Annotated in this window: 53 protein-coding genes (2 of these 53 running past the window's edge); 25 read left to right on the top strand and 28 right to left on the bottom strand. The window is 54.2% G+C overall.

Annotated elements, in window-relative coordinates:
- Positions 1–1,184: the 5' portion of an ATP-dependent chaperone ClpB gene (gene clpB / locus AMM48_RS15495; protein ID WP_102784771.1), read on the bottom strand. It extends 1,408 nt beyond the left edge of the window; the window shows 1,184 of its 2,592 coding nt (coding positions 1–1,184); its start codon is at positions 1,182–1,184; its stop codon lies off the left edge, out of view.
- Between the two features lie 344 nt (positions 1,185–1,528).
- Here clpB and AMM48_RS15490 point away from each other — a divergent pair, with 344 nt between their 5' ends.
- On the top strand, positions 1,529–2,293 hold the full coding sequence (locus AMM48_RS15490) for an MOSC N-terminal beta barrel domain-containing protein (protein WP_102784770.1): 765 nt from the start codon (positions 1,529–1,531) through the stop codon (positions 2,291–2,293).
- A gap of 110 nt (positions 2,294–2,403) precedes the next feature.
- On the opposite strand, the gene AMM48_RS15485 is transcribed toward AMM48_RS15490, so the two are convergent.
- The 11 genes from AMM48_RS15485 to AMM48_RS15435 form a co-directional block, all read right to left on the bottom strand.
- Positions 2,404–3,987 (bottom strand): type IV secretory system conjugative DNA transfer family protein, encoded by a 1,584-nt coding sequence (locus AMM48_RS15485; RefSeq protein ID WP_102784769.1) that lies wholly within the window; start codon positions 3,985–3,987, stop codon positions 2,404–2,406.
- A 281-nt stretch (positions 3,988–4,268) separates the two neighbouring features.
- Positions 4,269–5,126 carry a DUF4167 domain-containing protein gene (locus tag AMM48_RS15480; protein WP_102784768.1) on the bottom strand — a complete coding sequence of 286 codons (858 nt, stop codon included), beginning with the start codon at positions 5,124–5,126 and terminating at the stop codon, positions 4,269–4,271.
- Positions 5,127–5,576: 450 nt separating this feature from the next.
- Positions 5,577–6,491 carry a peptide chain release factor N(5)-glutamine methyltransferase gene (gene prmC, locus AMM48_RS15475; protein ID WP_102784767.1) on the bottom strand — a complete coding sequence of 305 codons (915 nt, stop codon included), beginning with the start codon at positions 6,489–6,491 and terminating at the stop codon, positions 5,577–5,579.
- A gap of 4 nt (positions 6,492–6,495) precedes the next feature.
- Positions 6,496–7,578, bottom strand: coding sequence for a peptide chain release factor 1 (gene prfA, locus AMM48_RS15470; protein WP_022733089.1), 1,083 nt, complete (start codon positions 7,576–7,578; stop codon positions 6,496–6,498).
- Positions 7,575–8,930 (bottom strand): glutamyl-tRNA reductase, encoded by a 1,356-nt coding sequence (gene hemA / locus AMM48_RS15465; protein WP_244271251.1) that lies wholly within the window; start codon positions 8,928–8,930, stop codon positions 7,575–7,577. The genes prfA and hemA overlap by 4 nt, the downstream gene beginning before the upstream one ends.
- 8 nt (positions 8,931–8,938) lie before the next feature.
- On the bottom strand, positions 8,939–10,180 hold the full coding sequence (gene hisS / locus AMM48_RS15460) for a histidine--tRNA ligase (protein ID WP_102784766.1): 1,242 nt from the start codon (positions 10,178–10,180) through the stop codon (positions 8,939–8,941).
- Positions 10,181–10,308: 128 nt separating this feature from the next.
- The gene (gene ispG / locus AMM48_RS15455) at positions 10,309–11,433 is read right to left on the bottom strand and encodes a flavodoxin-dependent (E)-4-hydroxy-3-methylbut-2-enyl-diphosphate synthase (RefSeq protein ID WP_102784765.1); all 1,125 of its coding nucleotides are present in this window, start codon (positions 11,431–11,433) and stop codon (positions 10,309–10,311) included.
- 180 nt (positions 11,434–11,613) lie between these two features.
- Entirely contained in the window at positions 11,614–12,789 is a 1,176-nt protein-coding gene (locus AMM48_RS15450) for a RodZ domain-containing protein (RefSeq protein ID WP_244271250.1), read from the bottom strand.
- A 165-nt stretch (positions 12,790–12,954) separates the two neighbouring features.
- On the bottom strand, positions 12,955–15,237 hold the full coding sequence (gene ptsP, locus AMM48_RS15445; RefSeq protein ID WP_022733084.1) for a phosphoenolpyruvate--protein phosphotransferase: 2,283 nt from the start codon (positions 15,235–15,237) through the stop codon (positions 12,955–12,957).
- Positions 15,238–15,242: 5 nt separating this feature from the next.
- Entirely contained in the window at positions 15,243–16,271 is a 1,029-nt protein-coding gene (locus AMM48_RS15440) for a nitronate monooxygenase (protein WP_102784764.1), read from the bottom strand.
- 151 nt (positions 16,272–16,422) lie between these two features.
- Entirely contained in the window at positions 16,423–17,643 is a 1,221-nt protein-coding gene (locus AMM48_RS15435) for an aspartate kinase (protein WP_022733082.1), read from the bottom strand.
- Between the two features lie 465 nt (positions 17,644–18,108).
- Between AMM48_RS15435 and ubiG the strand changes: the two genes are divergently transcribed.
- Positions 18,109–18,870, top strand: a complete 762-nt coding sequence (ubiG, locus tag AMM48_RS15430) for a bifunctional 2-polyprenyl-6-hydroxyphenol methylase/3-demethylubiquinol 3-O-methyltransferase UbiG (protein WP_102784763.1) — start codon at positions 18,109–18,111, stop codon at positions 18,868–18,870.
- Positions 18,871–18,932: 62 nt separating this feature from the next.
- Here ubiG and AMM48_RS15425 read toward each other — a convergent pair whose 3' ends face one another.
- Positions 18,933–19,367 carry a DUF1178 family protein gene (locus tag AMM48_RS15425; RefSeq protein WP_102784762.1) on the bottom strand — a complete coding sequence of 145 codons (435 nt, stop codon included), beginning with the start codon at positions 19,365–19,367 and terminating at the stop codon, positions 18,933–18,935.
- Positions 19,368–19,482: 115 nt separating this feature from the next.
- Here AMM48_RS15425 and AMM48_RS15420 point away from each other — a divergent pair, with 115 nt between their 5' ends.
- Both AMM48_RS15420 and AMM48_RS15415 read left to right on the top strand, forming a co-directional pair.
- The gene (locus tag AMM48_RS15420) at positions 19,483–20,004 is read left to right on the top strand and encodes a class I SAM-dependent methyltransferase (RefSeq protein ID WP_102784761.1); all 522 of its coding nucleotides are present in this window, start codon (positions 19,483–19,485) and stop codon (positions 20,002–20,004) included.
- A gap of 158 nt (positions 20,005–20,162) precedes the next feature.
- Positions 20,163–22,076 carry a PhoX family phosphatase gene (locus AMM48_RS15415; protein ID WP_102784760.1) on the top strand — a complete coding sequence of 638 codons (1,914 nt, stop codon included), beginning with the start codon at positions 20,163–20,165 and terminating at the stop codon, positions 22,074–22,076.
- A 98-nt stretch (positions 22,077–22,174) separates the two neighbouring features.
- Here AMM48_RS15415 and AMM48_RS15410 read toward each other — a convergent pair whose 3' ends face one another.
- Positions 22,175–22,822, bottom strand: coding sequence for a YHS domain-containing (seleno)protein (locus AMM48_RS15410; protein ID WP_244271249.1), 648 nt, complete (start codon positions 22,820–22,822; stop codon positions 22,175–22,177).
- A 114-nt stretch (positions 22,823–22,936) separates the two neighbouring features.
- On the opposite strand from AMM48_RS15410, the gene AMM48_RS15405 reads away from it, so the two are divergent.
- Positions 22,937–23,320 carry a VOC family protein gene (locus AMM48_RS15405; RefSeq protein WP_101299870.1) on the top strand — a complete coding sequence of 128 codons (384 nt, stop codon included), beginning with the start codon at positions 22,937–22,939 and terminating at the stop codon, positions 23,318–23,320.
- Between the two features lie 30 nt (positions 23,321–23,350).
- Here the strand turns inward: AMM48_RS15405 and AMM48_RS15400 are convergent, their stop codons facing one another.
- Complete coding sequence (locus AMM48_RS15400; RefSeq protein WP_102784758.1) at positions 23,351–24,175, bottom strand: carbon-nitrogen hydrolase family protein; 825 nt, start codon at positions 24,173–24,175, stop codon at positions 23,351–23,353.
- Between the two features lie 270 nt (positions 24,176–24,445).
- Here AMM48_RS15400 and AMM48_RS15395 point away from each other — a divergent pair, with 270 nt between their 5' ends.
- The 3 genes from AMM48_RS15395 to AMM48_RS15385 all read left to right on the top strand — a co-directional run bounded on the left by AMM48_RS15395 (position 24,446) and on the right by AMM48_RS15385 (position 27,336).
- Entirely contained in the window at positions 24,446–25,117 is a 672-nt protein-coding gene (locus tag AMM48_RS15395) for a GntR family transcriptional regulator (protein ID WP_102784757.1), read from the top strand.
- 63 nt (positions 25,118–25,180) lie between these two features.
- A complete protein-coding gene (locus AMM48_RS15390) occupies positions 25,181–25,975 on the top strand; it encodes a phytanoyl-CoA dioxygenase family protein (protein WP_102784756.1) in 795 nt (264 codons plus the stop codon).
- A 20-nt stretch (positions 25,976–25,995) separates the two neighbouring features.
- Positions 25,996–27,336, top strand: coding sequence for a Gfo/Idh/MocA family oxidoreductase (locus AMM48_RS15385; RefSeq protein WP_102784755.1), 1,341 nt, complete (start codon positions 25,996–25,998; stop codon positions 27,334–27,336).
- A gap of 87 nt (positions 27,337–27,423) precedes the next feature.
- On the opposite strand, the gene AMM48_RS15380 is transcribed toward AMM48_RS15385, so the two are convergent.
- On the bottom strand, positions 27,424–28,476 hold the full coding sequence (locus tag AMM48_RS15380; RefSeq protein ID WP_102784754.1) for a nitronate monooxygenase: 1,053 nt from the start codon (positions 28,474–28,476) through the stop codon (positions 27,424–27,426).
- 127 nt (positions 28,477–28,603) lie between these two features.
- Between AMM48_RS15380 and AMM48_RS15375 the strand changes: the two genes are divergently transcribed.
- Positions 28,604–29,485 carry a LysR family transcriptional regulator gene (locus AMM48_RS15375; protein ID WP_102784753.1) on the top strand — a complete coding sequence of 294 codons (882 nt, stop codon included), beginning with the start codon at positions 28,604–28,606 and terminating at the stop codon, positions 29,483–29,485.
- 64 nt (positions 29,486–29,549) lie between these two features.
- On the opposite strand, the gene grxC is transcribed toward AMM48_RS15375, so the two are convergent.
- From grxC to AMM48_RS15360, 3 genes are all read right to left on the bottom strand, one after another.
- Positions 29,550–29,807, bottom strand: a complete 258-nt coding sequence (gene grxC / locus AMM48_RS15370; protein ID WP_022733069.1) for a glutaredoxin 3 — start codon at positions 29,805–29,807, stop codon at positions 29,550–29,552.
- A 125-nt stretch (positions 29,808–29,932) separates the two neighbouring features.
- Positions 29,933–30,679 (bottom strand): ComF family protein, encoded by a 747-nt coding sequence (locus AMM48_RS15365; RefSeq protein WP_279627496.1) that lies wholly within the window; start codon positions 30,677–30,679, stop codon positions 29,933–29,935.
- 123 nt (positions 30,680–30,802) lie between these two features.
- Positions 30,803–31,699, bottom strand: coding sequence for a LysR family transcriptional regulator (locus AMM48_RS15360; protein WP_102784751.1), 897 nt, complete (start codon positions 31,697–31,699; stop codon positions 30,803–30,805).
- A 136-nt stretch (positions 31,700–31,835) separates the two neighbouring features.
- Between AMM48_RS15360 and AMM48_RS15355 the strand changes: the two genes are divergently transcribed.
- The 3 genes from AMM48_RS15355 (at position 31,836) to AMM48_RS15345 (ending at position 35,679) form a co-directional block, all read left to right on the top strand.
- Entirely contained in the window at positions 31,836–32,453 is a 618-nt protein-coding gene (locus AMM48_RS15355; protein ID WP_102784750.1) for a glutathione S-transferase, read from the top strand.
- A gap of 97 nt (positions 32,454–32,550) precedes the next feature.
- Positions 32,551–34,683 (top strand): pyridoxamine 5'-phosphate oxidase family protein, encoded by a 2,133-nt coding sequence (locus AMM48_RS15350; protein WP_102784749.1) that lies wholly within the window; start codon positions 32,551–32,553, stop codon positions 34,681–34,683.
- A gap of 84 nt (positions 34,684–34,767) precedes the next feature.
- Positions 34,768–35,679, top strand: coding sequence for a methyltransferase domain-containing protein (locus tag AMM48_RS15345; protein WP_102784748.1), 912 nt, complete (start codon positions 34,768–34,770; stop codon positions 35,677–35,679).
- A gap of 3 nt (positions 35,680–35,682) precedes the next feature.
- On the opposite strand, the gene AMM48_RS15340 is transcribed toward AMM48_RS15345, so the two are convergent.
- Positions 35,683–35,901: a DUF6500 family protein gene (locus tag AMM48_RS15340; RefSeq protein WP_102784747.1), complete on the bottom strand. Its 219-nt coding sequence runs from the start codon at positions 35,899–35,901 to the stop codon at positions 35,683–35,685.
- 127 nt (positions 35,902–36,028) lie between these two features.
- On the opposite strand from AMM48_RS15340, the gene sfsA reads away from it, so the two are divergent.
- The 4 genes from sfsA (at position 36,029) to AMM48_RS15320 (ending at position 39,007) form a co-directional block, all read left to right on the top strand.
- On the top strand, positions 36,029–36,742 hold the full coding sequence (gene sfsA, locus AMM48_RS15335) for a DNA/RNA nuclease SfsA (RefSeq protein ID WP_102784746.1): 714 nt from the start codon (positions 36,029–36,031) through the stop codon (positions 36,740–36,742).
- 112 nt (positions 36,743–36,854) lie between these two features.
- Positions 36,855–37,661: a type I methionyl aminopeptidase gene (gene map, locus AMM48_RS15330; protein ID WP_102784745.1), complete on the top strand. Its 807-nt coding sequence runs from the start codon at positions 36,855–36,857 to the stop codon at positions 37,659–37,661.
- A 22-nt stretch (positions 37,662–37,683) separates the two neighbouring features.
- Positions 37,684–38,544, top strand: coding sequence for a DNA repair protein RadC (gene radC / locus AMM48_RS15325; protein WP_102784744.1), 861 nt, complete (start codon positions 37,684–37,686; stop codon positions 38,542–38,544).
- 46 nt (positions 38,545–38,590) lie between these two features.
- Positions 38,591–39,007, top strand: coding sequence for a VOC family protein (locus tag AMM48_RS15320; RefSeq protein WP_102784743.1), 417 nt, complete (start codon positions 38,591–38,593; stop codon positions 39,005–39,007).
- 65 nt (positions 39,008–39,072) lie between these two features.
- On the opposite strand, the gene AMM48_RS15315 is transcribed toward AMM48_RS15320, so the two are convergent.
- On the bottom strand, positions 39,073–39,546 hold the full coding sequence (locus AMM48_RS15315; protein WP_102784742.1) for an SRPBCC family protein: 474 nt from the start codon (positions 39,544–39,546) through the stop codon (positions 39,073–39,075).
- 39 nt (positions 39,547–39,585) lie between these two features.
- A complete protein-coding gene (locus AMM48_RS15310) occupies positions 39,586–40,449 on the bottom strand; it encodes an NmrA/HSCARG family protein (RefSeq protein WP_102784741.1) in 864 nt (287 codons plus the stop codon).
- Positions 40,450–40,552: 103 nt separating this feature from the next.
- Here AMM48_RS15310 and AMM48_RS15305 point away from each other — a divergent pair, with 103 nt between their 5' ends.
- From AMM48_RS15305 to AMM48_RS15280, 6 genes are all read left to right on the top strand, one after another.
- Positions 40,553–41,446: a LysR family transcriptional regulator gene (locus tag AMM48_RS15305; RefSeq protein ID WP_102784740.1), complete on the top strand. Its 894-nt coding sequence runs from the start codon at positions 40,553–40,555 to the stop codon at positions 41,444–41,446.
- A 546-nt stretch (positions 41,447–41,992) separates the two neighbouring features.
- Complete coding sequence (locus AMM48_RS15300; RefSeq protein WP_244271247.1) at positions 41,993–43,594, top strand: peptide ABC transporter substrate-binding protein; 1,602 nt, start codon at positions 41,993–41,995, stop codon at positions 43,592–43,594.
- A gap of 81 nt (positions 43,595–43,675) precedes the next feature.
- Positions 43,676–44,599: an oligopeptide ABC transporter permease OppB gene (gene oppB, locus AMM48_RS15295; RefSeq protein WP_022733049.1), complete on the top strand. Its 924-nt coding sequence runs from the start codon at positions 43,676–43,678 to the stop codon at positions 44,597–44,599.
- Positions 44,599–45,507: an oligopeptide ABC transporter permease OppC gene (gene oppC, locus AMM48_RS15290; RefSeq protein ID WP_022733048.1), complete on the top strand. Its 909-nt coding sequence runs from the start codon at positions 44,599–44,601 to the stop codon at positions 45,505–45,507. The genes oppB and oppC overlap by 1 nt, the downstream gene beginning before the upstream one ends.
- 19 nt (positions 45,508–45,526) lie before the next feature.
- Complete coding sequence (locus AMM48_RS15285) at positions 45,527–46,501, top strand: oligopeptide/dipeptide ABC transporter ATP-binding protein (RefSeq protein WP_102784738.1); 975 nt, start codon at positions 45,527–45,529, stop codon at positions 46,499–46,501.
- 5 nt (positions 46,502–46,506) lie between these two features.
- Positions 46,507–47,511, top strand: coding sequence for a dipeptide ABC transporter ATP-binding protein (locus AMM48_RS15280; RefSeq protein ID WP_102784809.1), 1,005 nt, complete (start codon positions 46,507–46,509; stop codon positions 47,509–47,511).
- A gap of 115 nt (positions 47,512–47,626) precedes the next feature.
- On the opposite strand, the gene AMM48_RS15275 is transcribed toward AMM48_RS15280, so the two are convergent.
- From AMM48_RS15275 to AMM48_RS15255, 5 genes are all read right to left on the bottom strand, one after another.
- Complete coding sequence (locus tag AMM48_RS15275) at positions 47,627–48,478, bottom strand: MipA/OmpV family protein (RefSeq protein WP_244271246.1); 852 nt, start codon at positions 48,476–48,478, stop codon at positions 47,627–47,629.
- A 126-nt stretch (positions 48,479–48,604) separates the two neighbouring features.
- Positions 48,605–49,822: a helix-turn-helix domain-containing protein gene (locus AMM48_RS15270; RefSeq protein WP_102784737.1), complete on the bottom strand. Its 1,218-nt coding sequence runs from the start codon at positions 49,820–49,822 to the stop codon at positions 48,605–48,607.
- Positions 49,823–50,266: 444 nt separating this feature from the next.
- Positions 50,267–52,018 carry an HD domain-containing phosphohydrolase gene (locus AMM48_RS15265; protein ID WP_102784736.1) on the bottom strand — a complete coding sequence of 584 codons (1,752 nt, stop codon included), beginning with the start codon at positions 52,016–52,018 and terminating at the stop codon, positions 50,267–50,269.
- A gap of 330 nt (positions 52,019–52,348) precedes the next feature.
- The gene (locus AMM48_RS15260) at positions 52,349–52,933 is read right to left on the bottom strand and encodes an intradiol ring-cleavage dioxygenase (RefSeq protein WP_102784735.1); all 585 of its coding nucleotides are present in this window, start codon (positions 52,931–52,933) and stop codon (positions 52,349–52,351) included.
- A 25-nt stretch (positions 52,934–52,958) separates the two neighbouring features.
- Positions 52,959–53,969, bottom strand: coding sequence for an MBL fold metallo-hydrolase (locus AMM48_RS15255; protein WP_198413545.1), 1,011 nt, complete (start codon positions 53,967–53,969; stop codon positions 52,959–52,961).
- 173 nt (positions 53,970–54,142) lie between these two features.
- On the opposite strand from AMM48_RS15255, the gene AMM48_RS15250 reads away from it, so the two are divergent.
- Both AMM48_RS15250 and purB read left to right on the top strand, forming a co-directional pair.
- Complete coding sequence (locus AMM48_RS15250) at positions 54,143–55,033, top strand: LysR family transcriptional regulator (protein ID WP_102784806.1); 891 nt, start codon at positions 54,143–54,145, stop codon at positions 55,031–55,033.
- Between the two features lie 240 nt (positions 55,034–55,273).
- A complete protein-coding gene (gene purB, locus AMM48_RS15245; protein ID WP_102784734.1) occupies positions 55,274–56,584 on the top strand; it encodes an adenylosuccinate lyase in 1,311 nt (436 codons plus the stop codon).
- 84 nt (positions 56,585–56,668) lie between these two features.
- On the opposite strand, the gene AMM48_RS15240 is transcribed toward purB, so the two are convergent.
- On the bottom strand, positions 56,669–57,568 hold the full coding sequence (locus AMM48_RS15240) for a LysR substrate-binding domain-containing protein (RefSeq protein ID WP_102784733.1): 900 nt from the start codon (positions 57,566–57,568) through the stop codon (positions 56,669–56,671).
- A 97-nt stretch (positions 57,569–57,665) separates the two neighbouring features.
- On the opposite strand from AMM48_RS15240, the gene AMM48_RS15235 reads away from it, so the two are divergent.
- Positions 57,666–57,671 carry the 5' portion of a DMT family transporter gene (locus AMM48_RS15235; RefSeq protein WP_102784732.1) on the top strand. Its footprint extends 957 nt past the window's final position, so the window shows 6 of its 963 coding nt (coding positions 1–6); its start codon is at positions 57,666–57,668; its stop codon lies beyond the right edge, outside the window.

The following is a 57,671-nucleotide window of genomic DNA, read 5'->3' as shown; positions in this document are numbered from 1 at the left end:
ATCAGATCAATCGCCTTATCGGGCAAAAACCGATCGGTGATATACCGGTTCGACAGCGTTGCCGCCGCGACCAAAGCTGCATCAGCAATGCGAACCCCATGATGAAGTTCGTATTTATCCTTGATCCCGCGCAGGATCGATACCGTGTCAGACACAGTTGGCTCGGACACAAACACCGGCTGGAACCGCCGGGCAAGGGCCGCATCCTTTTCGATGTGCTTGCGATATTCATCGAGTGTCGTCGCACCGATGCAATGAAGCTCACCGCGTGCCAACGCCGGTTTCAAAAGGTTGGAGGCATCCATCGATCCTTCGGCCTTGCCCGCCCCGACAAGCGTATGCAGCTCATCAATAAACAGGATGACTTCACCGGCCTCCGATTCAATTTCGCTTAGAACCGCTTTCAGACGTTCTTCAAACTCGCCGCGGAATTTCGCCCCGGCAATCAATGCGCCAAGGTCCAAAGACAGAAGCTTCTTGTCCTTAAGCGTTTCAGGGATATCCCCCTTCACGATCCGCAAGGCCAAACCTTCGGCAATCGCGGTTTTACCAACACCGGGCTCGCCGATCATCACCGGATTGTTTTTGGTCCGCCGTGACAGGACCTGAATGGCACGACGGATTTCCTCATCCCGGCCAATCACCGGGTCAAGTTTGCCGTCGCGCGCCGCCTCGGTCAGGTCGCGGGCGTATTTTTTCAACGCGTCATATTGGCTTTCGGCACCGGAACTGTCGGCCGTGCGGCCTTTGCGGATGTCATTGATCGCACCATTAAGCGACTGCGCGGTCACACTGGCATCGGCCAGAACCTTGCCCGCCGTTGATTTCGGATCAAGGGCAATGGTCAACAGCAACCGTTCCGCCGTGACATAGCTGTCACCGGCTTTTTTGGCGACCTCCTGTGCCTGATCCATCAGGCGGGCAAATTCCGATGACAGATAAATCTGACCATTCCCGCCGGAAACCTTCGGCAGTTTGGCAAGCTCGGCCGCACAGCGTTGCTGTGCCAGTTTGGGGTTGCCCCCCGATGCCTTGATCAGATTGGCTGCCAGACCTTCTTCGTCGTCAAGCAGCACCTTAAGAAGATGGATGGGCACAAATTGTTGATGGTTTTCCCGCAACGCCAGCGATTGCGCAGACTGAAGGAAACCTTTGGACCGATCCGTAAAGTTTTCAAATTCCATTCCTGTCACTCCTTGAGCCAACAGTGTTCATGAGATGTGGACCTTCTTGGAAGCATCCACGGCGTAAGCGATGGAAAAATTATAGATTTTTTCACCGCCGACTACTTTGATATGTCTCAGTTTAACCCGTTTGCAAGCAGATACCCCTACAAAAGTTGCAAGAATTAATTGTGCGCCGCAACACGATTTTCTGTCATTGTTACAGTCTGCGTGAAAACGACCTGAATTTACTGCGAAAGCAGGGGTTGCCCAGCGCAAAACAACACATTAACGTCACGATAAATCCATGCTGGCTCGCCCAAATTTAAACGGCATGGACAATGCGCCATACAGGAAACAAGACAATGACCGTCGAGCTCAAAGCCATCCGACGTTACCCCGTCAAGGGGATGCGCGGGATTGATATGCCCAAAGCCACCATCACAGCCCACAAAATGATACCCGATGATCGGCGTTTTGTGATTGCCACCCAGTCATCAACGGGGCAGGACGGCGTGCATGAGTGGGCGCGTAAAAGCAATTTCCTGCAATTGGTCAACACCCCGAAACTGGCCGAGCTTGGCACCGAGTATGACGACGCCACATCAACCCTGACGGTGATGCGCAATGGTCGGGCAATCTGCAAAGGCAAACTTGATGACGCCATGGGCCGCACCGTCATCGAAGATTTCCTCAAGGCATTCCTGAAAAACGATATCGCCGGCACACCGAAAATCTATTCCGTTCCGGACACCCAGTTTGGCGACATGAAGGAACCCTATATTTCGATCCTCAATCTGGCCTCGATCCGTGATTTTGGCGAACGCATTGTTCAGGCCGAAATCGATCCGATGCGTTTTCGCGGCAATCTGCTGATTGACGGGTTGGCACCTTGGAAAGAACTGGAATGGGAAGAAGACCAGATCATCAAGATCAATGATGGCACCTTTCGGGTTGTTCACCCCATTACGCGCTGCAAAGCCACCAGCATCAACCCCGATACCGCTGTCTCGGATATCAATGTGCCGTTGATGCTACGCAAAGGGGTCAATCACCTTTATATGGGCATGTATATTGAGCCCGTCAGCGATGCGGTCATCGCACCGGGCGAGACCGTAACCATCGCCTGATCTTATCGGACACAACAGCCGCCTGTTAAAACGCCTGATCTTTTGCTGCGATGAAACGCAGTTCGGGGTCAGGCGTTTTCTTTGGGAGAACCCTCCCTTGGGTTCAGACCCTAATTAAAGGTCGGCGCGTGAACGGCAATCCCGGTAAACAGTTCATCATGATACCAGTCAATCCGGTGCGCCTTGATCGGCGGCACCCCCTTGCGGAACAAAATTTGTTCCTCTTTGGGGAACCGTGCGACTTCTGCTGACCGCAAGATTGGCTGAGCATCCTGTCCCTTTAAATGAACAGGACGGTCTGTCGAACTGCCGCCCCCCGTATCATCAAATTTTGACATCGCCGTCAGGCCAGCCACCCAATCAAGGTTGAATGCCCCATCCTGACTAAGTACTGAAATGGCATCCACCCGGCCCACAACGTTTTCCCAGTTCAGACACACATCCATCAAGGCACTGACACCACTAAAGCCCGGCCAGACGATCATGCCTTCGCCGTACCCACCGCCCAGCAAGCGTTCAAAAAGTGGCATGCGCCCAACACTTTCGATCCCGTCCATCAGCACAAGAAACTCAGGGTCACCGCTTTTCCAGTTGCGCTGATTGAGCATATTCATCATCCCGGCCAGCATGACGCGGCTAAAGGACGGCTGAACATCGGGCGTATCCCCGCCCACCTGACCAATCACAAAAATCGAAACCGCACTGCTGGCAATGTCGTCAATGTCAAAGCTGCTTTTGCTTAGAACGCGCGAAATTTGCGGATTATCAAATTCTGCGGTCGACGCACGACAGGCTTCGATGATCTTCATACGCTGATCTTCGGTCATATCAAGGATATTAAGCGCAACGTCTGAAATCCGGCCGTCGGCCGATTCAATGTTCATCAATTCTTCAAGGATTTTATAAAACCGGTGCGACGGCATGATCAGGTTGCGGCGAACCTCACCAAGATTACGGTTTTCTTTCGGGCTTGTCCGGATCGTATGAACAATAAACCCCTGCAACAGCGAACGCGCAATGCGCACTTCCTGCTCGTCAAGTTCCTGAACAAACATCGGGGCTAACAACGTATCGGCGATCAAACCGGTATCGGTGATCATGCCCTCGCCCTGCTGGCGGATGAAATCAAACGGATTAAACTGATCTGACTCAAAGCCGCTCTGACCATGCGGGTCAATGACAATCAGGTTCTGACCAAGCTTCTTGCGCCGATCATGAATGGCGCGAAAAATGCTGCCATTGCGTTCATAAACAAATAGATTTCCAGTGTGTAGCAAGGCGTTCGGTTCTGCTGATGCCCGGTAATATTCTTCGGGCGATGTCGAAAATGTCAAAACACGTTTAAGCCCGGATGCCCCGATAAGGCTTTTGTCCTCGCCCCAACGGCCAAGAACCATCGACGGATTGCTTTCAAGCATTTTGCGCGCGTTTAAATCTTCACGCTTTGCCCACTGGCCTTCGGCCTTTGTTTTGGCGGCCTGTGCCGGTGACATGGATTTCTTGTTTTTGCTTGGGGATGATCCCTTCATCCGGTTCAAGGCAATCACCACAACAGGAAGGAACATTGGAATGATGAAGCAGACCGCACCAAGAAGCGCTAACTCGTAGTCGCCGTTAAACAACCCAAGAGCAACAACCATTGCGCCAAGCGCCCAAAGCAGCACCATGACGACGCGAAATAAGCCAGTCCCCATCAAAGACTCCCAAGTAGTGGCAATCTGCACCACGCCAACCCATCACCGCATTGCGGTCATCTCGTCACTTATTATGTGTAACGTTGGTTAAACTGATACCAATAATAATCAACGGTTGCACGGTTTATTCGGCTTTATAATCCAAAGTTTTACACTGCATTTTATCCGCAACCATACCCACAAGGTGCCGCGAAAAGCGCGCATCGCACACAGCAAAACACCCCCGCAGATCTATTTCTGCGGAGGTGTTTTTACGTAAAAGATATCAGGTGTTGTTCGTATCAGGCCGAAACGGGTTCGGAACCATCATCAGATACGGTTTCACCACCTTCGCCGTCTTCATCACGACCAGCAGCCCGGCTGCGCCCACGACGTGCCGTCGGATGACGCCCACGTGTACGGGTCGTGCTGCTTGATGCGCGACGCGGTTTCTTTTCTTCACCGTCCGAACCGGCATCCTGCCCTGAATCCTGAGCCGTGCTTTCACCATCAGATGAAGAAGCAACTGGCGCCGAGGTTTCAGCCGAAGAACCGGCATTGGCATTGGGACGATCAGAGTTCGGTGCCGCATCGGAATTTTCAGGTCTGCGGCTGCGGCTGCTGCGACTGTCCGTACGGCGCGCACGAGGCGCACGTTTCGGTTTGTCTTCTACGCCATCAGCCGATGCAGGTGCTGTATTTTCCTGGCTGGCGTTTTCACTGTTTGCGGACGCGTTTGACGGAGTGTCAGACGTTGCCGCATTTTCAGTGTTTTCGCCCTGATCATCACTTTGATTGGACTGGTTTTCGCCGCGGCCATCACGGTTAACGTGCTGGTTACGCGGGCGATTATTACTATTGTTGTTGTTATTATTGTTATTACTATTATCGCTGCCGCGTTCGTCGCGACGCTGATTTTCCCACTCCTGCGCAGCTTGCAAGATGCGATGGTAATGTTCAGCATGCTGGTAATAGTTTTCAGCCAAAACTGGATCGTCGGTGCAATCCTTGGCCAGAGAAACGTATTTCTCTTGAACCTGTTGGGCATTGCCACGAACGCGCCCATCTGGACCGTTGCTGTCAAAAGTTTGAAATTTAGGATTTACTGGACGTTTATTAGGCTGTTGCCGTCCGCGCGGACGTTTATTGTTATTTCTCATATCAACATGACTTTGGTGTTGAAGGACAATCCGGTGACATCATCGGCCCCGGAACCACTCCGTCTGAAAAACATATTTCCCGCTAAACAGCACCGATCAAACGGTCTCAAGACAAATCAACCAAGAACCTAATCAGGAACGGAGATTATTAACTGTTTACTGGGGAACACGGCGCTTTCATAAGCGCGTCGGGCACCCGGCCCGTTCAAACCAACCTATATGGCTTGTTCGGTTATTCCAACTGTTTTTTTCAGTACCAAACGCTTTTTTTCACATAGGACATATGCAAAAGCGAGAGCGTGTCGCATTTAATCTGCACCATTTTGCAGGAGGCAGCCTTCTGCCCGGCAAGGAAAGGGCTGCAGAGCGTAGCGGGGCTACGGTCAAGGGTCTTGACGCTGCGGGGTGGAAGGCTGTCCCGGCAAAATTGCAGATTAAATGCGGCACGCTCTACATCACGCAGCGTCCTACGGAACAACGGGTTTTCTTTGCCGCGACGCAACGGACAATTCCGCCCAGATCTTCGCGATGCTCAACACCGACAAATCCCGCCTCGACAAGCATGCGGCCAACGTCGTTTTCCTGACCGCGCCCGATTTCAAATATGACAAATCCCGCCGGTTTGGTCAGATCAAACGCCACCTGCGACAATATGCGATAGGCCGCCAATCCGTCGCCTTCGTCGGTTAAGGCACGACGCGGATCAAACTTCTGCACTTCCGGGCTAAGCATCTCCATCTCGTCACGCGTGATATAGGGCGGATTTGACATCACAAGATCAAACCCCTCGGCCCGTTCCCCATCGCTAAGTGCGCGCGCCCAGTTCGACACCCGAAATTCGGCCTGCTCGGTCATATCAAGTGCGCGGGCATTTTCACGCGCACAGTCAACCGCCCCTTCACTGATATCAAGGCCAATACCCGTTGCGCCGGGCAAATCGCCAAGGGCCGATAACAACAGACATCCGGTACCAGTCCCCAAATCAAGAATGCGCGGCGCATCCGCATCCTCAAGAAAATCAATCGCCCACTCAACAAGCGTTTCACTATCAGGGCGTGGTTCAAGCGTATCAGGGGCAAGTTTGAAGGTATGGCGCCAAAAGTCACGCTCGCCCAAAATCCGTCCAACCGGTTCATGTCGGGCGCGGCGCGCGATCATATCGCGAAATATTGCGGCCTTTTCGGGCGCAACATCATCTTCGGGCCATGCGGTGATCCGGCCCCCATCGACACCGGCTGCACGTGCGAGCAAAATACGCGCATCCATACGCGCATTTTCGATCCCGGCGGCGTTCAACGCCGAAACCCCATCGGCCATTAAGACACCAAGGGTAGATCCATCATGCTGCGAAGTACTGGCCACCATCACCTTAACTTTCGATTTCAGCCAGTTTCTGTGCCTGCTCTTCGGAAATCAGCGCATCAATCATTTCATCAACTGACGGGCCACCGGCAATGAAATCATCAAGACGATAAAGGGTAAGGTTAATGCGGTGATCCGACACGCGTCCTTGCGGGAAGTTATATGTCCGGATGCGCTCGGACCGATCGCCGGAACCAACCTGCGATTTACGGTCGGCGGCACGTGCGGTGTCCTTGCTTTCGCGTTCCTGATCATACAGGCGCGACAGCAGCATCTTCATCGCTTTTTCTTTGTTCTTATGCTGGGATTTTGCTTCCTGACTGGCCGCAACCACCCCGGACGGAATATGGGTAATCCGCACCGCACTATCGGTGGTATTGACGTGCTGCCCACCCGCCCCTTGCGAGCGATAGGTATCAATACGCAGGTCTTTTGGATCAATGCGGATATCAACTTCTTCGGCCTCGGGCAGAACCGCGACTGTTGCCGCAGACGTATGAATACGCCCGCCGCCCTCGGTAACGGGCACACGCTGCACGCGGTGAACACCACTTTCAAACTTCATGCGGGCAAATACGTCCGTGCCCGACACATTGACAATGACTTCCTTAAACCCGCCAAGATCGTTTTCACTGGCGTCCATTTGTTCAAACTTCCAGCCGCGCCCTTCGGCATAGCGCTGATACATCCGATAAAGGTCGGCGGCAAACAGGGCGGCTTCTTCGCCGCCCGTACCGGCGCGAATTTCAAGGATGGCGTTTTTACTATCCGCACTGTCTTTGGGGATCAGCATCAGCTTAACGGCGTGTTCGGCCTCAGGCAGCTTGTCCTGAATTTCGTATTTTTCCGCCTCGGCCATTTCGCGCATATCGCGATCGCCATCCGGGTCCGCCAGAATTTCCTTGGCATCATCCAGATCGCTCAGAAGCTTTGTATAGACCCCAATCGCCTCAACAATCGGCGACAGCTCCGCATGTTCACGTGACAGTTTGACAAAGTTATCGCCATCAAGCTCGCCGCTCGACAAAAGTGAATTGAGCTCGTCGAACCGGCGTACGACGCCATCAAGCTTACCAAGGTCCAAACTCACTCTTTATTCTCCTGTTCGGGGTCGGTTGGGGTGTTTTGATCGCCAACCGGTTTGTCATCAAGTTCAAATAAGCGCGCCAACAGTTTCTGGGCCTTCACCCATTCGACAGTGCCTGCACCATCCGTTGTCGTCGCCAGATCTTTTAGGGCCTGGGTCGGCGTATGCAACAATCGATTGATCAAAAGCCGCGTTGCCTTTTCCGCATCCCCCTGGCTTTCGTTTAAAACATCAGAACGCACCGTTTCAAATCGTTTGCGCAAATCGGCAATTGCCGGAACGGCGGCCCGCTGTGCACGGTCGCGCACAAACCCGTCAAGTTCCGCCTCAATAAGGGCCCAGGCTTCTTCGGCCTTTTGTTCACGTCCACCGCGCCCTTCGGCGGCGATATTTTCAAGGTCTTCGATCCGATAAAGGAAAACCTCGTCAATCTCATCGACCTGCGGGTCGATATCACCGGGCACAGCCGTATCAATCATCAAGACCGGGCGATACCGGCGGCGTTTGACCGCTGCCAACGCACGATCCCGGTCAATCATGTAACGCCGCGATCCGCCCGCAGTCAGAATAAGATCGGCCTCTGCCATCAGACGATCAAGGTCATCCATTTCCGACCAATGGCAATCAAGACGGCGCGCTACAAGACGGGCGCGTGCGGCCAAACGGTCCGTCACCAGAATGCGGCCAATGCCCCGTTCGGCAAGCGATGCGGCAATCAATTCGCCCATATCACCGGCCCCTGCCAGCAACAGGGTGCAGTTCTTAAGATCACCATGTAAATCGCGCGCCACCGACTGGGCCGCCGCCGCAATTGAAACGGCTCCCTGCCCGATACCGGTCTGATTGCGGACCTTTTTGGCAATGGCATAGGCCGCCTGATAGACCAGTTCAAGTTCACGCCCGACAAGATCATGCTTGCGCGCAATCCGGTGCGCATCCTTGACCTGACCGAAAACTTCCGGCTCGCCAATCACCAGACTGTCAAGGGATGCCGCCACCGCAAACATGTGGCGCAGCGCATCGCGGCCCGAACGAATATAAAGCTCGGCGGCCAACTGATCCCGATCGACATCCGCCCAAAGCGACATCAGATCAATCAACCGTTCCCGGCCACGTTCGGCCTCGGACGCCAATAGATGAATTTCAGTACGGTTGCAGGTCGACACCACAACCGCCTGCCCCAAACGGGCTTGGGCAATCGCGGCCAAAAACTGCGGCAGGCGGGCTTCGTCAATGAACAGACGATCGCGGGTATCTTCGCTGGACCGCCGATGATTGGTGCCGATCACCAAAAGGCGATCTAGCGGCCAATCCCCGGCATCTTCATGCGAAATCCCGTCTGCCCCGTCTGTCACGCCTTAACTCATCCTTTGCTGATCACGCCAGCCAGTTGATCAAGGGCCACTTCGCGCTGTTCGCTGCTATCAAGATCGCGCAACTGGGCAACACCGTTTGCCAGTTCGTCATCACCAAGGATCACCGCCATACGGGCATTGGCCTTGTCTGCCCGTTTCAGGCGTTTTTTCATATTGCCGGAATAGCCAAGCTCAACCGCAATCCCGGCTTCGCGCAACGTCTGAGCCAGTGCACGGCATTTGGCTTCGGCAGCATCCCCCATCGGAATAAGCGCAACCGGGCGCGGCCCCGCCGGGGCTTCACCAACCATAAGGGCAAGTCGTTCAACACCTGCCGCCCAGCCAACACCAGCCGTCTGCGGGCCACCCATGGTCGAAATCAGCCCGTCATACCGGCCACCGGCCATGACAGTGCCCTGCGCACCAAGGGTGTTGGTCGTGAACTCAAAACAGGTGTGGCAATAATAATCCAGCCCGCGCACCAGACGCGGGTTCAATTCATAATTGATCCCGATATCGCCAAGCCCTTCGGTCAGACCCTTGAAGAATTCCTTGCTGTGTTCGTTAAGGTACTCGGCAAACAGCGGCGCATTGGCCACCAGTTCGCGGTCCCCGTCATCCTTGGAATCAAGAATACGCAGCGGGTTTTTTTCAAGACGATTACGGCTGTCTTCTGACAGCTTGTCAAAATGACCCTTGAAATAATCAACTAAAACGTCGCGATACGCCGCACGGCTTTCCGGATCGCCAAGCGTATTCAGCTCCAGCGTGATGCTGTCCCAAAGACCAAGGGTTTTAAGGATATGCGCGCCATACCCGATCATCTCGATATCGCCGGCAACCTGCTCAACACCCAGCAGTTCGGCACCGATCTGGTGGAACTGGCGCTGACGGCCCTTTTGCGGACGCTCATAACGGAACATCGGGCCGTAGTAACTGACCTTGACCGGGGACATCTGCTGCATGCCATTGGACATATAGGCCCGCGCAATACCGGCTGTTCCTTCGGGGCGCAGGGTGATCTGTTCACCACCGCGATCTTCAAAGGTGTACATTTCCTTGGTTACGACATCGGATGTATCGCCAAGGGTCCGGGCAAACACGTCGGTAAATTCAAAGATCGGCGTGGTCATACGCTGATAACCATACAACTCGCCAATGTCGCGTGCGGTATTCGCGATATGATCCTGCAATCGGTTCTGTTCAGGCAGAAGGTCATGCGTACCACGGACGGGTTGAAGCGATGCCACTTTGGGTCTCCGATCTTTCTTTAAATCCAGCAATTTGCCCACAAGGCAATTGTGTGCAAATTCATGCGAACATGAAAATAGCTTTCCGCCGGTGTGGCGGAAAGCCAAAACTGATCAATACAACTTTGCTATTCCGCCGCAGCCAGTTTGGCGGCTTCTTCGGCTTCGATTTTTGCCGCACGTTCTTCGACCAGATCGACGATATGATCGACCATCTTTTCCGTGCTGACATTATGATCCGGGCGCCCGGAAATATACATCTTGTGATTGCCCCCACCGCCACCGGTCAAACCGATATCGGTTTCACGCGCTTCGCCCGGACCATTGACAATACAGCCAATGATCGACAGCGAAATCGGGGTTGAGATATGGGCAAGACGTTCTTCAAGGGCGGCCACGGTTTCAACCACGTTAAAGCCCTGACGCGCACAAGATGGGCAGGATATGATCTGCACACCACGGGTGCGAAGGCCAAGTGATTTCAGAATGTCAAATCCGACATGGATTTCCTCAACCGGATCGGCCGACAATGACACGCGCAGCGTATCACCAATACCGGCCCATAAAAGGTTGCCCATCCCGATGGCTGATTTCACCGTCCCACCGCGCAGGCCACCGGCCTCGGTAATGCCAAGATGCAGCGGATAATCACAGGCTTCTGCCAGCCCGTAATAGGCCGCCACCGCCAGAAAAACGTCGGACGCCTTGACCGAGATTTTAAATTCGCGGAAATCAAGGTCTTCAAGGATTTTGGCGTGGTTCAGCGCACTTTCAACCATCGCCTCAGGGCATGGTTCGCCGTAACGCTCCAACAATTCTTTTTCCAGCGATCCGGCATTTACCCCGATCCGCATCGAACAGCCATGATCCTTTGCCGCCTTGACGACTTCGCGCACACGTTCGGTCGACCCGATATTGCCCGGATTGATCCGCAGGCACGCCGCACCGGATTCGGCGGCTTCAATCGCGCGTTTGTAATGGAAATGGATGTCGGCCACGATCGGGACATTGACCTGTTTGACAATCTCCTTAAGCGCGAACGAGGATTCCTGATCCGGGCAGGACACACGCACGATGTCTGCACCGGCTTCTTCCAGACGATGGATCTGCGCAACTGTCGCGTTCACATCGGTGGTCAGGGTGTTTGTCATCGACTGCACCGTGATCGGTGCGTCGCCGCCAACTTCCACATTCCCGACAAGGATTTTGCGGCTTTTGCGGCGTTCAATATCGCGATATGGGCGGACGCTCATTTCCGGTTCCAAAATGTTCAAGGTGTCTTGGGGTGTATATAGCTTATCAAACGCCGATTAGAAACCGTTGGCTTGCGGATTTTCTCACCGATTTTGCATGGCAGGCACGAAAAAGGCGACCCAACAGGGCCGCCTTTGGCATTTAATCTGTCACACAAACCATTTTACCGGCACTAGCGTTTACTGAACAGTCGATGTTTCAGCGTCGGTCAAATCATCAACATTCAACGAAAAGTCCGAAATAACCGCCCCGTATTCACCAACCGGAAGGGCTTCGTTCCCGTCGATGCTATAAGTCAGGGCACCGGCATTACCGACTTCAAGCTTAAGCCCGTCACGGTTCGGCACACGATAGGTATCGCCCGCCGTCAACATCCGGGTCAGCAAGACATTGCCATCAGCTTCGCGAATGCGAACCCAACTGGTTTCCGTCGCTGAAATCGTGACACGGCTGTCAACATTGACCGATCCAAACACACGCGCCCCCCCCGCATCGTCAACGTCAGGCACCTCCGGTACAGACGCAACTTCTGCGGCTGGCGCAGCAGGTGTTGTTTCAGGTGCCGTTTCCGGTGTTTGGGCCACCGGTGCTTGCGGCTCCGCAGCAGGTGCTGCTTGCGCCGTTTCGCTTACGGGCTGTTCTGCAACGTCTGCCGCCGTATTTTCGGCTTCTTCAACCGGGGCCACAGTAGTTTCAGGTGCGGTTTCGACAACGGCAACATCATTTGACCCTGCACCCTCACCCTCCGGCGTGGTGGCTGAACTTGCAACGGGTGTTTCCACCCCGGCAGGTTCGCTTGCAGTGTCAGTAGTATCCGTCGATGAAACCGGCGCTTCGGCTGCCCGTGCCTCAGCCGCGTTTTCAAGTGTACGCGGCTCAGGCTCTTTCGGTGCAGACGTCGTATAGCTTGCCAGTCGTTCGGGCAGCGGATCGACCAGATCGGCAATGGTTTTGCCCTGGCTTGAAAGATAGTACCACCCGCCGTAAGCCCCAATCCCAAGCAATGCGGCAATCAAAAGAACTGCCCCGCCTGGAACCCGGCTTTCTTGAACCGGTTTTGGGAACGTCAATTGCGTTCTCGCTGCCGGCGCGTTGTTTTCCTCACGGAAACGACGCGCAATCTCAGCCCCGTCAAGGCCAAGATGCTCGGCATATGCTTTAACGAAGCCAAGACCATAGGGACCATTCGGCAAAAGCGAATACTCCCCATTCTCGATGGCTTCGACATAAATTTTACGAATACGAAGAAGCTGACAAACGTCTTCAACGGTTTGCCCCAACCCGATACGGGTCTGTTTCAAGAGTTGTCCGACATCGGCGTGACCGCCGAGCTGGTTGTTCTCTGCTTCCATCATAATATCATTCGAGGGATTATCCCCGGACAACGGCCTGAAGCGCAGGCGCCCGCGGGCATCCTCATTCAAATGATCTTCCTTTCGCTTTTTGATCGCCAACTCCGCACCCCCACGTTACGATCTAGCAATAAAAATATCAGAAATCCCCACCAAAAGCGATTGTTTTTAAAGTTTTACACCGTGATCTATTGCGAAAGCCTTAAGACGAGATCGCAGTGATCTGGTGGAATTATTCATTATCGTCAGAACATAACGTTCAACTTCATACTTGCACATACTTCTAACCATTTCCTTTACAGGACCGATAGACGCAGGCGCCATAGATAAACGCTTTATTCCCAAGCCGATAAGAGCCATTGCCTCCAACGGTCGCCCGGCCATTTCGCCACAAATGGTTAACCGGACATCTTTCTCGTCACACAGCGTAACCAACTGGCGCATAAATGCGAAAACGCTGGGTGATAATGTATCATATCGTCCTTCAATCCGCGGATTACCACGGTCTGCGGCAAACATAAACTGCAACAGATCGTTGGTCCCGACCGACAGGAAGTCAACACGCTTAAGCAAGGCTGGTGCCTGCCAGATAAGGGCTGGCACCTCAAGCATCGCGCCGACTTCAACCTTGCGCGGCACAAAACCACGTTCGGCTTCACGCCTTAGCTGATCATCAAGCAGGACTTTCGCCTGATCGAATTCGGCAACCTCGGCGATCATCGGGAACATGATATAAAGATCACGATCATGCCCCGCACGGATCAAGGCGCGCAGCTGATGCACCAGCACGGCAGGCCGATCCAGCGTAATGCGGATTGAACGCCACCCCATTGCCGGGTTCTCTTCAGTCATATCTTCCCAATAGGGCAACAATTTGTCACCGCCGACATCCAACGTCCGAAATACGATTGGACGGCCCTCGGCCTGCTCGAAAATACGGTTATAAAGTTTTGTCTGATCGGTGATGTCGGGCATGGCAGATCGCACCATGAACGGGATTTCCGTCCGGTACAGACCAATCCCATCCGCGCCGCTTTCAATGACATGGGGCACATCAATCAAAAGCCCCGCATTGATATTAAGCGAAACATCCACCCCATCGGTCGTGCACGACGGCATATCGCGCATCTGCGCATAAAGCGCCTTGCGCTGTGCACGGGCCTTAAGCGCCCCGTCAATGACCGCACGGACATCTTCACTGGGGCGCACGAACAACTGGGCATTGTCGGCGTCCACAATCAGTGGATCACCGCCTTCGACCTTATCAAGAACGCCCTTAACCCCGCCAAGAACCGGAATATCAAGGGCACGGGCCACAATCGCCACATGCGATGTATGTGACCCTTCCTCAAGCGCCAACCCGCGCAACCGGGTGTGATCGTAATCCAAAAGTTCCGCCGGGCCGATGTTGCGCGCCACCAGAATAATTTCATCGGGCAGATCACCAAATGCCGGCGACTGATACTGGCCGGACAAATGCTGCAACAACCGGTTGGCAAGGTCTTCAAGATCATGCAGGCGTTCGCGCAAATACGGATCTGTCACCTGCGCCATGCGTGCACGGGTATCGTCATGAACCTTCTGCACAGCCGCTTCGGCCGTCAACCCGGTATGGACCGCCTCGGTAATCCGGTTAAGCCACCCGGTATCTTGGGCTATCATCCGATAGGCCTCAAGGATGTCGCCCGGATCGTCCGCCTCATCAAGGCCGTCAATGTCGGAAACCGCCTCAAGCATCTTATCAAGATGGTTCTGCAAGGCCCGCATGGCTTCCCGCAGCCGCGTCAGTTCCTCTTCGGGGTCATCGGACACCATGCGGTCAATGACAATGCGCGGCTCATGCAGAACGGCAATCCCCTTGCCAATCCCCGGCGCAAGCCGTGCCCCGCCAAGACGCAGCGGCAAAAGTGCGATGCCATCGGTCGGAATAAGTTCTTCGCGGCTAACCAACTCACCACCGGCGACCATTTCGGCCAGCACCATGGCAACGTTTTCAAGCGCTTCCTGCTCGTCCTCGGAATACAGGCGTTCGGTGCGGTTCTGCACCGCCAAAACGCCAATGATACGGCCCCCGCGCAGGACCGGCACACCGATCATGGAATGATAGATTTCCTCGCCGGTTTCCGGGCGATAGGCAAAGTTCGGATGACTTTGCGCGTCCTTAAGGTTCAAGGGCCGCGCATGGGCGGCAACAAACCCGACAATCCCCTCACCCACCCGAAGGCGTGTCATATGGATTGCCTCTTTGGACAAACCACATGTCGCAAACAGCTCAAGCACTTCGCCCGCGCGCATCACATAGACCGAACACACCTCTGCCACCATATCGGCCGCAATAATGGTCACGATCTGTCCAAGGCGTTCCTCCGCAGTCCCCGGTCCAGCCATAACGTCGCGGACGCGCTTTAAAAGGCGTCGCGGGCCAGAAACTGCGGCGGACGGAATGCTCATCTGTCTTAGTCGTCTCTCTTAACCAGGGATTGAACGGCCTGCTCGACCAGCTCTTCAAGAATTTCGGTAACCGGTTGTTCTTTCTTTACCATACCAACCGACTGCCCTGCCATAACCGATCCACTTTCAACGTCACCGTCAATCACCGCACGGCGCAATGCACCGGCCCAGAAGTGTTCAATTTCAAGCTGGGCTTCGCCTTGATCTAGCTCACCGGCGCGGAATTTTTCAATCACCGCACGCTGTTTATCGCGGAATTCATCGGTCCCCTTGTTGGCAAGGGCACGCACCGGAATAACCGGGAAACGGTCATCAAGCTGAACCGTGGTAATCGCATCACGTGCACTGGCCCGGATAAAGGCCTTTTTGAAATCGGGATGGGCAATGCATTCCTCGGCACAGACCAGACGGGTGCCGATCTGCACACCAGATGCGCCTTGCTCAAGCAACCCGGTAATCGCTTCGCCGCGCCCAATACCACCAGCACAGAAAACCGGAATATCGGCAACATGCGGCAAGATTTCCTGTGCGAGAACCGTCAATGACACCGGACCAACGTGACCACCGGCCTCGCTGCCTTCGATCACCAGCGCATCCGCACCCGACCGGATCAGCTTTTTGGTCAGAATAAGTGCCGGCGCGAAACAAATAACCTTGGCAAATTCCTTGGCCTTTTTGATCGAGGCCGATGACGGCAACCCACCCGCAAGAACCACATGACCCACATTATGTTCGCGGCAAACCTCGATCAGATCATCAAGCATCGGATGCATGGTGATCAGATTGACGCCAAACGGCTTCTTGGTCATTTCCTTGGTGGCGGCAATTTCAGCCGACAACAAATCCGGCGTCATCGACCCGCAGGCAATCACCCCAAAACCACCCGCATTCGACACAGCCGACACAAGGTGACGTTCTGACACCCACGACATCGCGCCAGCCATAATGGCGTAATCGGTTCCCAGAAAGTCTTTGCCCGCTGCCCACAATGTTTCAAGGCGCGCGCGTGCTGCGTCAAATTTCGGATCGCTCATATTCTTTGTACCCCAAAGCAGAAATGCAGGGAACGCGAGGTTCCCTGCCATTTCATTACAAAGGCCGAAACACATCGTTCCAGCTAGTATGTAGTATTATACTTAATTTAACAGTGGCTTAATCGCGTAAAAAGCGAATGCCCCGCTAAATTTAATCGGCATCCAGACCGTATGCGGTGTGCAGGGCACGAACCGCAAGTTCGGTATATTCCTCGGCGATCAGAACACTGACCTTGATTTCCGAGGTTGAGATGACCTGAATGTTGATGCCCTTTTCCGCTAGGGTCTCAAACATTTTGCGTGCCACGCCAACATGGGACCGCATACCAACACCAATGATCGACACTTTGGTCACATCCGATGTGCTCAGCAGTTCCTGATAGGCGATATGCGCCTTGTTCTTTTCAATGACCTGAAGCGCACGCTGGAATTCTCCGCGCGGAACGGTAAAGGTCATATCCGTGCTTTTCCCGTCTTCAGAGACGTTCTGCACGATCATGTCGACATTGATATTCGCATCAGCCAACGGGCTGAAGATAGAAGCAGCGATGCCCGGCTTGTCCGCAACTTTCACCAAGGTAATCTTGGCTTCGTCACGGCTGTAGGCAATCCCGCTTACGACTTCCTGTTCCACGATCTCGTCCTCGTCTACAACAAGTGTTCCTTCTGCTTCGCTAAAGGTCGAACGGACCTGAACCCGGACGCGATGGTTCATCGCCATCTCAACCGATCGGGTTTGTAGGACCTTCGCACCCAGCGAAGCGAGTTCCAGCATTTCTTCGTAGGTAATCTTATCGATCTTGCGCGCCTTGGGCACGATCCGCGGGTCGGTGGTATAGACACCCTCAACATCGGTGTAGATATCGCAACGGTCCGCCTTCAAGGCGGCGGCCAATGCCACCGCCGATGTATCGGACCCACCACGGCCCAGCGTCGTGATCCGGTTATCGGGTGCAATCCCCTGGAACCCGGCCACACAGACAACTTCGCCACCATTCAGGCGTTTATCAAGTTCGGTGGTGTCGATTTCCTTGATGCGTGCCTTGGCATGTGCGCCATCGGTCTTAAGCGGAATTTGCCATCCCAGCCACGACCGTGCTGCCACATCCATGCTTTGCAGCGCCATGGCTAAAAGACCCACAGTCACCTGTTCGCCCGACGATACGATGACGTCATATTCACGCGCATCATACATCGGCGACACTTCCTGTGCCCAGCCAACCAGTTCGTTGGTCTTGCCCGACATCGCCGAGACAACAACAGCAACCTGATTGCCTGCATCGACCTCGGTTTTAACCCGGCGTGCGACATTCTTGATTTTTTCGACATCGGCGACCGAAGTGCCGCCAAATTTCATGACAATACGGGCCATGAAGTATCCCCGCTATGCTCGCCGTCGATCGGCTATCCGAAAACGACGGCATGTGATCCGGTGCCGAACCAAGGGTGCATGCTCTATATACAGCGCTACTCCTGATCCGGGCGGCGTTATCAATACTGCCATACGCATTGCGAAACAAGCATCAACCAAGCCGATAAATTGCGTCGATGCATTTTTTCTCTGCAAAAATGCTCCTAATCGTTCGTGATGGGCAAATTCAATGAAATTTTCCACGAAATTTACCTAATAACCCTGATCATCCATACGTTTTACGCAGGGCACCTTTCCCAAAGTCACCAGCCCCCCCCTAAACGCCTTAAGAAGGATCGCTGGCACGTCCATCCTTGCCAACACATGACAGCCACGGTTTTGCACCGAAGTATTGCCTTGCCAGGCGTGCGCGCGTAAACAATGCAGAGCACAGCATATTTGACATCACGCCTTCGGAGCCACGCCATGTCGGAAGCCCCCACCAAAACCAGCCGCACCGCCAATGCCGAGGAAATTGCACGTTTTTCCGCGATGGCCGAAGAATGGTGGGATCCCAATGGTGTGATGAAGCCGCTGCATAAATTCAACCCGGTACGTTTGGGGCTTCTGCGCGACAATATCTGTGCGCATGTTGGGCGCGATCCCAACACCATTGAGCCACTCAAAGACATCGAAATCATCGATATCGGGTGTGGTGCGGGCCTTCTGTCCGAACCGCTTGCCCGCATGGGGGCCAAAATGACCTCCGTCGATGCGGCGCAAAACAACATCGATGTCGCCAAGGTCCACGCCCAACAATCCGGGCTGGAGATCGACTATCGCTGCGGCACGCCCGAAATGCTGGCCGATGAAGGCAAGCAGTTTGACGTCGTGCTGAACATGGAAGTCATCGAACATGTCGATGACCCGCAGTTTTTCATGCAGGCTTGCGCGTCGGTTCTTAAACCGGGCGGCTTGATGTTTATTGCCACCCTGAATCGCACGCTGAAATCCCTTGCCCTTGCCAAGATTGGTGCAGAATACATTCTGCGCTGGGTGCCTGCCGGAACCCATGATTGGCGCAAATTCGTCAAACCGTCGGAAATGTCAGGTTACTTGCGTGGTTCCGGACTTGATATGGTTGATATCACCGGTGTCGCCTATAACCCGATCAATGACAAATGGTCACCAGCACCCCGCGACCTTGACGTCAATTACATGGTGATTGCGCGTAAACCTGCGGCGTAAAGAAGGGCAAACGCTTGCTTCAACCTGACGCGACGACAGGTGATAGAAACCTGATCTCTTGATCAGTTTTTCTTGGTCTTGTCGTCCCAGGGCAAGGCATGAATATCAATGCCCTCATCGACCAGTTCGGCAGTTTCCTTGATCGACGCTTCGCCGTAGATGCCGCGCTTTTCGGTTTCGCCATAATGGATTTTGCGGGCTTCTTCGGCGAACTTGGTACCGACATTCTCGCAATTGGTTTCGACCTGTTTGCGGATTTCGGCAATCGCGGTCTTGGTGGCTTCGGCAACCGCCTTCTGACGCTGCTTTTCAGCAGCATCTTCTTTTTGGCGTGTCGTGCGAAGACGCGGCGCCATCAAGGCCTTGCCAACATTGGCCGTACCACAAACCGGGCAAGATAAATCACCCCCGGCGGCCTGCGCGTCATAGGTCGCGCCGTCCTTGAACCAGCCTTCGAATTCGTGATCATGTTCGCATTTAAGCTGAAATAGAATCATGATGGTGTTTGTGCAAACCGTATTGATCGCATGACGATATGATTACTGTAATATGGCCCTATGGGCAAACATCGCCAGCCACAGGCAAAACCTTCAATAAACAAGATTTATGAAAATGTCATCCCAATTGCCGTCACACTGGATCACCCAAAATGCCCCCCTACCGGCACCGGGTCGCAACCGTGCGCTTGATCTTGCGTGTGGCAAAGGACGGCATAGTTTTTGGCTGGCACAACACGGATGGCAGGTAACCGCCCTTGACCGTGATCTTTCCCAAACCGATTGCGCCGCCGATGCCCGCATTGACTGGCAGCAAGCCGACCTTGAAACCGGCCACTGGCCGTTGGGCACCCAGCAGTTTGACCTGATTGTTGTGGTCAATTACCTGCACCGCCCCCTTTTTGATCATCTGCGCGATGCGGTTCGGTCTGGTGGGATGCTGATCTATGAAACATTCATGACCGGCAATGAAAAACATGGCCGCCCGCGTTCCCCTGACTTCCTGTTACAAGAAGACGAACTTCTGACCGCGTTTTCCGGCTGGCGCATAATCAACCAGATGCAGGGTGACATTTACCACGAAAACGCCCCACAGCCCCATGCCGTCAAACAGGCCATAGCTGTCCGAAAGCCCTAGGTCCTGAGCCTAAAATCCGTGGGGAAAATTTTGCTTTTTCCGTGCGCATTCGCAAAGCAAAAAAACAACACAAGTGTCACACTCATCGCGCACATCTTTCTGGCATCTTCCTCTTTATTGGTTTCACCGCCCGCCAAAAAAAAGAGAGAGAATTTGCCATGAACGAACAATTTGAAATTATCGAAGATCAAGACGACATCCCATCTAATCCAACCAGCAACCCCCGCGTTGCCGACCTGATCAATGCGCGTCTTTCCCGCCGTGGATTTTTCAAGGGCCTCATGGCAACTTCCGCCGTTGCAGGCGCCTATATGGCAACCAATGGCGTGGTCCGCGCACAGGATGCATCGACCCTGACCTTTAAGTCGATCCCGCAGAAAATTACAAAAACCCACGCCGTTGCCGATGGTTATGATGCCAATATTCTCATTCGTTACGGCGACAAGGTTGTGGCTGATGCGCCGGCGTTCGTGCCAGGGGCCGTTGATGCCGTCTCGCAAAACAAACAGTTTGGCTATAATAACGATTTCATCGCGTTCATGCCGCTGCCGGTTGGTTCTGATAGCTCCGATCATGGTCTGCTATGCGTCAACCATGAATATACCAACGCCGAACTGATGTGGCCGGGCCTCAAAGATTCGATGGGCGTGTCTCAGGAACAGGCACTCCATGAAATTGCCGCCCACGGGCATTCCGTCGTTGAAGTCAAAAAAACCGGCGGCACGTGGCAGGTCATCGACGGATCGAAATATGCACGTCGCATCTCTGCTCTTGATACGGAAATGGTCATTACGGGTGCGGTCGCAGGCCATGACCGCCTAAAAACCAGCAGTGATCCAACCGGCACGCGGGTTATCGGCACACTTAACAATTGTGCTGGCGGCAAAACCCCTTGGGGCACGATCCTGATCGCCGAGGAAAACTTCAACGGATACTTTGGTGGCGACATCAGCAAAACCAACGAAGAACGCAATTACAAGCGACTGGGCATCAGCACGGACAGTTGGTACAGCTGGGTCAAATATTTCGACCGCTTCAATGTGGAAAAAGAACCGAACGAGCCGAACAAATTCGGCTGGATGGTCGAGATCGATCCGTATGATCCGACCTCAACGCCCAAAAAACGCAGCGCCCTTGGCCGCTTCAAGCACGAAGGTGCTACCGTCATCCTCAACAAAGACAACTCGGTTGTCGCCTATTCCGGGGATGATCAGCGTTTCGATTACTTGTACAAATTTGTCGCATCGAAAAAATTCAATCCGAATGACCGCGCCGCCAATATGGACATTCTTGAAGACGGCACGCTTTACGTTGCCAAATTCAACGAAGATGGCAACGTAAACTGGATGCCACTGGTTCACGGTGATGGTCCGCTGACAGCCCAAAACGACTTTAACAGTCAGGCCGATGTTCTGATCGAAACGCGCCGTGCAGCTGACCTTCTGGGCGCAACCCAGATGGACCGCCCCGAAGATGTCGAACCCAACCCGGTCAATGGCAAGGTCTATGTCATGCTGACCAACAACTCAAAACGCAAAGAAGCCAATATCGTCAATCCGCGCGTTGAAAACATCCATGGTCACGTTCTCGAACTGACCCCTCCGGGTGGTATGGGCAAGGATGCCGATCACACCGCAGATACCTTCACTTGGGATATCTTCCTTCTGGGTGGTAATCCGGCAAATTCAGAAGACAAATCGTCGTATCATCCCGGTGCCGAAAGCTGGGTTTCCTGCCCCGACAACATGGCCGTCGACCACAAGGGACGCTTGTGGATTTCAACCGACGGCGCGCCAAAATCCGATATTCCGGACGGCATGCATGCAACCGACGTATCTGGTGCGGGCCGGGCCTTGACCAAGTTCTTCTTTGCTTGCCCGGAAGGCGCTGAAATGTGCGGTCCTGAATTCACCCCGGACGGGACGACCTTGTTTGTTGCGGTCCAGCATCCTGCGGATGGCTCGACATTTGACGCGCCAAGCACGCGCTGGCCGGACTTTGCCGATGGCATGCCTCCGCGTCCATCCGTTGTCGCTATTACCAAGCAGGATGGCGGCGAAATCGCCAGCTAATCGCACCAGACACATGACCTATAAAAACAAGCCAGCTGCATATCGCAGTTGGCTTGTTTCTTTTTAGGGTCTCATTCGGTCTGGTAACGCTTCCACACCTATTTTATCGGTGCAGGACCGTCATAGGTCCCGTCATTATCACTGATTGCAGTCCAGCTTTTTCCCGAGGCATCCTTGGCCTCAAGACCGGACCAATTGCCTTCGGCGGTGCTGATGTTGCCCTTTATATCCTCATTCCAGAACCCAACCACCGCCGGGGTGATGTTAAGATAAAGTTCCCCGTCGACAATCCGCCACAGGTTCGGATTGGCAGGCACCTTGCCGCCCTTGGCAACGCCATAGGCACAATGGCCATCATATTTCGGGGCGTATTTTTCCGGGTCCGCCAGAAACATGTCGCGGTTCTCCGCACTGGCAAACGCCCATGTCGCACCATTATAGTCCGCGGTGATATCCGCCCGGCCCGGCACGGCATGGGGCTGCATCATGCCGGGATCTTTTTGCGGCAAATTGAAATAGGCCACCGCGTCATAACCGCTAATCGCAAAGCCGGTTTCATCAACATATTGCTCACCGGCAATCGCTGCCCCCGACATGGCAACAAGCACTGCCGAACTCATCAAAAATCGCTTCAACATTTCCCAGTTTCTCCGGTTGAATTTACGCCATGTCCAAAGATTGACCGATGGGGCGATAAAATCGAAATGACGTTGCGACACTGTTTCGTGAGCTTGCGTGATCTTCACGACGCACCCCTAAAACTTCCCCTTAAAAACAATGTCAAAAAACATTTGACCTCAACTTAACTTGAGGAATTAGGACAAAGGAATAAGCTAACCCTTCAAATAAGGAGAACCGCCATGGCTGAAGCATTTCTCGAACATGTGAATTTCACCGTTTCCGATCCGGCCAAAACCGCACAGCGGCTGTGTGACTGGTTTGGCTGGCATATCCGCTGGCATGGGGCCGCGATCCATGATGGCACGACCTATCATGTTGGCAACACATCCAGCTACGTCGCACTCTATTCGCCGGGCAGACCAAATGACGGCTCCGAAAGTTCCTATGAAACCCGTGGGGGTCTGAACCATGTGGCGATTGTGGTGGATGATCTTGATGCCACCGAACAACGGATCAAGGCATCTGGCTATCAAACCAAAAACCACGCCGACTACGAACCCGGTCGCCGGTTTTATTTCGATGATGAAGACGGCATCGAGTTTGAAATAGTCAGCTACTCCTGACGTCTTCAGCCCAACCCCATGCCCGATGCCCTAGCACGGTTGATAGGTCTGCCCGTTTTGAAGCGACGGCACCATGCGCCGCACCTCGTCCACCCGGTCCAGATCGATCTCGGCGGTGATAAAGCCGGGATCGGTCCCGCCATCGGCCAAAACATTGCCCCACGGATCAATGATCAGCGAATGACCAAATGTTTGCCGGTTGCCCGGATGCTCCCCGCACTGCGCAGCCGCAATGACAAAACAGCCATTTTCAATCGCGCGTGCCTTTAAAAGCGTATGCCAATGCGCCTGCCCGGTGGTGCGGGTAAAGGCGGCTGGAATGCTGAGTATCTTTGCCCCGGCCTTGGCGTAATCGCGAAACAGATGGGGAAACCGCACGTCATAGCAAATCGAAACCCCGATCTTGCCATAGTCGGTGTCAGCCATTCGGGCCGCATCGCCGGGGCGGAATGTTTTGCTTTCGCGGTAGCTTTCCCCGTTGGCCAGATCGACATCGAACATATGGATTTTGTCATATGATATGATGATATTGCCATCCGGGCCGATCACAAAGCAGCGATTGGCCACCCGATCCTCGTCGCGCGCTTTTACATGTAGCGATCCGACAATCAGGGTGGAGTTCAATTCAACGGCCAAATCACCAAAAAACGCCAGTCCGGGATGCTCGTCTTCAAGGAAGGCCGCCGCACGGACATTTTCCCCGCCAAACGACATCATTGATACGTTTTCAGGAAATGCGATCAACCGCGCCCCAACCGCATGCGCATCGCGGGCATAGGTCGCCGCACGCGCAAGGTTATCGGACATATCATCACGGGAATTGACCTGAACGCAGGCAGCAATGAAACGGGTCATGACGCAATCTCCTTTTTACGATCATCCCTATGATGATGGAGATGTCAGTCCGAGGCGGCAAGTCTCATTTGGTATCACTCATACAAATATAAACCCACGATCATCCGTGTCGATGACCAGGCTCTGAACCGCCGCAAAGACTTTTCACCTAAAACACATAATCAGGATGATTATTCATGATTTATGACTAATCATCCCATCGGGAAATTCCCTCTTTCGCGACGCCGAATTAGTGTATACAGTATTCCGTACACCTAAGAAGGATTGAAGATGGAACCTCTTTCCGGTCGCAAAAGTCTGACTGACGAAGTGCACGACCGTTTGGTCGATGCGCTGTGTTCTGGCGCTCTCCCTCCCGGAACGCCTTTGCGTCAGGAAGCTATTGCCGAGGAGCTCAATGTCTCGCGGCAACCAGTGTTGCAAGCTCTGGGGTTGCTGCGTCGTGACGGACTGGTTGAACCAATGGGGCGGCGCGGCTACCGCGTTTCCCAAGTGGATGCCAATCTGGTCCGTCACGTTTATGACCTGCGAGAAGCCTTTGACGGGCTCGCGGCCCGTCTTGCGGCTCAATCCTTGGATGTTAACCGGAAATCGGCTCTGCGGGCTGCCATACAACAGGGACACCACGCTCTGGGCAGCGGCGACACCGCAGACCTTGTTGCAGCCGATGTCGCATTCCATCAAACGATCTACCGCCTTTCGGGTAATCCCTTATTGCCCGAGGCATCTGCAGCCGTCTGGCTGCAAATTCGGCGTGTTATGCATGCCTATCTTCAGAGCGGATCGTCCCGAGATCCGATCTGGACGGAACATGAAGCCATCGCCGACGCGATCTGTGCCGGCGATGGCGACCGTGCCCAACAGCTTGCCATTAACCATAGCAACAATGCCAAGCTCCGCCTGATTTCGAATATGAAGGACCGCCAAACCCAAACAAATTAACCGCCCGCAACCGGGCATCAGCCGCACCATAAAAACAACACTGTGCGGATCGGAGGAAACATCATGAAACTCAACGAAACGGCACTTGCCGAATTTCGCGAAAAGGGCTTTGTTTTTCTACCCGAACTGTTTTCCCGCGACGAAGCCGCCTTGCTTCTGTCCGAAGCCCGCAAGATTTATGCCTCCGACCGCGAAGAGGTCTGGCGCGAGACATCCGGTGTTGCCCGAACGGCCTTTGCCGCGCACACCTATAATGATGCCCACCGCCGCCTTGGCGCCCATCCCCGCCTGATTGAACCTGTTGAACAGTTCCTCGATGAACAGGTCTACATGCATCAATACAAAATCAACGCCAAAGCCGCCTTTGATGGTGCGGTCTGGCAATGGCATCAGGATTACGGCACCTGGCAGCGCGATGACGAAATGCCCGAACCGCGCGCCTTTAACATTGCCCTGTTCCTCGAAGACGTTACCCCGGCCAACGGCCCGCTTTTGTTTATCCCCAAAAGCCACAAGGCCGGTGTGCTTAAAGCCGGACACGACCTTGAAACCACGTCCTATCCGCTGTGGACACTTGATCGCGAAACAGTGACCGAACTGGCAAAAGATGGCGGCTGCGAAGCCCCGGTTGGTCCGGCTGGATCGGTTGTGATGTTCCATGGCAATCTGGTTCATGCCAGCCCGCCCAACATCAGCCCGTTTGACCGAACGATTGTCTATCTCAGCCTCTGTGCGGTGTCCAACCACATCCGGGCGTTCAATCGCAAACCGTGGATCGCGCACCGGGACTTTACCCCGATCACGCCACTTGCCGATGACTGCCTTGATGAGTTGGTCGCCAAACGATCTGCTGCATAATATCGCCGCTGGAGACAGACATGAATCTCGACGCAAAACTGCGTAAACGTGCCGATGATGGCAATCCGGTCCGGGTTGGCATCATCGGGGCGGGTAAATTCGGATCAATGTTTTTAAGTCAGGCCGGGCATCATCCGGGCTATCACGTTTTGGGCATTGCCGATCTCAGCATAGCCCGCGCCAAAGACGCCCTTAAACGGGTCGGCTGGTCGGCGGAGCAATATGGCGCGCCCGATCCGGCATCGGCCCTTAAAAACGGCACCACGTGGCTGACCGAAGACGCCGATGCGCTGATTGAGGCCGACGGGCTTGAAGTCATCATTGATGCCACCGGCAGTCCGGCCGCAGGCATCCGGTTTGGGTTAAAGGCGATTGAGCATGGCCGCCATATCGTCATGGTCAATGTCGAGGCCGATGTCCTTGCCGGGCCGCTTTTGGCCAAACGGGCCGAGGCCGCCGGTCTGGTTTATTCCATGGCCTATGGCGATCAACCGGCCCTGATTGCCGAGATGGTTGATTGGGCACGCGCGGTGGGCCTGTCGGTTATCTGTGCGGGCAAGGGCACAAAGTACCTGCCGATTTATCATCACGTCACCCCTGATGATGTCTGGACCCATTATGGCCTTACACCTGATCAGGCCAAGGCGGGCGGCATGAACCCGCAAATTTTCAACAGCTTCCTCGATGGCACCAAATCGGCCATCGAAATGGCGGCGGTGTCCAACGCCTGCGATCTCATCCCCCAAGACTGCGGGCTGCAATTCCCGGCCTGCGGGGTTGATGATTTGCCGCGTCTTTTATGCCCGCGTGAAAGTGGCGGCATTCTGGACCGCAAAGGCACGGTCGAGGTGGTGTCCAGCCTTGAACGCGATACCCGCCCGGTGTTTCGTGATCTGCGCTGGGGCGTTTATGTCACGTTTGAAGCACCGAGTGATTATGTCGCACGCTGCTTTTCCGAATATGGCTTACTCACCGATCCTACCGGCCAATATTCCACCATGTATAAACCCTATCACCTGATTGGCCTTGAACTTGGTATTTCGGTGGCGTCCGCGGCACTCCGCCATGAGGCCACCGGATCATCGCGTGTCTGGTCCGGTGATGCGGTTGCCACCGCCAAACGCGACCTTGCGGTTGGTGACATGCTGGATGGTGAAGGCGGCTATACGGTCTATGGCAAATTGATGCCTGCCGTCACATCTCGCGCCCGCAACGCCCTTCCCATTGGCCTTGCCCATCATTTGAAAATCAAACGCGCGGTTGCCTGCGATCAGGTTCTGACATGGGATGACGTTGAATTTGATGTTCATGATCCCGCCATCGCGTTTCGCAAGGAAATGGAACAGATGTTTTCCCAATAAACCCAATCCCCCGTGCCACCACCAACAAAACCCCCGGTCATCTTGATTGGGGGTTTTGATTTTTGACGGGACTTCAGGGTCAGGACCCTAGCCCCGATCCACCCTGTCGAACTCCCGCATCAGGGTCGCGACAAGCTCGGCTGCGGGCATCGCACGTGCAAGCGGCGCGCCCTGCCCGGCCCATTGCGCCCCAAAGCCATATTCGCCCTGTGCCTTGGCGGCGGCATTCAATGCTTTTCCCGCGTCATAAGCAATCGGATAGGATGGCACGGCGACGTCCAAAACATCGCCCAAAGCCGTAAAGCGGTTTGCAATCGCACGGGCCGGACGCCCGGAAATCAGCGATGTCAGTTGGGTATGATATGCACCATCCCCCATAAGCGCCTTGCAATATCCGTCATCGGCCGAGGTTTCCGGGCATGCGATAAATGCCGTCCCCAGTTGGGCAGCAACGGCGCCAAGATCACGTACCGCCGCAATCCCCGCACCATCCATGATGCCGCCCGCAGCAACAACCGGCAAAGTGCAATGGCGTACCAGCAGACGGGTCAATGCGATGGTCCCCAAACCATCATCGTGCGCATGCGGGTCAAAAACGCCGCGATGACCGCCCGCCTCAATCCCCTGCGCAACAATGACATCAATGCCCGCCGCCTCAATCTTGCGTGCCTCGTCCAGACTGGTGGCCGTCGCAAACAGCATGATCCCGGCCTGCTTTAAGGCCGCAATCGCATCGGCAGACGGCAATCCGAAATGCAGGCTGACCACAGCAGGTTTCATATCGATCAAAAGTTTGAGCATTTCCGGATCATCGGTAAAGCTTTTATAGATGGTGCGCAAACTTGACGGCGGCGGTGCACCGAACGCGTCAAAATACGGCATTAACGCGTCGAGCCACGCCGCTTCGCGCGCCCGGTCCGGTTGGGGTGTTTCATGCACGAACACATTAACGTTAAAGGCGCGGTCGGTCGCAGCACGCACTTCTTCGATCATTTTGCGCGCACCGGACGGATCAGTCGCGCCGATACCAATCGATCCCAAGCCCCCTGCATTGGAAACCGCCGCGGCAAGTGCCGGGGTAGAAACCCCGGCCATCGGGGCCTGTACAATCGGCAATGTCACACCAAGCGTACCCAGCATTTCAATCCTCCCGGAGGTTTTCGTACCATCAGGCACAACCATCCTTCATAAATTCAGAATTAAGATTGACATATATTCTTTAACAATGAATATAAATTCAAGAAAATTCTGCACTGGAGAACTCACGATGGATCACGCATCGCTGGCAATTTTTCGCACCGTCGCAAAAGAACAGGGAATTACACGCGCAGCCGAACGGCTTGGCCGGGTGCCGTCAAACGTCACCACGCGCATCCAGCAACTCGAAACAGAAATCGGTGTTGCCCTGTTTCAACGCGATAAAAAACGCATGTTGCTGACACAGGAAGGGGAAACTTTTCTGGAATATGCGGATCGCATCCTGAACCTTGCCGATGAAGCCCGACAGGTAGTTAATCCGTCGGCTCCTTGCGGAACCTTGCGGGTCGGATCAATGGAAAGCACGGTTGCCAGCCGCCTTCCCGTGCCACTTGCGGCATATAACAAGGCATGGCCCGACGTCACAATCGAACTTTCAACCGCCCCCACCCGCCAGCTTATCGATGCCCTTCTGGCGCGGCGTATTGATTGCGCGCTGATTGCAGTTCCGTCGGGTGAATGGTGGCTGGAACCCGGAACACTTGATACGCACGCCCTGTTTCGCGAACAGCTGGTTCTGCTGTTGCCGCCCGGACATCCCGATATCCGCCACGCCAGCGATATCAAACCAAAAGCATTGGCCGCCTTTGCACCGGGCTGCACCTATCGCATGCTGGCGGAGGAATGGTTGACCGGTTTTGGATCAATCAAGGAACATTTCGCGGTTCAGGAAGTCGGTTCCTATCACGCAATGTTTGCCTGCACAGCAGCAGGATCATGCATCAGCATCATGCCACGCAGCGTCGTTGATCTGATGCGCCATCTTGGCCCGGTCAAGGAACATCCGCTCATGACTGTTGATACTGTCCTAGCCTGCCGCCCGGGATTTGAAACCCCGGCATTTGCGGAATTTCGCAAAACGCTTGAAGCCGTATCCGACATCAAAAAATAAACGGGTGGCAACGATCATTGCCACCCGATTTAGTCATCCAGGGTCAGGACCTAGAATCTTGAGCTTATGCAGACAGCTTGGTGTCCAGATCGCCCTTGGCGTTTAGCGCCATCAGTTCGTCACAGCCGCCGATATGTTCGTCATTGATGAAGATTTGCGGCACGGTATGTTTTCCGTTTGCACGGTCCATCATTTCCTTTTTGCGCCGTGGCTCCATCATCACGTCGATCAGCTGGTACTTGGCACCTTTTTCTTCCAGAAGCTTACGCGCGCGTTTGCAGAACGGGCACCATTCGGTGGCATACACTTCAACTTTTGCCATGTGGTTATCTTCCTTATTCTATCCGCCAATCGCCTTTAATCGCCCGGCAATCCGGGAAACCAACGCATGATATGGCGTGAAATTCAGTTTGGATGAGGGCTGTATATCAGAAATTCTGCACCGCGTCATCGCACGACACGTGCAACCGTGATCACGGATACGTGCATGGCCCCGGCCCGTTTTAAACTGCTGGCACAGGCATTGGCGGTTGCCCCGGTTGTCAGCACATCATCGACTAAAACAACATTGGCCCCGGCAAGACCAAGACGACCTGCGCGGGCTTCATCAATGCGAAAAGCCCCGCCGACCTCGCGTTTGCGCGAAGATGGCCCCAATCCGCCAAGGCTTCGTGTATTGCGGTCCCGCCGCAATACCAAACCATCCCAAATAATTCCGGTGTGACGCGAAAGCCTTTCCGCCAAAAGCCCCGACTGATTGTAGCGCCGCGATAACAAACGACGACGATGTAAGGGGACCGGTAAAATCAACGTTGCATCGCCCCACATATCGTGTCCGGCCTGAAACATCCAGCGGGCCAAAAGCGGGGTTAAATCGGTACGATCCGCATGCTTGAACCGCAAAAGATACTCGCGGCTATGATCGTCATAAACCAAGGCCGCACGTGCCTGATCAAAGGCCGGTTTCTTTTGATGGCAGTTACCGCACAGGGTTTTACCATCCGCGTCTTGGCTAATAGCCTCGATGTTAGCGCTAACATCGAGTTCGAACGGATATCCACAGCATGCACATTGTGGAGCGGTGATAAACCGCAATCCGGCCCAGCAATCGGCACAGACCGCATGGGTGGTGTCGGTCATTTCCCCACATCCGCCGCAACGCGGTGGTAAAACGGTTCGCAACCCGATTTGCACCACATTGCCGATGGCACGGCCAATTTGCGACGATGAAATTCCCAACAGATGCCCCAAAACACTGAACTGGAACCGGAATATAGCATGTGTCGGGACCAGGGCCTGACCCTAAAATGCGCCTTCCTAATTAATGCGCGCGTCTGCCCGCAGGCGATCCACCGCCAGATCGATAAAGGAACGCACCTTGGCGGATGCATGGCGGCCTTCGGGATGGACAATATGGATCGGCAGTGGTTCGGGCTCATACTCAGTTAGAACCACGTCAAGCAACCCATCCTGAACATAGGGGACCGCCTGATAGGACAGCAGACGCAGTAGTCCCCAGCCGTCAATTGCTGCCTGGCGGCCGGCTGCAATCGAATTGCTCTGTAGACGTGCTGTGACGGAAAGGTTGATTTTCTGATCCCGGCCAAATTGCCAGTCAAGGGGTATCGAGGATCCGGTCGATGCAATAATCTTATGCGTCCCAAGGTCTGCGGGCACCTGTGGCCGGCCATGTCGTACAAAGTAGTCCGGTGAACCGCAAACGACATGGCGCACGGTTCCAACCTTGATCGCGCTCATGGATGTGTCGGCCATGTGACCGATGCGAATGGCAATATCGATCCCTTCGTCGACAATATTGACAATCCGGTCAAGCAACAGCGCATGGCCGCGCATCTCGGGATAAAGATCAAGGAATTCGGCCAAAATCGGAAAAACATACATCTGCCCGAACAGGACCGGGGCGGTGATCGTCAATGTGCCGCTCGGCTTGGCATACTCGCCCCCTGCGGCGGCTTCGGCCTCACTGAGCGCAGCAAGCAGGCGTTTGCAATCGGCATAATAGCGCGCGCCCGGTTCGGTCAGGGTCACCGATCTTGTTGTTCGGGTCAGAAGCCGAGCACCCGTGATTTCTTCAAGATATGCCACCGCGCGTGTGACTGCGGGTGGACTTGAATGTAATTGCCGCGCAGCTTCGGCGAAGCTTCGGGCTTCGACGACGCGGACAAAAATCCTCATTGCCTGAAATCGATCCATGATGCTTTCCCGACCGCTGACTAATTATTCCATCTTTCGGAACAATGAATTCCCATAAAACCATATTCCTTAATGATGAGGCAACAATCATGATCGGATCATTCCATAAACAGTGTTCACGAAAAGGATCGCGATCATGAAACTGCATCATTTCCCGCTTTCGGGTCATGCCCACCGTGCCCATCTTTTCCTGAGCCTTCTGGGTGTTGAGCACGAGGTAAGCATTGTCGATTTACCAAACGGCGCACATAAATCACCGGAATTCCTTAAGCTGAACCCGCTTGGGCAGGTGCCGGTTCTTGAAGATGGCGATGTCGTGATTGCCGATTCAATTGCCATTATGACCTATGTCGCCAAGAAGCTTGGTGCCACGGACTGGCTGCCCGAAGACGCCGAAGGTGCCGCAAAAGTTCAGAAATGGCTTTCGGTTGCGGCCGGGCAGATTGCCTATGGCGTTTGTGCAGCGCGCCTGATCACGATGTTTAACGCGCCGTTCAATGCAGAAGAAGTCATTGCACGCGCCCATGCCATCCTTGCCCAGATTGAGCAACAGCTTTCGGGCAATGACTGGATCGCGCTTGATCATCCGACCATCGCCGATGTCGCGCTTTACAGCTATATCGCCAATGCACCGGAAGGCAATGTTGACCTTGCCGCCTATGACAATGTGCGCTCGTGGCTGAAGCGGGTTGAAGCCCTGCCCGGTTTCGTCGCGTTTGAGCAAACAGTCGCCGGTCTTCGTACGGCGATCTGACGGGCCGGGCCGGTCTTTCACTGTGTTTGTGCCCCCGCTCAAACTCCCCCTGCCCCAAGACCGGCCCTGAGCCTCGTCCTTCGAAAAGGAAACAGTCATGAACACGCGCAGTGCATCGCCCTCAAAAATCCCATCTTCCGCCCCCGTCCAATTCACGCCGTCAGGTGCGGACACGCCCGGCCCGTGGCATGAGGGCGAGATCCACATGCAACAGTTGGTCGGTGTCGAGACAAAGATGGCCGAGATGGGCAAACGTGTGCTGCGTGATCATCTGATTGATCAACATCGTCAGTTCTATCCGCAACTGCCCTTTGCCGTATTTGGCACGGTGGATGATGCGGGCGATGTCTGGGCAACCCTTCGCGCCAACCACCCCGGATTTCTCAGCTCACCCGATCCCCATCATCTTTCGGTCAACATCCCGCGCGATGCGACCGATCCTGCGGATGCCGGCATAGGTGACGGCACGGCGATCGGCATGATCGGGATTGAACTGCATACCAGACGGCGTAACCGTATGAACGGTACAATTGCGCATTCTTCCGATGATCACTTTACCATCGAGGTCGGGCACAGCTATGGCAATTGCCCGCAGTATATCCATCTGCGCGATTTTGAATTCATCCGTGATCCACTTGCCCCTGCCCTGTCATCCCCCGAAACGTCGGCAGAACTTGATGAACGGGCGCGGGCGATCATTGCCGCTGCCGACACCTTTTTTGTTGCAACCTATGTTGATCGTGCCGGAAAAAAACGCGAAGTCGATGTGTCCCATCGCGGCGGCAAAGCCGGGTTTGTCCACATAGACGCCGACGGCACCCTGACCATTCCCGATTTTGCCGGAAACCTGTTTTTCAACACGCTGGGCAATATCCTGACCAACCCGAAGGCAGGGTTGATCTTTACCGATTTTAACACGGGCAATGTCCTGCAAATCACCGGCGATGCCGACGTCATTGTCGAAGGGCCGGAAATCGCCGCCTTTCAGGGGGCTGAACGGTTGTGGCGTGTTTTCCCGCGCAAGGTGGTTTTCAGGGACTCTGCCCTGCCGATACGCTGGCGCGATCAAGCGGACGGTGCATCGCCCAACAGCCTTCTGACCGGTGATTGGGAAAGTGCGGCACGGAACCTTGCGGCCATTGAGGCGGCAAAAAGCTGGCGTCCGTTCAAAATTGCCCGGATTACCGAGGAAAACCACCTGATCAAATCGTTCCACCTTGAACCGGCAGATCAGAATGGCACTTTACCCAACAAAGCGGGGCAGCATTTACCGATCCGTGTGCAGATACCCGGTACGGACACGCCGTTGATCCGGACCTATACGCTTTCAAATGGGCCATCGGATGATACCTATCGCATCAGCGTAAAGCGCGAAGGTGTTGTCTCAAGCCACTTGCATGACACCCTGCGCGTTGGCGATGTGATCGAGGCGCGGGCACCAGCCGGCGAGTTTCACCTTGATGCCGACGCAAAGCGGCCGGTGGTTCTGATGGCAGGTGGCATTGGCATTACACCAATGATTTCGATGCTGCGCCATATTGTCTATGAAGGACTGCGCACGCGCGGTTTCCGTCCGACATGGCTGTTTTATTCTGCCCGCAGTCTGGCAGACCGGGCCTTTGACAGCGAGATCATTGAACTTGTGAAGGCCGCACAGGGCAACATTCGCCTTGTCCGGGTTCTGGCCGATGCAGATGGGGCAGAACCACGCAAGGATTACGAGGCATCAGGTCATATCGACATGAACTTGCTTCGGTCCCTGCTGCCGTTTGATGATTTTGATTTTTATCTGTGCGGGCCGCCGCCCTTCATGCAGGCGATGTATGATGGCCTGCGCGGGCTGAACATTACCAACAACCGCATCCATGCCGAGGCCTTTGGCCCCGCATCGCTGCAACGAAGCCTTGATGCCAATGACCAATTGCCCGAACTCGCCCCGGCGAGCTCCAAAGCAACACAGGTCGAATTCGCAAAATCCGGTCAGACGGCCATCTGGCAACCCGACGCCGACAAGACGCTGCTTGAACTTGCCGAGGACGCCGGGCTTGCCCCCGAAGCCAGCTGCCGCGGCGGGAATTGCGGTACATGCCGGACCAAAATTTTACAAGGTCGCGTGACCTATAAAACGCACCCCAGTGCGACCTTTAAACCCGACGAGGCCCTGATCTGCTGTGCTATGCCCGCCGCGTCCGAAACCGACGGTGATGCGCCGCTCATATTGGAACTTTAAGGCCGATCTTCGATTGCGCCATGGGGCGGGACACTCTATCTAGGTCGTAACATTTGAAACGACTTTGCCGGAGCTTCCCGCCCCATGGCCGATCCGATCACGGTCTTTGATCGTCATATCCTTAAACTGCGCCGCGACCGCGCCGCATCGCGCGCGTCCGAGTTCAACTTCCTGTTTGCCGAAACCGCCGACCGGCTGGCCGACCGGCTTGAAGACACCACGCGCAGCTTCCCGCGTGCGGTTGATCTTGGCTGTCACAGTGGTGAGTTGGCACAGATCCTTGCCGCAAGCAGCCGGGTTGAGACATTGCATCAAGCTGATATCTCGTATCGTTATGCCAAGGCAGCCCGTGATCTTAATGGCCGATCGAGCATGGTGGCCGATGAAGAATTCCTGCCCTTTGCCGAAGGATCGCTTGATCTGATCTTGTCGAACTTGAGCCTGCATTGGGTCAATGATCTGCCGGGCATGTTGCTTCAGGCCCGACGTGCGCTGAAATCCGATGGGTTGTTTCTGGCGTCTATGCTGGGTGGGGAGACGCTTAAAGACCTGCGCGAAGCCCTGATGACAGCCGAGGCCGAAGAAGAAGGCGGCGTATCGCCGCGCGTATCGCCATTTGTCGATGTCAAAGATGCCGGGGCATTGCTTCAACGCAGCGGCTTTGCCCTGCCGGTGGTCGATGCAGATGACATCACGATTGATTATCCCGATGCGCTTAAACTGATGCGCGACCTTTCGGGGATGGGCGAAAGCAACATTGTCGCCAAACGGTCCAAAAAGTTCACCAAGCGCAGTACGCTTGCCCGTGCGGCGGCGATCTATCACGAACGCCATGGCCGCGACGATGGCCGGGTGCATGCCAAGTTTCAGGTGATCTATCTGACCGGCTGGGCACCAGATGAAAGCCAGCCAAAGCCGCTCCGCCGGGGTTCCGGTCAGGTCAGTCTGGTGGATTTCCTTGGTGACGTTCCAGACAAGCCGGAACCAAAAAACTAAGACTTATTGGCCCATTTGAATCATCTCGCGGATTTTGGTGGCCTTTTCGAAATGATCAAGCTGGTGGGTTTTGATCCACCATGTGGCGGCCTCCATCAACCTATCCGGATCATCATTGCGGTTGGCAAAAAACGCATAGAATGACAGGCCGACATTTTCGCCTTTTTGCGCGATCTTTTTGTCGCAAACGGCAATGGCTTTAGCGCGAAGGGTCTGGCGCAATTTTCAATCCTCTGGCGGTTTTGAGCGGTAAGGGGTTGATGTATGACGCGATTGCCGTGAAATTGGCAGCATGTTTTAGAAATCACATGACAGTTCCTGTCAGGACAGTTTCCCCGAAAGGCCAACGATGCATCTTCCAACCCCGCTGATCCACGGCACGCTGATCAAACGCTATAAACGGTTTTTGGCCGATGTTGAACTTGATAGCGGGGAGGTTATTACCGCGCATTGTGCCAATCCGGGTGGGATGATCGGGCTTAAGGAGCCGGGCATTGATGTCTGGCTGTCGCAATCAGACAATCCCAAACGCAAACTGAAATATAGCTGGGAGCTGTGCCAGATCGGGGATGCATGGATCGGGATCAATACATCCCACCCCAATGCGATTGTCGAAGAAGCCATTTTGAACGGTCTGGTTCCCGAACTGTCGGGGTATGAAACCCTGAAACGCGAAGTGAAGTACGGCAAGAATTCGCGGATTGATATCCTGCTGTCTGATCCAGACCGCGGGCTTTGTTATGTCGAAGTCAAAAACGTCCATCTTAAACGTGACGAAGACGTCCCCGGTTTGGCCGAATTCCCCGATGCCGTCACTGCACGCGGGGCAAAGCATTTGGATGAAATGACCGATATGGTCGCCGAAGGCCACCGGGCGGTGATGTTTTACCTGATCCAGCGGACCGATTGTGACCGGTTTACGCTTTCGACCGATATTGATCCGCATTATGGCGATCGGTTTAAGGCTGCGCGCGAAAACGGGGTTGAGGCGATTGCCTATGACTGTGCGATCAGCACCAACGACGTTTCGGTTTATAAGCCACTGCCGATTGTGGACCTGTAAGGCATCGGTGACCGATGCATATCAGCCAAACCTTGCCAATATGACCGTCTGGCTTTATGTCATTGTGCAACAAATTCGATAGACATTATAGCCGAGCTTAAGGAGATTTCGGGTGGCGAACGGAAAAGTTAAACTTCACGGCCCCGAAGCATTTGAAGGCATGCGCGCCGCCGGTCGGCTGGCAGCGGAAGTGCTTGATATGATTACCCCGCATGTTGTGCCGGGTGTGACCACGGGTGAGCTTGATCGCCTGTGTGATGAATATATCCGCGATCACAATTCGATTTCGGCCTGCCTGAATTATCGCGGCTTCCCGAAATCAATCTGCACATCGATCAACCATGTGGTCTGCCACGGCATTCCGGGTGACAAGAAACTTCAGAATGGCGACATCATGAATATTGATGTCACGGTCATTGTTGATGGGTGGTATGGCGATACATCACGCATGTATATCGCCGGTACGCCCAAAGTCATGGCCCAGCGTCTTGTCGATGTCACCTATGAAGCGCTTTGGCGCGGGATTAACGCGGTTAAGCCAGGTGCGACGCTTGGCGATATCGGCCACGCGATCCAGTCCTATGCCGAAGGTGAGCGGTTCTCTGTTGTGCGTGATTTCTGTGGTCACGGGCTTGGTCAGGTGTTTCATGATGCGCCGAATATCCTGCATTACGGCACGCCGGGCGAAGGGCTTGTTCTGGAACCGGGCATGATCTTTACGATTGAGCCGATGATCAATCAGGGCACTTATGCGTGTAAAATTTTACCTGATGGCTGGACAGCGGTGACGCGAGACCGCAAACTGTCTTCACAGTTTGAACATTCGCTTGGCGTGACCGACGACGGGTTTGAAATCTTTACCCGATCACCGGCCGGTCTGGACAAACCACCCTATGATCTTGGCAAAGCAGCCGAGTAACGGGTAAACGGGGGAAGCAGATTTGAGCGACACCAAAAATCGCAAAGCTGCTTTGACCCCGACTTCTGAAATCGATGACGGGACGCGGGTGTTTTTTGATCAGGCCCGCGACATCCCTTCTGCGATACAGAGCCCGGCATCCCCAGCCGTTTCCGAGCACGATACGCCCCTGCCTGCATCGTCGGCAGACGCCACAACACCGAAATCCGCCAAACCGCATTATCACGGCCACCGCCAACGGTTGCGCGACCGCTTTATCAAGGGCGGTGCGACCGCCTTGGCTGACTATGAGTTGCTCGAACTGATGCTGTGCATGGCGATGCCGCGCGGTGATGTTAAACCGCTGGCCAAATCGCTGATTGCGCAGTTTGGCAGCTTTGCCAATGTGTTATCCGCCCGGCCCGAAGATTTGCACAAGGCCAAGGGGCTTGGCGAGGCAGGCATTGCCGCGATTAAAATAGCCGAGGCCAGCGCACAACATTTATCGCGTGAGCGGGCGATGGAACTGCCGGTGATTGCCAGTTGGGAACAGCTGATTGATTATTGCCGGGTGCGGATCGGGCATTTGAAAAACGAAGAACTGCATTTGCTGTTTCTTGATCGTAAAAACCGCCTGATTGCCGATGAATGCCATCAACGCGGCACCGTCGATCATACCCCGGTCTATCCACGCGAAGTCATCAAACGCGCGCTTGAGCTGCATGCATCCGCCATCATATTGGTCCACAACCATCCCAGTGGCGATGCCACCCCGTCACGCGGTGATATCGAGATAACGCGCAAGATCGTTGAGGCCGCCAAGGCGATGGACATTGCCGTCCATGACCACATCATCATCAGTCAGGCCGGATATAATTCGTTTAAGACCCTTGGTTTGATTTAAGGCCGCCACCCTACAGCTCCCCCTATTTCCAACAGGAAAGAACGCCATGCCCCATATTGGTTTGATCACGCTTGTTGTACGCGATTATGACGATGCCATTGCGTTTTATACCGACAAGGTCGGGTTTGATTTGATTGAGGATACCGATCTTGGTGATGGCAAACGCTGGGTGATTGTTGGCCCCAAGGGGGCACAGGAAACACGCATTCTGCTGGCCCGTGCAAGTGGCGAGCGCCAAACATGCATCATCGGCGATCAAACGGGTGGCCGGGTCGGATTTTTCCTCAATACCGATGATTTTGCCCGCGATTATGACCGCATGCGCCAAGCCGGCGTGCCATTTCTCGAACAGCCACGCCATGAACCCTATGGCACGGTGGCGGTATTTGAAGACCTGTATGGCAATAAGTGGGATTTGCTGGAGCTTAAAGCCATGCCCCCAAAAAATCTGGTCAGCCATTAAAAATGACCGACCAGACTACAGTGACGTGTGCTGTTTGTATTGTTGGTTGATGAGAGTATCGAGGATCAAATCCTGCCGTCAGCAACCATTTCACGTGTGCGCTTCAATGTGGATAAAAGGGCTGCTTTGTAGCCCTTATCGCTGTCGAACTGTGCTTGTTCTGCCTGTTCCTCCGGGCCGTTCGGTGCCTTATCGCGCAGGCCGAGGTAGCAATAGAATTTGAGCTGAAGGTCGCCCGCCTCATCCTCGAACAATTCATTGATGATGGCACCTTCACGCGGGCCCGTCGCCTGAAAGAAGGTGACCTTGTGTTGCGGCTCCAACGTGATGATCTCGCGCAGGTCGACACTGCCGATCGTGGCGTTGCGGACGAAATGCGTTGCACTTTCCTCTGTGACGTCGCAGCGGGTGCAAAGGCCTGCCGGGAGGAATTGGCGCGCATCGCGGGCCTTCAGTTCGAGGCCCTTCCAGACCTGCTCGCGCGTGAGCTTTGCCTCGCCTTCCGGGTTCACCGGGACGGTTGCAGTCGAATAGATCATGTCGATGGTCCTTTTTCGGTGGTGTTGGAATGGAGGCGATCAGCCAATGATTTGCGCAACGTAGTCACGATAGGAGCGCAGCGGACGACCAAGCATAGATGTCAACCGGTCGACGTCACCGACGTCTGGAAGCATGCCATCGGTCAGGAAGCGTTCGGCCATCAGGCGCATGTCGAATGCCATCCAACTTGGCATAAACTGACGCAAGTTCTGTTCGAACCCGGCGGTGTCGTTGCCGGGAAAAGCAATTGCACGGCCAAGGACATCGCCCCAAATCGCTGCGGCATCGTTGCCGGTCAGCGTGTCCGGACCAACGAGATTGATGCGATTGATCGGCAATGGTGTTGCTGACTGTTCACGACGGATCAGTTCGAGCGCGGCAATTTCGCCGACGTCACGCGCGTCGATCATCGCAAGGCCCTTCTCGCCAATCGGCATCGGATAAATGCCATAATTAATGACGACATCCTTGATCGTAATCTCGTTATCCATGTAATAGGCTGGGCGCAAGATGGTGGCGCTGAGGCCCATGTGTTCGATCATCCGCTCGACGCCGAACTTGCCGGCAAAATGCGGCACGTTGACATAGATATCGCTGTGGATCACCGACAGATATACAATCCGCTCAATCCCGGCCTCGCGGGCAAGGTTAAGCGCAATCAGCGCCTGCGTGTATTCGTCGGCGACAACCCCGTTCAACAGGAACAGAGTAGAGACGCCCGACATGGCCTGCCGCAGTGAGTCTACGTCAAGCAGGTCCCCTTGGACGACTTCCACGCTGATCGGGAAACTCGCTTTAGACGGATCACGGACCAACGCACGCACATCGGCACCACGGTTCACAAGTTGTTCGACGACATTACGACCGACATTTCCAGTCGCACCGGTGATTAGAATGGTCATGGGTTATCTCCTTGGTTAAGTAATTTGACTGCCCCCAATTTAATGATCCACATTCTTACCGATAGACGCTATATTTAGACATACTGTCTCACTGGTGGAACATATGAACCTTCTTGCTCTTGCTGACTTCAATCTGGTCGCCCGCCACGAAGGGTTTGGAAAAGCGTCGCGCGCCACCGGCCGCCCAAAAGCGACACTGTCGCGGCGCGTCGCAGAGCTCGAGGCGAGCCTTGAGCTGCGCTTGTTCGAGCGCGGCGCACGGCTACTCAAGCTGACAGAGGAAGGAAGAGCCCTGTTCGAACGGACGAGCCAGTTGTTCACCGAACTCGACGAAACAACTGCGGCAATAGCCTCAGGTGGACGCGAACCGAGGGGACGGCTTCGTATCAGTGCGCCTTTGCTGTTTTCGCAGACTGCGATGGGTAAGTTGGCCGCAGACTTTGCCCTTAAGTATCCGAGGGTCCAACTTGAAGTCACGACCGAAGATCGGCCCGTCGATATGATCGAGGAAGCCTATGATCTGGTGATAAGGGTCAACCCGGAGCCCGATGAAAGTCTGGTTGGAAGAGCCTTCCTGCATGACCGACTGGTGATCGTTGCCAGCCCCGACCTGCCGCGCCCGATAGATGGATCTGCGGCCCCAGCTGTCGTGCGGGGGCAAGCCCGCCAAGGCGAAATCTGGAATGTGAAGACACCGACGAGCCAATCGGGGATCGCGGTCAATCCGGTCCTGAGCCTGTCATCGCTCGTCATGGTGCGGGACGCCGTGCGAAAAGGGGTCGGTGTCGGACGTCTGCCCGTGTCGCTCGTCAGACACGATATTAGCGATGGCACGCTGGTGCAGTGGGGGGATGTTGACGGGAATGAAATCACCTTGTGGGCACTCTACCCGTCTCGCCGATTGCTAAGCGCACGCGTGTCGGCGTTCCTCGACTTTTTACGAGAAGCCTTTCCCAAAGGAACACCCGATGAGCTCGCGGCCTATGTGGGAAGATAAACGCCATATGTCACGGTTTCCGTCTTTGCCTGTCTGTATGGCAACAAGCAGGATTTTCTGGAACTGAACCCCTTAGACAAAACCTGATTCCCTTATCCGGGCGGCTCAATCCGGATCTTTTAGAATCCGATGTTTAACGCAATTTGCCGGGTGCCACTCCCAAAAGGCAAACATCGATTCGTACCCGGCATTAAGCGCCAACGCCTTGAATGTGAAGTACTTCACTCTAAAAATACAACTTTTCCGGGTTACATCACATTTCCCTGAACATCGAATAGTGACCTGATATCCAAATTGTCGCCCTTGTCGTGCATGTTTAGATTATCAGTCAACTTACGCAGTTTACGCAAAGTTCAGCTATGAAATGGACAATATTGCGCAAAATTCCACCATTTGTTTCATCAATATGAAATCACGACTTGCAGTTGACGCATGGCAGCCTCAGTATTTTTGCGTACGTACTTTCAGGGAGTACGTCACAACAAATCAAAATTGTTGAGGGAGACATTTCACATGTCACAAAATGCGATGACCACAAAAGGTCTCGTGAGCGGACTGATAAAGTCGTCACGAGCCTTTGTGCTGGGGACCGCCTTGATTGCCGGGTCGATGACCATGTTGTCCTCCACCCACGCGCAGGCCGAAAAGATTCTGCGGGTCGGGAATGATGGCGAACCACAATCCATGGACCCACATTTCATCTCGACCGTTCAGACCAGCCGTGTTTCCGATGATATGTCACTGGGTCTTCTGACATATGGCCCCGATGGTCAGCCAGTCCCCGGAGCGGCCGAAAGCTGGACCGTTTCAGACGACGGGATGACATATACCTTTAAAATCCGCGATCATAACTGGTCGGATGGCACCCCGGTCACGGCACAGGACTTCATCGCAGGGTGGCAACGCCTTCTTGATCCGGCACTGGGTGCTGAATATGCGTCGCTTTTGTACATCATTGAAGGTGCCGAAGACGTCAACACCGGCAAAGATGGCGCGAAACTCGCAGCAACTGCCGTTGACGACCATACCCTTAAGGTCAAGCTGACGGCACCAGCCCCTTATTTTCTGGCACAATTGACCCATCAGACCGCCTTTGCCATTCCCCGTCATACGGTGGAAAAATATGGCAAGGACTGGGTAAAGCCGGAAAACATCGTCGTAAACGGTCCTTACAAACTGGTTGAATGGGTTCCGAACGTTCATACCAAACTGGTCAAAAACGAAGAATTTTACGACGCCAAGAACGTTCCGATCGACGAGGTCATTTATTATGCCTACGAAGATCGCACCGCGATGCAAAACAGATTCCGTGCGGACGAGCTTGACGTTGCACGTGACATCGCATCCGAACAAATTTCCTGGTTGCGTGACAATCTGAGCGACAGCCTGCGCATCGCGCCCTATGCGGGCATTTATTATTACGCGATCCGAACCGACAAAGAAAAGTTCGCCGATCCGCGCGTGCGTAAGGCGCTTTCAATGGCCATCAACCGCGAAGCCATCACTGATGCGGTTCTGAAAACCGGTGAACTTCCGGCATATTCATTCGTGCCACCGGGAACGGGCAACTATACCGAACCGGCCTATGTTTCATGGAAAGACCTGCCTTATGGCGAGAAGGTCGCAGAAGCCAAGAAACTGATGGCTGAGGCGGGCTATGGGCCAGACAATCCGTTGAAATTCACCCTGCGCTACAACACGTCGGAAAACCACAAGCGTATCGCGATTGCGGCGCAAAACATGTGGAAACAGATCGGTGTCGAAGCGGACCTGTTTAACACCGAAGGCAAAATCCATTATGCCGACCTGAAAGTTGGTGATTTCGAAGTCGCCCGTGCAGGCTGGATTGCCGATTACAACGATGCACAGAACTTCCTGTTCCTTGGTGAAGAACGCACAGGGCCGCTGAATTATGCCGCGTTCGATAACCCGCGCTATAACGAACTTATGCTGGAAGCCGAAAACGAAGGCGACCTGAAAAAGCGCGCAGACCTGATGCATCAGGCCGAAGCCATCATGATGGAAGCGCAGCCCTTCATCCCGATTTACTACTATGTCTCGAAACAGCTTGTATCGCCAAAGATCAAGGGCTGGATCGACAATGCCCCGGATCGTCACCTGACCCGCTGGCTCGACATCGCCGAGTAAATTTCGCCTTGGTATCGCAGGCTTTGAAGGCTTCCTCCCGCCCAAGGCCTGCGATCACCCCGACGGGGATGAGAGAGAAACATGTTATCTTACGCCATTCGGCGCCTGCTGATCGCGATCCCGACACTGTTCATCGTGATCACGGTGGCCTTTTTCATGATGCGTATTGCACCGGGCGGCCCGTTCGATCAGGAACGCGCACTTCCGCCCGAAATCGAAAAGAATATCAAGGCGGCCTACGACCTTGATAAACCGCTGATCGAACAATACGGTATTTATATCGGCAAGCTTTTACAGGGTGATTTTGGCCCGTCGATCAAGATCCGCGACTTTTCCGTTGCTGAACTGATCATGGCCGGCGCACCGGCATCCATGCAGCTTGGATTAAGTGCGATTGCCCTGGCCCTTGTGTTTGGGATCGGGTTTGGCACCTATGCCGCCCTTCGACAAAACAGTGCGGTTGATTTTGCCGTGATGGGAATTGCCATGATCGGCATTGCTATCCCGAACTTTGTCATGGCGCCGTTGCTGTCGCTTGTTTTTGGATTGTATCTTGCGATCCTGCCGACCGCAGGATGGGGGGATGGTGAAATCCAGTACAAGATTTTGCCGATCATTGCCCTTGCCCTGCCCCAAATTGCCTATATCGCGCGCCTGACGCGTGGCTCGATGGTCGAAGTGCTGCATTCCAATTATATCCGCACGGCACGTGCCAAGGGACTGCGCGAAAAGTTGGTGGTGAACCGTCATGCGATCAAGGGTGCGCTTTTGCCAGTGATTTCCTATCTCGGCCCCGCGACCGCGGCGGTAATGACGGGCTCGGTTGTGATTGAAAGCATCTTTGGTGTGCCCGGTATTGGCACCTATTTCATCAAGGCCGCATTAAACCGCGACTATCCGTTGGTGATGGGGGTGGTGATTATCTATGCGGTGATGATCATCATGCTGAATTTCCTGGTCGACATGGTTTACGGCCTTCTTGATCCCAAACTGAAGTCACCCTGATGATGAATAAATCCGAAAAGACAGCACTGCTGCAATCCGCAGGTGCGACCAAGGAAATCGAAGGGCGCAGCCTGTGGCGTGATGCCCGCATCCGCCTGTTTCGTAACAAGGCCGCTGTCGGGTCGATGATCATTCTGGGGATTATTACCCTGCTTGCGATCATTGCGCCGCTTTTGAGCCCATATGCCTATGACCAGATCGACTGGGGATATATTCAGGAAGGTCCGAACTGGGAAAACGGCCATATTTTTGGCACCGATGGCAATGGACGCGATCTGTTTGTCCGTGTGCTGTATGGCGCGCGCGTGTCATTGGCCGTCGGGCTTCTGGCAACAGCCGTGTCACTGATCATTGGGGTGACATATGGGGCCATCGCCGGATATTTCGGCGGCAAGATCGACAGCATCATGATGCGGTTTGTCGATGTGCTTTATTCCCTGCCCTTCATGTTCTTTGTCATCATGTTGATGGTGGTGTTTGGTCGAAACATCTTTTTGATTTTTGTCGCCCTTGGCGCGGTTGAATGGTTGACCATGGCGCGCATTGTCCGGGGTCAGACACTTTCGCTGCGGCGACGTGAATTCATTGAGGCCGCCCATGCCACGGGGGTTTCGAACTTCAAAATCATTTTCCGCCATGTGATCCCCAACGTTCTGGGGCCGGTGATTGTCTATATGACACTGACCATTCCCCAAGTGATCCTGACGGAAAGTTTCCTGTCGTTCCTTGGACTGGGTGTGCAGGAGCCCCTGACCAGTTGGGGCGTTCTGATTTCCGAAGGCGCAAAAGTGATCGAAGCATCGACCTGGATGCTGATTTATCCGGCGGTGTTCCTCGCACTGACACTGTTCTGTTTCAACTTCATCGGCGATGGCCTGCGCGATGCGCTGGACCCGAAAGACAGATAGGACAGGAAGGAAACACATCATGACAACCAACCATATTCTGACTGTCGAAAACCTTTCTACGCGGTTTCAAACCCCGGACGGTGAAGTTGAGGCGGTCAATAACGTCAATTTCCACATTGATCCGGGCGAAACGCTTGGCGTTGTCGGGGAATCGGGCTCGGGCAAAACCCAGATTTTCCTGTCCCTGATGGGGCTTTTGGCCAAGAACGGCACATCAACCGGATCGGTCCGCTACAAGGATAAGGAAATCCTTAATTTGCGGTCCCGCGACTTGAACAAAATCCGCGGTGTCTCGATGTCGATGATCTTTCAGGACCCCATGACATCGTTAAACCCGTTTTTGAAAATCTCCCGGCAAATGACAGAGGTTCTGGTCGAACATCGCGGCATGTCCGAGGCAGAAGCCCTAAAACGTGCTGTTGCGATGCTTGACCGTGTTGGCATTCCCGGTGCGGCCCAGCGCGTTCACATGTACCCCCATGAATTTTCCGGCGGCATGCGCCAACGCGTGATGATTGCCATGGCGCTTTTGTGTGATCCGGAAGTTCTGATTGCCGATGAGCCGACCACCGCCCTTGATGTTACGGTACAGGCACAGATCCTTGATCTGTTGCGCGATCTGCAAAAGGACTTCAACACCGCCACCGTCATGATCACCCACGATCTGGGTGTGGTGGCTGGCCTGTGTGATCGGGTGATGGTGATGTATGGCGGGCGGGTTGTTGAAACCGGTACCGTGCGCGACATTTTCTATGACAGTCACCATCCCTATACCGAGGGACTGTTGAAATCGATGCCGCGCATTGATCGCGCCAATGAAGACAGCATGTTCGCCATTCCCGGCCAACCGCCCAATCTTCAGAACCTGCCGACGGGTTGTGCCTATCAGGAACGGTGTGGCTATGTCATGGATCGATGCTGTGTGGAACGCCCGTTGCTCAAAGGTTTTGGGGATGGCCGGGCCAGCGCATGTTTCCGGGAGGACGGGCAATGACGGTCATGACAGCACCAGACAAACGCGAAAACGCCCCGATCCTGTCAGTCCGCGATCTTAAGGTTCATTTCCCGATACCCGGCAAAGGCCTGTTCGCCAAGGACCGCCCGCTTAAGGCCGTCGACGGGGTGAATTTTGATCTGTTTCCCGGTGAAACGCTGGGCGTGGTTGGGGAATCAGGGTGCGGTAAATCGACACTGGGCCGGGCGATTTTACAATTGATTGCCCCATCCGGGGGACAGGTCGCGTGGCTTGGCAAAAACATTGTCGGCATTCCGCACCGCGACATGCAGCCCCTGCGCCGGGATTTTCAGATCATTTTTCAGGATCCGCTGGCCTGTCTTAATCCGCGCATGACCATCGGCGAAATCATTGCCGAGCCGCTGGTCACCCACAAGCCCGAATTGGGCAAGGATGAAATCAAGACACGCGTCAAACGCATGATGGCGCGCGTTGGCCTTTTGCCGCAAATGATCAACCGCTATCCGCATGAATTTTCCGGCGGACAATGCCAGCGTATCGGCATTGCACGCGCAATGATCCTTGAACCTAAACTGATTGTTTGTGATGAACCGGTTTCCGCCCTTGATGTGTCGATCCAGGCGCAGATCGTCAATCTGTTGCAGGAATTGCAGCGCGAATTTGACCTGTCGCTGATTTTCATCAGCCATGATTTGTCAATTGTGCGCCATATCTGTCACCGCATTATGGTGCTGTATCTTGGCAATGTGATGGAGCTTGCGGATCGTGACAGCATCTATGCCGCGCCAAGGCACCCCTATACCAAGGCGCTGATTTCAGCCGTACCAATCCCCGACCCGGAGATTGAACGCAACAAGGAACGCATTGTCCTGACCGGTGATTTGCCAAGTCCGCTGTCGCCGCCATCAGGATGTGTGTTTCGAACGCGTTGCCCGTTTGCACAGGAAAAATGCGCGACAGATGTCCCGAAAATTGATCGTGTTTCGGAAACTCAGGAGGTCGCCTGTCATTTCCACGACAGCATTTGAATAACAAGCCGACCAAAATTGCACCCTGAAACTTAACGGACCGTCTTGCGACGGTCCGTTTTTTTTGTGCAGATTGCCCGTTTGATCATCCCGATCTGATGTCCATTGCGGAAAATCAGAACGTGTAGACAAGCCCAAGACCGGCACTGAGAACGTAATCATCGTCAATGATCGGGCTGTCGGTATATTCATCGGACAGATAGATGAACCCGCCGGTGCCAATGATATTGAGGCTTTCGGTCAGCGGATAGGCGACGGTCACATCAAGATGCGGCAGGAAGGTTGCATCCGGGGCATAGTATGCCCGGTCGCTTCGGACTTCAGCGCGCGAAACACCCGTTCCATAATCAACCAGGTTCTCGCTTTGCCACGTAACACCGGCACCCCACTCAAAGTTGACATCCCCTAATTGCAGCGGCACGAAATAGGACACATCAACCTCATGACCGTTATGGGTATCGGCAACATCGGTCAGATAGCTTCCAATCAGTTCGCCGCGCCATAACCGCGTGCTAAAGCCAATACCAACATCATATCCCATGTCGGTATCCTTCATTCCTCTCAGGTAGTTGCTATCACCTGACTCAAATGGTCCATCACGGAAGCCACCGATCACGGACAGACTGGCAAAATCATTTTGCCAGGCTTTGATGTCGATCCCGTCAATCCCGATATGCATACGCTCCGCATCATATGCAAGAAGTGGAAGCCCGCCTAAATCGGTACTGTCCGCCCCGCGATAGGGATTGCTTTCTATTTGTCCAAATGCACCAAATTGCCAGTCCCCGCCAAGCCACGGGTCCTCGCTGTCGGCATTTGGGTTAACCTGTTCACGCAGAATTTCTCTTCTGCCTTGTTGGGCATGAACCGGACCGGCAATCATCAAAATGATCGCCATCGTACAAAGCCCCAGACCGGTAAGAAGCATGATATCACCGGAGCGGCGTAAAACGTGATTGAAAGACATGTATCGGAACACCCTGAAATTGGTTGATGGGCCGACACTGCCCCGAAGCCCTGAACCTGGCGTCCGTTGTTATATGGTCGTACGCATCAGGCGCCCCCGGATGGTACGAATGCGCATTCGTACGCCTTAGTCGTTTGGTTTATCAACGTTTTCATGACGATACTTACTTGGCGTCAATCCCGTGATCGTCTTGAATGCAAGGTTGAAAGTCGATTTCGAATTGAAGCCAACACTGGTCGCAATATCGAGGACAGTACGTTCCGATTCGCTAACCAGAAGGCGCTCTGCCTCATTAATCCGAACTTCATTGACGAAATCGAAGAAATTTTTGTCCAGATGCTTATTCAGCACGAAAGAAAGTTGATTGGGAGTTACCCCCACCGCCGCAGCCAGTTTCGGCATGGTCAGAAGCGGGTCGAACATCACATTGCGGCCTGCAACGATTTTCTCAAGCCGGGTTCGAATGCGCATGACATTGTCCTCATCGACAATCATGCGCAGCATCCGTGCCTGTTCACCGCCATCATCCCGGCCCGTATCTGGCGGTGTCGCGGCATCACCGGGCACACCTTCCGCACTGGTTTCCGGTTGGACAAACAGCGCAGGGTTCTGCGCAATCACCTGACACATGCGGAAAAACACAAGAACGAACGCCGCCTTTACGCCAAGCGACAGCCACTCGGCCTGCGAAACAAAAAGATCAAACAACTGGGTCACGGTGAAAACGGTAAACAGTATCGTCATCCCGACAAGAAGTTCTATCACCCAGCGACGCAGCCGTTCGCTGTCAACCTGAAGCTGCCAGTCCGCCTGTCGCAGGTAACGCCGGGCCCGTCGCCAGATACCGGTCATGTAAACCGCAAACAGCGTGCAAAACAGGATGACGATCGCAAGCAGCACCATATCTGCCAAACCACTCGACGAGAACGTAATCTGCAAGCCGACATCACGTATATGTCCCTCATCGGCGATCATGCGCGAACGCTTGAAATAGACCATAAGCCCGATTGCTGCAGCTACGGGCACCAAGACAAGGAAATGCCGGTATGGCCGTGATGCCGGGTCGCCCGAAATTTCGCGGAAATACAGGTAGATCGACGGAATGAAGGCAAAAAAGAACGGCGCAAAAACCGGCACAAGATACAGGTTAACAAGCGGACTGATGATCGGATCGAACGTATCGTCGACAAAACTCATCCCGACCGAAAACCCAAACACCATCAGCCAGCGATTGGCCTTGAACGCCCGTTTTCCTTCATCCATCAGCAGGATAATCAGGAAAATCGCCTGAGCGGCTCCAAGCACCGAAACGATCAGAAAAAGAATATCGAGTGTTTCAAACATCCTTACGTCCGTCATGGCGGTTCGGTATTCTAGGATCAGGACTCATTAATTTGATTGGAATGGTCAATCAGATTTGTGCGGATACGCGGAGCGAAACCGCAGGAAGATGTTTATCTTTCAAGGTTTTGCGACAAAGTAGCCCGTGCAAATCCGATTGATCCGAAGGACAGTGGTTATATGTGCGAACTCCCGCGTCAAATCCCTTGTGTGGGATACCAACCCGCCCGGCGGGCTTTTCCTTGGATTTCACACATATAACCACTGCCATTCCAATCAAATTAATGAGTCCTGATCCTAGGGTCTGAACCCAATTGAATATGCGTCGGACCAAGCAGAACGCTGGCCCCTGAAACGAACGCACAGGTCAGGAATACGTCAGTGTGCGCCGTGCTACAACAAACATTTGTAAGACACTTGCCGCTATCACATCCCGAAACAGGCCCGTTACGATGACAGAAACTGACTGACATCCACTTCGTCGCACTGATCGGGGCGCAGGTATTTTTTACCGTAAACAAGGTAGGTGCCACTTACCAGAAACAGCTCGAACAGGTCATTGTCGATCTGCCCCTTGTCGCGCATGTCGCCAAGGATCGAAATGCATTCAGACAAAAGTTTGGGCCGTTTATACGGGCGATCAACCGCGGTGAGTGCTTCGAAAATGTCGGCGATGACCATGACCTTTTCAAGAATGCCCATGTCATCGCCGGTCATGCCGTGCGGATACCCTGATCCATCCATTTTTTCATGGTGATTGCCCGCAATAGCAGGAATACGTTGCAGTTCGCGCGGATAAGGCAATTGGGCAAGCATGTCCTGCGTTACGACAACATGATCATTGATCACCTGTCGTTCTTCGGATGTCAGGGTGCCGTGCGGGATCGATAGATTATAAAGTTCCCCACGGTTAAAGCCCAGATACACCTGATCTTCGCGGTCCATCAGCAAGGTTTCTGTGCCCGCTTCGCGCAGGCTTACCAGATCCGCATCGGTCAGCCGTTGATTTTCCGACCACGACAACCCGACCGTTCGATCAAAATGGCGTACCCATGTCAGTTCGGCAATATCATGCAGGGCATAGATGGTGTCGGTATCAAGTTCCGTATCGCCAATATTGGCATCGGCCACCATGGCGAACTGATTTTCCAGCTCGGCAACCTTTTGCTTGAAATCGGCATCGCAGGCATCGGCGTCTTCGCCCGCCAGTTTGCGTTTAAGCATATCGATTTCGGCATCCCGGCGCAGGACTTCAAACCGGGTGCGAATTTCGTGAATACGGTTATGGATGGTTTCAAGCTTGGTCGCCTTTTCCATCACATGGTCGGGGGTGACGATTTTGCCGCAATCATGAAGCCAGGCGGCCAGATCAAGTTCGTACCATTCCATATCGGTCAGGTAGAAATTGGAAAATGGTCCAAGTTTGTCATCAACTGCGGCCTGCGCCAACATGCGCGCAATCACCGGAACGCGCGAACAATGATCGGCCGTATGCGGCGACTTGGCATCAATCGCATGGCCCAATACGCGCACGAAACTTTCCATCAAATCGCGCTGTGCCAGCAAAAGACGGCTGTTTTCAATCGCAACCGCGGCCTGACTGGCCAATGCGGCGATGATTGGTTCGATTGATTTATCAAAGGCAATCACCTGCCCGGCATCATCGCGGGCATTGATCAGCTGCAACACACCCATCATCGCACCACGGGTACTTTTTAGCGGTACGGTCAAAAATGATTTCGACCGATACCCCGTTTTGGCATCAAAGGCGCGCGTACCGGAAAAATCAAACCCGTCGGCACAGTAGGCATCTTCGATATTGATCGGCTTGCCAGTCAGCGCGACATATGTCGCGATGTTGCGATAATTGGGCCGCCCTTCGACATCATACAGCGGCAAGGGTGGAAACGGTTTTTCATTTTCGCGGCCGGAAACAAAGAATGTATTGAGCGTATCATTCATCAGGATACGAAAATGCAGCTCGCTTTCGTCTTTATTGACGAGATAAAGCGACCCACCATCCGCGTTGGTGAATTTACGCGCCGCCATCAGGATCTTCTGGTTAAGCTCCTCGCGTCCCTGCTCGGCAGAAAGCGCAATACCCAAATCCACAAGCTGCGCAAGATAGTTGGCGTCTGTTTCGCGGTTCTCAGTCCCTTCTTTTGGAAGATCCTTCGCCCCGTCGCCTTCGCGCGTCATTAATTTCCTGTCCACTCAACAACCGGATGACCAGAATGCCATCATATACATAATGTCCGTTTGCATATGTATTCTATCTAAGTTGCTATAATTCTAACAGAACACAAGTTTTTAACCGGTAAAAATACAATCACATCCCAGTCATACCTGTCTGCAGGCTTGCCAAATCTGCGCAAATCAGATTTTCCGCCCCCGTTGAAAACGGGTCGCTGAAACCAGTGCAGTCGATTACGTGGATCACCCGCCCGGCATTTATACCGGGCAGATAACATTTTACGAACGCTGACCCTACTCGAAAACCTAACCAGTCTGGCATGGCATCGTTCGAACTTAGACGATGAAGTCAAAGCGCGCGAACCGACCGTCACCCACAGTGTTGATCTTCATGAGAAGCGTTTCATCAAATATCCAGTCGCGTGCATTACCCGGCTCGTCTGGAAAGAATAGCTGCGTCGTTAGGATATCTCCCTCCCGAGGCTGAACCCTGAAATGGAAGTGCCGCGTACGTCCGCGATATAATGCTGGTACGATGGTATTGAACCACCAACGTCCTTGCGCGTCGGTGAATTGATGCCCCCGCAGGCGGAAGCCCCGGCGATCATACTCGCCGTTTTCGTCGGCATGCCAAATTTCAACAAGGCTTTGCGGTATCGGACGACATCGATCATCAAGGACGTAGCCAGCGATCGAGATACGTTCGGCCTGCGGCACATCGACATAGAGGTCCCGCTTTAAGGGGGAGTTCGGTTTAAAGAACGGACCGGCCTCACGGGGAAGGGTCGGTTCATCTCCGTCACTGCAGGCACGCGTTAGGGGCATCAACTGATCGTCCTGCCCTAACGCGTCCCGTCCTGCCAGCGGCAATAGCGGTACAGTCAGAAAACCCGATAAAAGTGCACGCCGTGATGTCGTCATTGCGGGACCTCCATATGTCTGCTGATCAGAATTGCCAGTTTGCCGGAACCCAGGCATAGCCGATATCCGTCTTGAGCATTCGACCAAGCCCCGGGAACGGATAGTGGAAGCCGAGAACAAGAAGCCGATCTACCGCTGCCATGTCAAAAATACGTCGGCGCGAAGCAAGAGCTGTGTCTTTGTCGCGATCAGGACCGGGCAGCCATGGACGGTCTACATTAACGATTGGATGATAAGCCAAATCAGCCGTCAGCAACAGCTGATCGTTCCCTGATTGAACAAGGAAGTTCGCCATACCGGGGGTGTGTCCTAACGCCGGAAGCGTGGTCAGCCCGGGAACGATTTCATCGCCAGCTTCGTATAACTCAATCCCGTTCGTGACGGGTTCGACACTCTGCCGGATGGCAGCGGCGAAATTGCGACGGAAATCTGCGGGTACCGGCATGTAGGAAAGATCCGGATCGTTACGAACAAAAAAGTCCCAATCGGCACGAGGTGCAAATACAGTCGCCCGTGGGAATGCCTTGCCACCATCGACGGTTCGAAGATTGCCTACATGGTCCGGGTGCGTGTGGGAGACGACGACAATGTCGATATCCTCGGGTCCTAACCCGATGGCTGCCAGGTTCTCGAACAGACGACCGCCATGCGGCCCCATCGTCTGCCCGGCTCCGGCTTCAAGGAGGATACGCTTACCGTTCGTTTCGATAAGAAGTGTGTTGAGATTAAGCGTCATTCGGTCAGTCGGCAGGAATGCTTGCCTTAGAACTTCTTCAAGTTCTGCTTCTGGCGCGTTGCTGGCATAAACACGCGGAGGACCGCCGATCAACCCGTCGCTTAGAACGGTTGCCGAAATGTCACCAACACGAAAACGGTAATGACCGACATTTCCCCCCGCATTCAGACCTTTGGGCGAAGACGTCCCAGCTGGAGCAGCCTGCGCAAAGCCCATGCCGGTCGGTAAAGCCAGCCCCGTCGCTGCTGCTGAAACGGCTGCTAGCATGATCTTCCGGCGATTCAATGTGATTCCGCTCATAGTTACCATCCTGTCCAAATATCTGATTACAAGTGCCGTATTTAACTTCGGCATCGGCCAGGGCCGTGATTATCCGGACACAGCACCTCGCAACATGTTCTACAGGGATGACACAGATAGATCGCGCGGATAAGCTAATAAAAACGGATCAACTTATTAAGCAGAGCTTCGCAATGAAACCACTACGCCTTGATAGCCTGGAAATATTTGAGGACGTCGTACGCTGCGGTGGGTTTAGGGCCGCTGCCCTTAACAGGGGGGTGTCGTCGTCCGCCATCAGCCAATCGATAAACGTGCTTGAGGAATCGCTGGGTATCCGGCTGCTGAACCGAACAACACGTAGCGTCTCGCCGACTGAGGCAGGCGCGCGGCTTCTGGAGCAACTTGGCCCGGCCCTTCACGTCATTCGAACCGCTATCGACGATCTCAATCAGCTTCGAGAGCATCCGTCTGGCACGGTGCGCATCAATGCGCCGGGCCCGGCCGCCGACCATGTTCTGTGCCCAATGGCCTTTGAATTCATGAAAATCTATCCCGACATCAATGTTGAAATCGTCAGCGATGCTGCGATCATCGATATTGTTGAGCAAGGTTTCGACGCGGGTGTGCGCTTTGGACATCAACTTGCCTTGGATATGATCGCCATGCCGATAGGTCCGGCCTTGCGATATGCGATCGTGGCCTCACCCGATTACCTTCGCAAGAATGGGCACCCTGACACACCAAACGATCTATTGGGGCATGATTGTATTCGTCGTCGTTTTCCCAACGGAACCATGGTGAAATGGAAATTTGAAAAGGACGACCACGAAGTAGAAATCACCCCGCAAGGTCCGCTGACTCTAAGCTCAGCGCATCAGGAACGGCAGGCCGCCATTGCAGGATCGGGTATAGCCCATCTGTTTGAGGATTATGTTCGCGACGATATAGAACAGGGCAGTGTTATCGAAGTGCTCAGCGACTGGAAGAAGAAGCTGCCAAGTTGGTATCTTTATTACCCGAGCCGACGCCATACCAGTGCGGCCATGCGTGCCTTCCTTGAGTTTACCCGAAACCGGAAATAGCACCCTATCAACAGAGGACACGCTGCAAGCTTTACTGGAAATGGGTAAAAGCAGCCGGTAAAGCACCGGAAAAGATGTTTCCAAACATTACCTCCGCACGATGCAGGCTTGCCAATCGGGCCGGAATGGACTATCCGACGCGGTGAAAGCGTGCTGGCCTGATGATCGTGGAAGTGATCACGCAATCCGATCATTCAGATCATACCCCGGCACCCAACCATCTTGCCCGGAGGCGACCGCATGATCCCCCGTTATTCCCGTCCACAGATGACTGCCATCTGGGAACCGGCGAACAAATTCCGTATCTGGTTTGAAATCGAAGCACACGCTGCTGACAAACTGGCTGAGCTCGGTGTTATCCCGACCCAATCTGCCAAGCTGGTTTGGGAAAAAGGTGACAAACCTTATACTCAGGACCGTATTGATCGCATCGACACCGTCGAGGCCGAAGTCAAACATGACGTCATTGCGTTTCTGACCGAACTGTCCGAACAGGTTGGCGAAGAAGCCCGCTTTGTTCATCAGGGCATGACCAGCTCGGACGTTCTTGATACCTGCTTTAACGTTCAATTGACCCAAGCAACCGACATCCTGCTTGAAGATATGGACAAGCTTCTGGCTGCGCTTAAAAAGCGCGCCTATGAAACCAAAGACGTCCCCTGCATGGGCCGTTCGCACGGCATTCACGCAGAACCGGTGACCTTTGGTCTGAAACTTGCCACCTTCTATGCCGAATTCAAACGCAACCGTGATCGTCTGGTTGCTGCGCGCGAAGAAATCGCCACCTGCGCGATTTCTGGCGCGGTTGGCACATTCGCCAACATCGATCCGAGCGTTGAAGAACATGTTGCTGCGAAACTTGGCCTGAAACCTGAACCGGTTTCAACACAGGTGATCCCGCGCGACCGCCATGCGGCCTATTTTGCGACCCTTGGTGTGATTGCATCATCGATCGAACATCTGGCAACAGAAATTCGCCATCTGCAGCGCACCGAAGTGCGTGAAGTTGAGGAATTTTTCTCTAAGGGCCAAAAAGGCTCCTCGGCGATGCCACACAAACGCAACCCGGTTCTGACCGAAAACCTGACCGGTCTTGCCCGTCTGGTGCGTTCAATGGCAATCCCGGCAATGGAAAACGTTGCCCTTTGGCATGAACGCGACATTTCGCACAGCTCGGTCGAACGTAATATCGGTCCGGATGCGACCGTGACGCTTGATTTTGCTTTGATGCGTTTGTCAAACGTGGTTGAGAACCTTGTGATCTATCCCGAACGGATGGACGAGATTCTCAATCAGATGGGTGGATTGGTGTTCTCGCAGCGTGTGTTGCTGACCCTGACCCAATATGGCGTATCGCGCGAAGATTCATATCGCATCGTTCAGCGTAACGCGATGAAGGTCTGGAACCGCGAAGGCGATCTTCTGTCGCTTCTGAAAACCGACGAAGACGTTACCGCCAAAATCCCGACCGATAAGCTCGAAGCGCTGTTTGACCTTGGCTATCACACCAAGCATGTCGACACGATCTTTGCCCGTGTGTTTGCCGACTAAGGCAGACCACTGCAAACAAAACAAAGCCCCGGCACGTTTCAAACGGCCGGGGCTTTTTGTTGACTAAGCCCCCGACAATCCGGCTCAGTCAGATGCAAGTTCCTGTGCCTCAGCCAGCAACCAGTCACGAAAAAGCTTCACCTGCCCGCGCAATGCGCGATTTTTGGGATGCACCAGATAATAGCCAAATGGCACTGTGAGCACCTGCTCTGGAAACAGATGGACCAACTTGCCCTCGGCAATGTCTTCGTCGGTCAGTAGCGGGTTTGCCAAAACCACGCCCTGCCCGTGAATGGCAGCTTCGATGGCCATCGAGGTCTGATCGATTTCAATCTGCGTGATCGTGCTGACATTGGCCATACTCAAACCGGCATAAGCACCCAGCCATTCCGGCCACCACGCATGCAAAATATCATTGAGCAAGGTTGCCCGAACCAGATCGGATGGTTTTGCCAACCCCATGTGATCACGGTAAGACGGCGCGCAATAGGCCGCAGCCCGCCCACGATACAGCAGAACTGTCTCAAGGCTATCATCGCATCCATCAAAATAGCGCACAGCGATATCGACCGGGTCCCGGTTAAAATCGATCATTTGGCTTTGCGATCCGACATGAAGCGACGTTGTCGGATAGTCGATCAAAAATCGGGCCATCCGCCGTGAAAACCATTTTGCGGCAAAACTTGGCGGCATCACAACCCGTACCGAGCGATCAGAACGCCCACGCACCTGTTGGCTGGCATCGACGATCTGGCGCAAGGCAGGCCCAATGCGCGCGGCATAATCCAATCCATCCGCAGTTGGGCGGACTTGCCGGACCGAACGGGTAAATAGCTCCATCCCCAGCCAGTCTTCAAGCTTTTTGATCTGCTGACCAACAGCCCCCGGTGTGACGTTCAGTTCCTCGGCGGCAAGAGAAAAACTATTTAGTCGAATAGATGCCTCAAACGCACGCAATGAATTCATCGGTGGATATGCAGCCATGATGCAGTTTTTCTATTTCATTGAACAGATAACATGATTTGTAGCCGATCTGCGTGCTGCCTACAATCTGGCAATCACCGCCACCGAAAGTACCGCCATGAAA

Origin of the sequence: Thalassospira sp. GB04J01, from assembly GCF_000751115.1 — a bacterium.
GTDB lineage: Bacteria > Pseudomonadota > Alphaproteobacteria > Rhodospirillales > Thalassospiraceae > Thalassospira > Thalassospira lucentensis.
This window is presented reverse-complemented; position numbering and strand designations above follow the sequence as displayed.

Coding starts and splice junctions, on each gene's coding strand:
- AMM48_RS15435 (WP_022733082.1), bottom strand. CDS start 17,643: ATGGCCCGTATTGTCATGAAATTTGGCGGCACTTCGGTCGCCGATGTC.
- ptsP (WP_022733084.1), bottom strand. CDS start 15,237: ATGAGCATTCCGTCCGCCGCAGTTTCTGGCCCGCGACGCCTTTTAAAG.
- AMM48_RS15440 (WP_102784764.1), bottom strand. CDS start 16,271: ATGAGCGATCCGAAATTTGACGCAGCACGCGCGCGCCTTGAAACATTG.
- AMM48_RS15240 (WP_102784733.1), bottom strand. CDS start 57,568: ATGGCTGCATATCCACCGATGAATTCATTGCGTGCGTTTGAGGCATCT.
- AMM48_RS15405 (WP_101299870.1), top strand. CDS start 22,937: ATGGCTGAAGCATTTCTCGAACATGTGAATTTCACCGTTTCCGATCCG.
- AMM48_RS15350 (WP_102784749.1), top strand. CDS start 32,551: ATGAACACGCGCAGTGCATCGCCCTCAAAAATCCCATCTTCCGCCCCC.
- AMM48_RS15345 (WP_102784748.1), top strand. CDS start 34,768: ATGGCCGATCCGATCACGGTCTTTGATCGTCATATCCTTAAACTGCGC.
- AMM48_RS15305 (WP_102784740.1), top strand. CDS start 40,553: ATGAACCTTCTTGCTCTTGCTGACTTCAATCTGGTCGCCCGCCACGAA.
- AMM48_RS15415 (WP_102784760.1), top strand. CDS start 20,163: ATGAACGAACAATTTGAAATTATCGAAGATCAAGACGACATCCCATCT.
- AMM48_RS15275 (WP_244271246.1), bottom strand. CDS start 48,478: ATGTCTTTCAATCACGTTTTACGCCGCTCCGGTGATATCATGCTTCTT.
- AMM48_RS15280 (WP_102784809.1), top strand. CDS start 46,507: ATGACAGCACCAGACAAACGCGAAAACGCCCCGATCCTGTCAGTCCGC.
- AMM48_RS15380 (WP_102784754.1), bottom strand. CDS start 28,476: ATGCTGGGTACGCTTGGTGTGACATTGCCGATTGTACAGGCCCCGATG.
- AMM48_RS15395 (WP_102784757.1), top strand. CDS start 24,446: ATGGAACCTCTTTCCGGTCGCAAAAGTCTGACTGACGAAGTGCACGAC.
- sfsA (WP_102784746.1), top strand. CDS start 36,029: ATGCATCTTCCAACCCCGCTGATCCACGGCACGCTGATCAAACGCTAT.
- ubiG (WP_102784763.1), top strand. CDS start 18,109: ATGTCGGAAGCCCCCACCAAAACCAGCCGCACCGCCAATGCCGAGGAA.
- AMM48_RS15265 (WP_102784736.1), bottom strand. CDS start 52,018: ATGACGCGCGAAGGCGACGGGGCGAAGGATCTTCCAAAAGAAGGGACT.
- AMM48_RS15490 (WP_102784770.1), top strand. CDS start 1,529: ATGACCGTCGAGCTCAAAGCCATCCGACGTTACCCCGTCAAGGGGATG.
- grxC (WP_022733069.1), bottom strand. CDS start 29,807: ATGGCAAAAGTTGAAGTGTATGCCACCGAATGGTGCCCGTTCTGCAAA.
- AMM48_RS15485 (WP_102784769.1), bottom strand. CDS start 3,987: ATGGGGACTGGCTTATTTCGCGTCGTCATGGTGCTGCTTTGGGCGCTT.
- AMM48_RS15375 (WP_102784753.1), top strand. CDS start 28,604: ATGGATCACGCATCGCTGGCAATTTTTCGCACCGTCGCAAAAGAACAG.
- oppC (WP_022733048.1), top strand. CDS start 44,599: ATGATGAATAAATCCGAAAAGACAGCACTGCTGCAATCCGCAGGTGCG.
- AMM48_RS15425 (WP_102784762.1), bottom strand. CDS start 19,367: ATGATTCTATTTCAGCTTAAATGCGAACATGATCACGAATTCGAAGGC.
- AMM48_RS15285 (WP_102784738.1), top strand. CDS start 45,527: ATGACAACCAACCATATTCTGACTGTCGAAAACCTTTCTACGCGGTTT.
- AMM48_RS15450 (WP_244271250.1), bottom strand. CDS start 12,789: ATGATGGAAGCAGAGAACAACCAGCTCGGCGGTCACGCCGATGTCGGA.
- AMM48_RS15385 (WP_102784755.1), top strand. CDS start 25,996: ATGAATCTCGACGCAAAACTGCGTAAACGTGCCGATGATGGCAATCCG.
- AMM48_RS15260 (WP_102784735.1), bottom strand. CDS start 52,933: ATGACGACATCACGGCGTGCACTTTTATCGGGTTTTCTGACTGTACCG.
- AMM48_RS15355 (WP_102784750.1), top strand. CDS start 31,836: ATGAAACTGCATCATTTCCCGCTTTCGGGTCATGCCCACCGTGCCCAT.
- AMM48_RS15255 (WP_198413545.1), bottom strand. CDS start 53,969: ATGAGCGGAATCACATTGAATCGCCGGAAGATCATGCTAGCAGCCGTT.
- AMM48_RS15400 (WP_102784758.1), bottom strand. CDS start 24,175: ATGACCCGTTTCATTGCTGCCTGCGTTCAGGTCAATTCCCGTGATGAT.
- AMM48_RS15250 (WP_102784806.1), top strand. CDS start 54,143: ATGAAACCACTACGCCTTGATAGCCTGGAAATATTTGAGGACGTCGTA.
- AMM48_RS15310 (WP_102784741.1), bottom strand. CDS start 40,449: ATGACCATTCTAATCACCGGTGCGACTGGAAATGTCGGTCGTAATGTC.
- AMM48_RS15420 (WP_102784761.1), top strand. CDS start 19,483: ATGTCATCCCAATTGCCGTCACACTGGATCACCCAAAATGCCCCCCTA.
- AMM48_RS15320 (WP_102784743.1), top strand. CDS start 38,591: ATGCCCCATATTGGTTTGATCACGCTTGTTGTACGCGATTATGACGAT.
- AMM48_RS15390 (WP_102784756.1), top strand. CDS start 25,181: ATGAAACTCAACGAAACGGCACTTGCCGAATTTCGCGAAAAGGGCTTT.
- AMM48_RS15480 (WP_102784768.1), bottom strand. CDS start 5,126: ATGAGAAATAACAATAAACGTCCGCGCGGACGGCAACAGCCTAATAAA.
- purB (WP_102784734.1), top strand. CDS start 55,274: ATGATCCCCCGTTATTCCCGTCCACAGATGACTGCCATCTGGGAACCG.
- AMM48_RS15315 (WP_102784742.1), bottom strand. CDS start 39,546: ATGATCTATTCGACTGCAACCGTCCCGGTGAACCCGGAAGGCGAGGCA.
- oppB (WP_022733049.1), top strand. CDS start 43,676: ATGTTATCTTACGCCATTCGGCGCCTGCTGATCGCGATCCCGACACTG.
- ispG (WP_102784765.1), bottom strand. CDS start 11,433: ATGAGCGTCCGCCCATATCGCGATATTGAACGCCGCAAAAGCCGCAAA.
- prmC (WP_102784767.1), bottom strand. CDS start 6,491: ATGGTGGCCAGTACTTCGCAGCATGATGGATCTACCCTTGGTGTCTTA.
- AMM48_RS15360 (WP_102784751.1), bottom strand. CDS start 31,699: ATGGATCGATTTCAGGCAATGAGGATTTTTGTCCGCGTCGTCGAAGCC.
- AMM48_RS15270 (WP_102784737.1), bottom strand. CDS start 49,822: ATGTTTGAAACACTCGATATTCTTTTTCTGATCGTTTCGGTGCTTGGA.